At 69.8% G+C, this 56,836-nt stretch carries 55 protein-coding genes, 1 pseudogene and 1 riboswitch (2 of these 57 only partly in view); of the genes and pseudogenes, 31 read left to right on the top strand and 25 right to left on the bottom strand.

Going from position 1 to position 56,836, the window contains the following annotated elements; genetic code table 11:
• Both dnaN and dnaA read right to left on the bottom strand, forming a co-directional pair.
• Positions 1–304, bottom strand: the start of a protein-coding gene (gene dnaN / locus ACIBZJ_RS38105) for a DNA polymerase III subunit beta (RefSeq protein WP_395938496.1). Its footprint begins 836 nt before the window's first position; only the first 304 of its 1,140 coding nucleotides appear in the window; it begins with the start codon at positions 302–304; its stop codon lies beyond the left edge, outside the window.
• 599 nt (positions 305–903) lie between these two features.
• Complete coding sequence (gene dnaA / locus ACIBZJ_RS38110) at positions 904–2,928, bottom strand: chromosomal replication initiator protein DnaA (RefSeq protein ID WP_395938497.1); 2,025 nt, start codon at positions 2,926–2,928, stop codon at positions 904–906.
• Between the two features lie 540 nt (positions 2,929–3,468).
• On the opposite strand from dnaA, the gene rpmH reads away from it, so the two are divergent.
• From rpmH to ACIBZJ_RS38150, 8 genes are all read left to right on the top strand, one after another.
• Positions 3,469–3,606 carry a 50S ribosomal protein L34 gene (rpmH, locus tag ACIBZJ_RS38115; protein ID WP_035859730.1) on the top strand — a complete coding sequence of 46 codons (138 nt, stop codon included), beginning with the start codon at positions 3,469–3,471 and terminating at the stop codon, positions 3,604–3,606.
• A 17-nt stretch (positions 3,607–3,623) separates the two neighbouring features.
• The gene (rnpA, locus tag ACIBZJ_RS38120) at positions 3,624–3,986 is read left to right on the top strand and encodes a ribonuclease P protein component (protein WP_395938498.1); all 363 of its coding nucleotides are present in this window, start codon (positions 3,624–3,626) and stop codon (positions 3,984–3,986) included.
• A gap of 53 nt (positions 3,987–4,039) precedes the next feature.
• Positions 4,040–4,309, top strand: coding sequence for a membrane protein insertion efficiency factor YidD (yidD, locus tag ACIBZJ_RS38125; RefSeq protein WP_395938594.1), 270 nt, complete (start codon positions 4,040–4,042; stop codon positions 4,307–4,309).
• Positions 4,306–5,433, top strand: coding sequence for a membrane protein insertase YidC (yidC, locus tag ACIBZJ_RS38130; protein ID WP_395938499.1), 1,128 nt, complete (start codon positions 4,306–4,308; stop codon positions 5,431–5,433). Before yidD ends, yidC begins: the two co-directional genes overlap by 4 nt.
• Before the next feature lie 70 nt (positions 5,434–5,503).
• Positions 5,504–6,031 carry a protein jag gene (locus tag ACIBZJ_RS38135; RefSeq protein ID WP_395938500.1) on the top strand — a complete coding sequence of 176 codons (528 nt, stop codon included), beginning with the start codon at positions 5,504–5,506 and terminating at the stop codon, positions 6,029–6,031.
• The gene (gene rsmG, locus ACIBZJ_RS38140; protein WP_395938501.1) at positions 6,028–6,828 is read left to right on the top strand and encodes a 16S rRNA (guanine(527)-N(7))-methyltransferase RsmG; all 801 of its coding nucleotides are present in this window, start codon (positions 6,028–6,030) and stop codon (positions 6,826–6,828) included. Before ACIBZJ_RS38135 ends, rsmG begins: the two co-directional genes overlap by 4 nt.
• Before the next feature lie 863 nt (positions 6,829–7,691).
• Positions 7,692–9,059 carry a ParA family protein gene (locus tag ACIBZJ_RS38145; RefSeq protein ID WP_395938502.1) on the top strand — a complete coding sequence of 456 codons (1,368 nt, stop codon included), beginning with the start codon at positions 7,692–7,694 and terminating at the stop codon, positions 9,057–9,059.
• Complete coding sequence (locus ACIBZJ_RS38150; protein WP_395938503.1) at positions 9,056–10,042, top strand: ParB/RepB/Spo0J family partition protein; 987 nt, start codon at positions 9,056–9,058, stop codon at positions 10,040–10,042. Before ACIBZJ_RS38145 ends, ACIBZJ_RS38150 begins: the two co-directional genes overlap by 4 nt.
• Positions 10,043–10,638: 596 nt before the next feature.
• On the opposite strand, the gene ACIBZJ_RS38155 is transcribed toward ACIBZJ_RS38150, so the two are convergent.
• Positions 10,639–10,905, bottom strand: coding sequence for a RidA family protein (locus ACIBZJ_RS38155; protein ID WP_395938504.1), 267 nt, complete (start codon positions 10,903–10,905; stop codon positions 10,639–10,641).
• 2,050 nt (positions 10,906–12,955) lie between these two features.
• On the opposite strand from ACIBZJ_RS38155, the gene ACIBZJ_RS38160 reads away from it, so the two are divergent.
• A complete protein-coding gene (locus ACIBZJ_RS38160) occupies positions 12,956–13,600 on the top strand; it encodes a GNAT family N-acetyltransferase (protein WP_395938505.1) in 645 nt (214 codons plus the stop codon).
• Here ACIBZJ_RS38160 and ACIBZJ_RS38165 read toward each other — a convergent pair.
• Positions 13,597–14,541 carry a D-alanine--D-alanine ligase gene (locus ACIBZJ_RS38165; RefSeq protein WP_395938506.1) on the bottom strand — a complete coding sequence of 315 codons (945 nt, stop codon included), beginning with the start codon at positions 14,539–14,541 and terminating at the stop codon, positions 13,597–13,599. The two genes, ACIBZJ_RS38160 and ACIBZJ_RS38165, sit on opposite strands and share 4 nt — an antisense overlap.
• A complete protein-coding gene (locus ACIBZJ_RS38170; RefSeq protein WP_395938507.1) occupies positions 14,538–15,851 on the bottom strand; it encodes a PLP-dependent aminotransferase family protein in 1,314 nt (437 codons plus the stop codon). Before ACIBZJ_RS38170 ends, ACIBZJ_RS38165 begins: the two co-directional genes overlap by 4 nt.
• Before the next feature lie 208 nt (positions 15,852–16,059).
• Between ACIBZJ_RS38170 and ACIBZJ_RS38175 the strand changes: the two genes are divergently transcribed.
• Entirely contained in the window at positions 16,060–16,689 is a 630-nt protein-coding gene (locus ACIBZJ_RS38175) for a GNAT family N-acetyltransferase (RefSeq protein ID WP_395938595.1), read from the top strand.
• A 12-nt stretch (positions 16,690–16,701) separates the two neighbouring features.
• On the opposite strand, the gene ACIBZJ_RS38180 is transcribed toward ACIBZJ_RS38175, so the two are convergent.
• From ACIBZJ_RS38180 to ACIBZJ_RS38220, 9 genes and pseudogenes are all read right to left on the bottom strand, one after another.
• Complete coding sequence (locus tag ACIBZJ_RS38180; RefSeq protein ID WP_395938508.1) at positions 16,702–17,856, bottom strand: N-acetylmuramoyl-L-alanine amidase; 1,155 nt, start codon at positions 17,854–17,856, stop codon at positions 16,702–16,704.
• Positions 17,857–18,119: 263 nt separating this feature from the next.
• A complete protein-coding gene (gene trxA / locus ACIBZJ_RS38185) occupies positions 18,120–18,443 on the bottom strand; it encodes a thioredoxin (RefSeq protein ID WP_395938509.1) in 324 nt (107 codons plus the stop codon).
• A gap of 53 nt (positions 18,444–18,496) precedes the next feature.
• A complete protein-coding gene (trxB, locus tag ACIBZJ_RS38190; RefSeq protein WP_395938510.1) occupies positions 18,497–19,435 on the bottom strand; it encodes a thioredoxin-disulfide reductase in 939 nt (312 codons plus the stop codon).
• Between the two features lie 86 nt (positions 19,436–19,521).
• Positions 19,522–20,439 carry a hypothetical protein gene (locus ACIBZJ_RS38195; protein ID WP_395938511.1) on the bottom strand — a complete coding sequence of 306 codons (918 nt, stop codon included), beginning with the start codon at positions 20,437–20,439 and terminating at the stop codon, positions 19,522–19,524.
• Positions 20,436–21,047 carry an RNA polymerase sigma factor SigM gene (sigM, locus tag ACIBZJ_RS38200; RefSeq protein WP_395938512.1) on the bottom strand — a complete coding sequence of 204 codons (612 nt, stop codon included), beginning with the start codon at positions 21,045–21,047 and terminating at the stop codon, positions 20,436–20,438. Before sigM ends, ACIBZJ_RS38195 begins: the two co-directional genes overlap by 4 nt.
• Before the next feature lie 44 nt (positions 21,048–21,091).
• Complete coding sequence (locus ACIBZJ_RS38205) at positions 21,092–22,507, bottom strand: protein kinase family protein (RefSeq protein WP_395938513.1); 1,416 nt, start codon at positions 22,505–22,507, stop codon at positions 21,092–21,094.
• A 278-nt stretch (positions 22,508–22,785) separates the two neighbouring features.
• Positions 22,786–23,550, bottom strand: coding sequence for a C40 family peptidase (locus tag ACIBZJ_RS38210; protein WP_395938514.1), 765 nt, complete (start codon positions 23,548–23,550; stop codon positions 22,786–22,788).
• Between the two features lie 122 nt (positions 23,551–23,672).
• Positions 23,673–23,846, bottom strand: a riboswitch (cyclic di-AMP (ydaO/yuaA leader).
• Positions 23,847–24,257: 411 nt separating this feature from the next.
• The gene (gene murJ, locus ACIBZJ_RS38215; protein WP_395938515.1) at positions 24,258–26,099 is read right to left on the bottom strand and encodes a murein biosynthesis integral membrane protein MurJ; all 1,842 of its coding nucleotides are present in this window, start codon (positions 26,097–26,099) and stop codon (positions 24,258–24,260) included.
• Positions 26,100–26,104: 5 nt separating this feature from the next.
• Positions 26,105–26,617, bottom strand: a pseudogene (locus ACIBZJ_RS38220) (NUDIX hydrolase); the annotation flags it as partial.
• A gap of 143 nt (positions 26,618–26,760) precedes the next feature.
• Between ACIBZJ_RS38220 and ACIBZJ_RS38225 the strand changes: the two are divergent.
• Entirely contained in the window at positions 26,761–28,224 is a 1,464-nt protein-coding gene (locus tag ACIBZJ_RS38225) for a CCA tRNA nucleotidyltransferase (protein ID WP_395938516.1), read from the top strand.
• Here the strand turns inward: ACIBZJ_RS38225 and ACIBZJ_RS38230 are convergent.
• Complete coding sequence (locus tag ACIBZJ_RS38230; protein ID WP_395938517.1) at positions 28,196–29,563, bottom strand: MFS transporter; 1,368 nt, start codon at positions 29,561–29,563, stop codon at positions 28,196–28,198. The genes ACIBZJ_RS38225 and ACIBZJ_RS38230 overlap by 29 nt on opposite strands.
• A 70-nt stretch (positions 29,564–29,633) precedes the next feature.
• Here ACIBZJ_RS38230 and ACIBZJ_RS38235 point away from each other — a divergent pair, with 70 nt between their 5' ends.
• Positions 29,634–30,119 carry an NUDIX hydrolase gene (locus ACIBZJ_RS38235; protein WP_395938518.1) on the top strand — a complete coding sequence of 162 codons (486 nt, stop codon included), beginning with the start codon at positions 29,634–29,636 and terminating at the stop codon, positions 30,117–30,119.
• 8 nt (positions 30,120–30,127) lie between these two features.
• Positions 30,128–30,646 carry a GNAT family N-acetyltransferase gene (locus tag ACIBZJ_RS38240; RefSeq protein WP_395938519.1) on the top strand — a complete coding sequence of 173 codons (519 nt, stop codon included), beginning with the start codon at positions 30,128–30,130 and terminating at the stop codon, positions 30,644–30,646.
• A gap of 96 nt (positions 30,647–30,742) precedes the next feature.
• Here ACIBZJ_RS38240 and ACIBZJ_RS38245 read toward each other — a convergent pair whose 3' ends face one another.
• Complete coding sequence (locus ACIBZJ_RS38245) at positions 30,743–31,822, bottom strand: inositol-3-phosphate synthase (RefSeq protein ID WP_395938520.1); 1,080 nt, start codon at positions 31,820–31,822, stop codon at positions 30,743–30,745.
• Between the two features lie 64 nt (positions 31,823–31,886).
• Positions 31,887–32,510: a PadR family transcriptional regulator gene (locus ACIBZJ_RS38250; protein ID WP_395938521.1), complete on the bottom strand. Its 624-nt coding sequence runs from the start codon at positions 32,508–32,510 to the stop codon at positions 31,887–31,889.
• A gap of 168 nt (positions 32,511–32,678) precedes the next feature.
• On the opposite strand from ACIBZJ_RS38250, the gene ACIBZJ_RS38255 reads away from it, so the two are divergent.
• The 3 genes from ACIBZJ_RS38255 (at position 32,679) to ACIBZJ_RS38265 (ending at position 37,712) form a co-directional block, all read left to right on the top strand.
• Positions 32,679–33,086 carry a DUF5318 family protein gene (locus tag ACIBZJ_RS38255; protein WP_395938522.1) on the top strand — a complete coding sequence of 136 codons (408 nt, stop codon included), beginning with the start codon at positions 32,679–32,681 and terminating at the stop codon, positions 33,084–33,086.
• Between the two features lie 332 nt (positions 33,087–33,418).
• Complete coding sequence (locus ACIBZJ_RS38260; protein WP_395938523.1) at positions 33,419–36,121, top strand: transglycosylase domain-containing protein; 2,703 nt, start codon at positions 33,419–33,421, stop codon at positions 36,119–36,121.
• Positions 36,122–36,212: 91 nt separating this feature from the next.
• Positions 36,213–37,712, top strand: a complete 1,500-nt coding sequence (locus ACIBZJ_RS38265) for a glycosyltransferase family 87 protein (RefSeq protein WP_395938524.1) — start codon at positions 36,213–36,215, stop codon at positions 37,710–37,712.
• Here the strand turns inward: ACIBZJ_RS38265 and ACIBZJ_RS38270 are convergent.
• Positions 37,668–39,413, bottom strand: coding sequence for a hypothetical protein (locus ACIBZJ_RS38270; RefSeq protein ID WP_395938525.1), 1,746 nt, complete (start codon positions 39,411–39,413; stop codon positions 37,668–37,670). The two genes, ACIBZJ_RS38265 and ACIBZJ_RS38270, sit on opposite strands and share 45 nt — an antisense overlap.
• Positions 39,410–40,186 carry a deoxyribonuclease IV gene (locus tag ACIBZJ_RS38275; RefSeq protein ID WP_395938526.1) on the bottom strand — a complete coding sequence of 259 codons (777 nt, stop codon included), beginning with the start codon at positions 40,184–40,186 and terminating at the stop codon, positions 39,410–39,412. The genes ACIBZJ_RS38270 and ACIBZJ_RS38275 overlap by 4 nt, the downstream gene beginning before the upstream one ends.
• A 138-nt stretch (positions 40,187–40,324) precedes the next feature.
• Between ACIBZJ_RS38275 and ACIBZJ_RS38280 the strand changes: the two genes are divergently transcribed.
• The 8 genes from ACIBZJ_RS38280 to dnaB all read left to right on the top strand — a co-directional run bounded on the left by ACIBZJ_RS38280 (position 40,325) and on the right by dnaB (position 46,869).
• Positions 40,325–41,320 (top strand): hypothetical protein, encoded by a 996-nt coding sequence (locus ACIBZJ_RS38280; protein ID WP_395938527.1) that lies wholly within the window; start codon positions 40,325–40,327, stop codon positions 41,318–41,320.
• 143 nt (positions 41,321–41,463) lie between these two features.
• Positions 41,464–41,754: a 30S ribosomal protein S6 gene (gene rpsF, locus ACIBZJ_RS38285; RefSeq protein ID WP_395938528.1), complete on the top strand. Its 291-nt coding sequence runs from the start codon at positions 41,464–41,466 to the stop codon at positions 41,752–41,754.
• A gap of 78 nt (positions 41,755–41,832) precedes the next feature.
• A complete protein-coding gene (locus tag ACIBZJ_RS38290; RefSeq protein WP_395938529.1) occupies positions 41,833–42,348 on the top strand; it encodes a single-stranded DNA-binding protein in 516 nt (171 codons plus the stop codon).
• A gap of 49 nt (positions 42,349–42,397) precedes the next feature.
• Positions 42,398–42,634 carry a 30S ribosomal protein S18 gene (gene rpsR / locus ACIBZJ_RS38295; RefSeq protein ID WP_035859653.1) on the top strand — a complete coding sequence of 79 codons (237 nt, stop codon included), beginning with the start codon at positions 42,398–42,400 and terminating at the stop codon, positions 42,632–42,634.
• A 14-nt stretch (positions 42,635–42,648) separates the two neighbouring features.
• Complete coding sequence (gene rplI / locus ACIBZJ_RS38300; RefSeq protein WP_395938530.1) at positions 42,649–43,098, top strand: 50S ribosomal protein L9; 450 nt, start codon at positions 42,649–42,651, stop codon at positions 43,096–43,098.
• Positions 43,099–43,545: 447 nt separating this feature from the next.
• Entirely contained in the window at positions 43,546–44,352 is an 807-nt protein-coding gene (locus tag ACIBZJ_RS38305; RefSeq protein ID WP_395938531.1) for a CPBP family intramembrane glutamic endopeptidase, read from the top strand.
• A gap of 45 nt (positions 44,353–44,397) precedes the next feature.
• The gene (locus tag ACIBZJ_RS38310) at positions 44,398–45,126 is read left to right on the top strand and encodes an AAA family ATPase (RefSeq protein WP_395938532.1); all 729 of its coding nucleotides are present in this window, start codon (positions 44,398–44,400) and stop codon (positions 45,124–45,126) included.
• Positions 45,127–45,453: 327 nt separating this feature from the next.
• Positions 45,454–46,869, top strand: a complete 1,416-nt coding sequence (gene dnaB / locus ACIBZJ_RS38315; RefSeq protein ID WP_395938596.1) for a replicative DNA helicase — start codon at positions 45,454–45,456, stop codon at positions 46,867–46,869.
• On the opposite strand, the gene ACIBZJ_RS38320 is transcribed toward dnaB, so the two are convergent.
• Both ACIBZJ_RS38320 and ACIBZJ_RS38325 read right to left on the bottom strand, forming a co-directional pair.
• A complete protein-coding gene (locus ACIBZJ_RS38320) occupies positions 46,870–47,124 on the bottom strand; it encodes a hypothetical protein (protein ID WP_395938533.1) in 255 nt (84 codons plus the stop codon).
• Between the two features lie 100 nt (positions 47,125–47,224).
• Complete coding sequence (locus tag ACIBZJ_RS38325; RefSeq protein ID WP_395938534.1) at positions 47,225–47,665, bottom strand: VOC family protein; 441 nt, start codon at positions 47,663–47,665, stop codon at positions 47,225–47,227.
• On the opposite strand from ACIBZJ_RS38325, the gene ACIBZJ_RS38330 reads away from it, so the two are divergent.
• Positions 47,573–48,412, top strand: coding sequence for a helix-turn-helix domain-containing protein (locus ACIBZJ_RS38330; protein ID WP_395938535.1), 840 nt, complete (start codon positions 47,573–47,575; stop codon positions 48,410–48,412). The two genes, ACIBZJ_RS38325 and ACIBZJ_RS38330, sit on opposite strands and share 93 nt — an antisense overlap.
• On the opposite strand, the gene ACIBZJ_RS38335 is transcribed toward ACIBZJ_RS38330, so the two are convergent.
• Complete coding sequence (locus ACIBZJ_RS38335) at positions 48,409–49,056, bottom strand: DUF4383 domain-containing protein (RefSeq protein ID WP_395938536.1); 648 nt, start codon at positions 49,054–49,056, stop codon at positions 48,409–48,411. The genes ACIBZJ_RS38330 and ACIBZJ_RS38335 overlap by 4 nt on opposite strands.
• A gap of 511 nt (positions 49,057–49,567) precedes the next feature.
• Between ACIBZJ_RS38335 and ACIBZJ_RS38340 the strand changes: the two genes are divergently transcribed.
• Positions 49,568–51,496 carry a hypothetical protein gene (locus ACIBZJ_RS38340; RefSeq protein WP_395938537.1) on the top strand — a complete coding sequence of 643 codons (1,929 nt, stop codon included), beginning with the start codon at positions 49,568–49,570 and terminating at the stop codon, positions 51,494–51,496.
• Positions 51,497–51,556: 60 nt separating this feature from the next.
• Here the strand turns inward: ACIBZJ_RS38340 and ACIBZJ_RS38345 are convergent, their stop codons facing one another.
• Positions 51,557–52,450, bottom strand: coding sequence for a putative PEP-binding protein (locus ACIBZJ_RS38345; RefSeq protein ID WP_395938538.1), 894 nt, complete (start codon positions 52,448–52,450; stop codon positions 51,557–51,559).
• Between the two features lie 83 nt (positions 52,451–52,533).
• Between ACIBZJ_RS38345 and moaC the strand changes: the two genes are divergently transcribed.
• The 5 genes from moaC to galE all read left to right on the top strand — a co-directional run bounded on the left by moaC (position 52,534) and on the right by galE (position 56,223).
• The gene (gene moaC / locus ACIBZJ_RS38350; RefSeq protein WP_395938539.1) at positions 52,534–53,001 is read left to right on the top strand and encodes a cyclic pyranopterin monophosphate synthase MoaC; all 468 of its coding nucleotides are present in this window, start codon (positions 52,534–52,536) and stop codon (positions 52,999–53,001) included.
• Complete coding sequence (locus ACIBZJ_RS38355) at positions 52,989–53,486, top strand: molybdenum cofactor biosynthesis protein B (RefSeq protein ID WP_395938540.1); 498 nt, start codon at positions 52,989–52,991, stop codon at positions 53,484–53,486. Before moaC ends, ACIBZJ_RS38355 begins: the two co-directional genes overlap by 13 nt.
• A complete protein-coding gene (locus ACIBZJ_RS38360) occupies positions 53,483–54,655 on the top strand; it encodes a molybdopterin molybdotransferase MoeA (protein ID WP_395938541.1) in 1,173 nt (390 codons plus the stop codon). The genes ACIBZJ_RS38355 and ACIBZJ_RS38360 overlap by 4 nt, the downstream gene beginning before the upstream one ends.
• Positions 54,656–54,680: 25 nt before the next feature.
• Positions 54,681–55,133, top strand: a complete 453-nt coding sequence (locus ACIBZJ_RS38365; RefSeq protein ID WP_395938542.1) for a molybdenum cofactor biosynthesis protein MoaE — start codon at positions 54,681–54,683, stop codon at positions 55,131–55,133.
• A 97-nt stretch (positions 55,134–55,230) separates the two neighbouring features.
• Positions 55,231–56,223, top strand: coding sequence for a UDP-glucose 4-epimerase GalE (gene galE, locus ACIBZJ_RS38370; protein WP_395938543.1), 993 nt, complete (start codon positions 55,231–55,233; stop codon positions 56,221–56,223).
• Here galE and ACIBZJ_RS38375 read toward each other — a convergent pair.
• Positions 56,216–56,719 carry an anti-sigma factor gene (locus ACIBZJ_RS38375; RefSeq protein ID WP_395938544.1) on the bottom strand — a complete coding sequence of 168 codons (504 nt, stop codon included), beginning with the start codon at positions 56,717–56,719 and terminating at the stop codon, positions 56,216–56,218. The genes galE and ACIBZJ_RS38375 overlap by 8 nt on opposite strands.
• Positions 56,720–56,789: 70 nt before the next feature.
• Positions 56,790–56,836: the final stretch of an AAA family ATPase gene (locus tag ACIBZJ_RS38380; protein ID WP_395938545.1), read on the bottom strand. Its footprint extends 1,144 nt past the window's final position; 47 of the gene's 1,191 nt are visible here — the last part of the coding sequence; its start codon lies off the right edge, out of view; the stop codon is at positions 56,790–56,792.

The following is a 56,836-nucleotide window of genomic DNA, read 5'->3' on the forward strand; positions in this document are numbered from 1 at the left end:
CGGTGCCGCAGACGATCTCGGCGCGCGCCTCGTCGGCGTCGACCTCGACCGGGTGGTTCGGAAGCGCCCGGGTGATCTCGGCCAGCAGACGGCCGGAGACGAGGACCCGGCCGGGCGTGTCGGTCTGTACGTCGACGCCCATCTGACTGGAGACCTCGTAGTCGAAGCCGGAGACCGTCAGCCGGTCGTTGTCGGTTTCGAGCAGGACCCCGGCCAGAACCGGCACCGGCGGCCGGGCCGGGAGGCTCTTGGCCGTCCACGCGACGGCGTCGGCAAGCGATTCACGCTCGACCCGGAACTTCATTACTTGCCTCCATCACGCCGTTCTGGGGAAGCCGACCGTACCCCGAGGGTGCGACGAAAGTGTGCGCCGGGCGTGCGGTCCTCCTCTTCGTCGAAGAAAAGTCTTCGGACCCGCCTCGGCACGTTTTCCCCACAGTCCCCAGCACCGAAGAGCACTTCAGATCTCTCTAGATAACTGATTCGTAGTCGTCGTAGGTGTTGTGGATTCTGTGGAAATCAGGCGTCTGCGCAGCGTGCGCGTCGAGTCGGGGTGTGGACAGCCGGTGGGGACGCTGGGGATGACGAGACGCTTGTTGTGGAAGCCGTTTGGTTGTCCACTCTTGTCCACACGCAACCCACAGCTGACCACACAGTTTTCACACAAGCAGCGCGCCTTTCCACAGAGTTATCCCCAGCCTGTGCATGAGCGCTGGTGAAACGGTGGACAGTCCTGGGGGCAGTGCGGTGGATGGACGATGTGTTGGGTGCCCTAGCCAGGAACAACACTCATACACACGTGTGGAAGACGGCGTCCACACCGTGTGGATGGAGGGGTGTGGACGGGTCAGATGACGAAGGCCCCTCAGCCATCGGCTGAGGGGCCTCGAACGGGACGAATCCCTACTGCTGCTGAGCCCGTTGCTTGATGCGGTTGGTCAGCTCGGCGATCTGGTTGTAGAGCGATCGGCGCTCGGCCATCATCTGGCGGATCTTGCGGTCGGCGTGCATGACCGTGGTGTGGTCGCGGCCGCCGAAGGCCTGGCCGATGCGGGGCAGCGAGAGGTCGGTCAGCTCCCGGCAGAGGTACATCGCGACCTGGCGGGCGTTGACCAGTACCCGGGACCGGGACGAGCCGCAGAGGTCGTCCATCGAGACGCTGAAGTACTCCGCGGTGGCGGCCATGATCGTCGCCGAGGTGATCTCGGGGCCGCCCCCCTCGGGGATCAGGTCCTTGAGCACGACCTCGGCCAGGCCGAGATCGACCGGCTGCCGGTTCAGGCTCGCGAACGCGGTCACCCGGATCAGCGCGCCCTCGAGCTCGCGGATGTTGGACTGGATCTTGCTGGCGATGAACTCCAGCACCTCCGGCGGCGCGGCCAGCCGCTCCTGCGCGGCCTTCTTCCGGAGGATCGCGATCCGGGTCTCGAGGTCGGGCGGCTGGATGTCGGTGAGCAGGCCCCACTCGAACCGCGTCCGCAGCCGCTCCTCGAGCGTCGAGAGCTGTTTGGGCGAACGGTCGGAGCTGATGACGATCTGCTTGTTCGCGTTGTGCAGCGTGTTGAACGTGTGGAAGAACTCCTCCTGCGTCCGCTCGCGGCTCTCCAAGAACTGGATGTCGTCGACCAGCAGGATGTCGACGTCGCGGTAGCGGCGCTGGAACGCCTGGGTCTTGTCGTCCCGCAGCGAGTTGATGAAGTCGTTCGTGAACTCTTCGGTCGAGACGTAGCGCACGGCCCTGGCGTTGCCGAGCGACTGCGCGTAGTGCCCGATCGCGTGCAGCAGGTGCGTCTTGCCCAACCCGGAGCCGCCGTAGACGAACAGCGGGTTGTAGGCCTTGGCCGGTGCCTCGGCGACCGCGACGGCGGCCGCGTGCGCGAACCGGTTCGACGAGCCGATGACGAACGTGTCGAACGTGTACTTCGGGTTCAGCCGGGCCGGCTCGGTCGGGCGCGGGGTCTCGCCGCGCCGGATGCCGCGGTTGGCCGGCTCGACCGGCGGCTCCTGGCCGAAGGGCGGCGAGTGGTGCCGGCCCCGGTTGTCGTAGGCCGGTGGGTAGGCGGTGCCGTCGTAGGGCTCGAAGCCGCCGGGCCGGGCCGCGCCGTACGGACCGGTTGCGCGGTACGCGGGCTGTTCGGGGTAGGCGGGCGGGGCGAACCCGGACACGCCCGCGCTGCCGCCGATGTTCGCGGCGCCGCCGGGAGCCGGGGAGATCGGCTCGGGCGTCGGGACGGGTGAACCCGGGCCCGGGTTCGCGCCCGGGCCGACCGTCGGCGCGCCGGCGTCGGTCGGCTCCCGGGGGGCGTCCTTGTCGGTCGCGGCGGCGGCGTGGCGGCCCCGGATGCGGTCGGAGGCCGGCGCCTCGAGCGGATTGCTGGTCGGCGCCGCCGCGTCGGCGGTGGCGCCGTACGCGGCGGGCGGTGCGCTGTCGCCGTACGGGCGGTACGGGTAGCCGGCGGGTGGCTGCGCCGGACGCTCGGCCGCAGCGGCGGCGCCACCGCGGTAGTCGCGGTACTCGGGTTCGGGCGGCGTCCGGTCGAAGGGCGCGGCGGCGTCGGCAGCCGCGGTGCCTTCGTCGTAGCGGCCGGGCGCGTAGGCCTCCGGACGCCAGTTGTCGACCGGAGGCAGATCGAGGACGTGGAGCTCCATCGTCTGCTGTTCGACCGGAACCCGTACCGTCACGGCGACGTTCACCGTGCGGCCGAGCTGGCGCGAGATCGCGTCGGTGATTACTCCGCGTAGCCGACTTTCGAAGGCGTCCTTGGCGAACTGGTTGGGCGCGGCGAGAAGCGCCGTGTCTTCCACCAGCGCGAGCGGCCGGGTCAACCGGAGCCACGCGCGCTGCTGGGGACTGAGGTCCTGGTCGGCCAGGCTTTCCGTGGCCGCAGACCAGATGCCTTCGAGATTGACGCTCTCGTCGGTCACCATTCCCCCTGGTAGATAGCGTCTCACTCGGGCAGCCGATGCACTGTCCACACCGGTTTCCACACCCTGTGTATAGTGCGCGGACCCCGATCTGAACCGGACATTTGGTGCCCCGGCGCCGACGGCGTGTCGGGTGGCCGCTCCCTGAAGGGCTCACCAGGCCGAACGCCCCCGACTGCTCTGACGGGGATTTCGACAAGAATCAACCAGGACCGGCAAACGGGCAGGCTAACAGCGTCTCTGAGCACGCAACAAGGCGTTGTCCACAGGCTGCGCCGACCCGTTGTCCCGTCCAGGGCCGTGGCCTGCGGGCATACCTGTTGTGCCAGATTGAGATCGGGACCCGAGAGCGCGCCGAGACCGACGCGAAGGGGTGAGCCACCGTCACGGACTGTGGAGGACGGTGACTGCATTTGCTGGCCCTGTCCTGGCTCACGTACGCTGAAACCATCTATGGCTATGCCGTACCTATCGGTGCGGAGATCACGACGTAGCCGAGCCGCCCGCAGTCCGACCCAGTTAGTACGCATCGGAGACCTCGACGTGAGCAAGCGCACCTACCAGCCGAACAACCGCCGCCGCGCGAAGACCCACGGCTTCCGGCTGCGCATGCGCACGCGCGCGGGGCGGGCCATCATCGCCGCTCGCCGCCTCAAGGGGCGCGCGCGCCTCTCCGCCTGACACGGCAGGAGCGCGGCGTGCTGCCTGCGCACGCGCGGCTGCGGCGGCGCGAAGACTTCACCCGGGTGCTGCGCTCGGGCAACCGCGCGGGACGAAGCACGCTGGTCGTGCACGCAGCTCTCGGCCCGACGATCGATGCCGGCCCGGCGGAGAACTCCGTCCGGGCCGGTTTCGTTGTCTCCAAGGCAGTCGGCAACGCCGTCGTACGGCACCGGGTCGCGAGGCAGCTCCGCCACCTCGTCCGGGACCGGCTGCCACTGCTGCCACCCGGCAGCACGGTGGTCGTCCGGGCACTGCCCGCCGCCGCCGACCAAACCTCGGAGACACTGGGCCGTGATCTGGACGGCGCCCTCCGACGCATTCTGAAGGCCCGACGATGAGCACTGCTTCTCCTCCGCCCCCGGCCGGCCGCGTATCGCGGCTGCTGCTGGCCGTGCTGATCGCTCCGATCGAGGCGTATCGCCGGTTCATCAGCCCGGTCCTTCCCCCTCGCTGCCGCTTCCATCCCAGCTGCAGTGCCTATGCGCTGGAGGCACTGCGCACCCACGGCCCGGTGGCGGGAATCCTGCTGGCAGGCTGGCGTGTGATGCGCTGCCACCCGTTCCACCCCGGCGGGTACGACCCGGTTCCGTCGGAGAGGCCCCGGTGGGCCTTCCGCTTCCGTCGTGCCCGTAACCGCCGTCTGTCTGGAGCTACTCGGTGAACCTGAACTGGATCTACACGGGAATCTCGTGGATCCTGCTGCGCTGGCACGACCTCTGGGGCGGGCTGCTCCACATGCCGTCCGGCCCCGCCTGGGTGCTCTCGATCGTCTTCCTGGTGCTGACGGTCCGGGTCGTGCTCTTCCCCGTCTTCGTCCGGCAGATCAAGTCGCAGCGGGCGATGCAGGCGATCCAGCCGCAGATGAAGGAACTGCGCGAGAAGCACAAGAACGATCAGCAGAAGCTTCAGGCCGAGATGATGGACCTGTACAAGCGGGAGAAGGCCAACCCGCTGATGGGTTGCCTGCCGATCTTCCTGCAGATCCCGGTCTTCATCGGCCTGTTCCACGTCCTGCGGCTGATCAACCCCAACTCGGACACGGCCTTCAAGGCGATGACCACCGAGTACGGCTGGACCGCCGATCAGTTCAACAGCGCGTCGGAGGCCCGGATCTTCGGTGCGCCGATCGCCGCGGCGTTCCGGTCCACGACCGAACAGCTCACCCAGTTGGACGCCAGCCGCGTCGCGGTGACGCTGGTCGCCGGCATCCTGATCATCACGATGGTCGCGACGACCTACATCACCCAGCGCCAGATGATCTCGCGCAACGGTGTGGCCGCCGACCCGACGCAGGCGATGGTCCAGAAGCTGATGCTCTACGGCATCCCGGCCTCGCTCCTGGTCTCCGGTGCGATCTTCCCGATCGGTGTCGTCGTCTACTGGGTGACGCAGAACTTCTTCTCGATGGGCCAGCAGTTCTGGGTGCTCAGCAAGATGCCGATCCCGAAGCCCGGTGACCCGAAGGTCGACCCGGAGAAGGCCGCCGCGATGGCGCCGAAGCCGGGCGTCAAGCCGGTGAACCCCAAGAAGGGCGGGCGGACCACGGCGACGCGTCAGCAGTCGTCCGGAAGTTCGGTCAAGTTCGACACCGCTCAGGCGCGGGCGGAGCGCGCGTCCGCAGCAGAGAAGGCGGCCAAGGCCGCCGAGGGGTCCACGTCCGACGGCGGCGATTCCGATACGCCCGCACCGGCGCGCAAGCCGACTCCGGCGCGCGGCAGCGGCAGCGGCGGAGCGCGCCGACCACAGGACAACCGGAACCGGAAACGGAAGGGCGGCCGGCGCTGAGCTCGCGCGGTCCCGACAGACTCATTTTTCAGCGCCCCATCGCGGCGGCGCGGCAGGCCAGGGAGTAACGATGACGGAGACGCAGCCCACCACCGCGCCGGCGGCCGGAGGCGCCGCAGAGGGGTCGAGCAATACCGATCTCCTCGTTCAAGAGGGTGACATCGCCGGTGACTACATCGAGCGGCTGCTGGACATCCTCGACTTCGACGGGGACATCGACATGGACGTCGAGGGCGACCGGGCGATCGTCGCGGTGATCGGTGACGAGCTCGACGCGCTGATCGGTCCGCGAGGCACCACGCTCGACGCCTTGCAGGAGCTGACCCGCCTGGCGGTCGTGCAGCAGACCGGCGTCCGCAGCCGGCTGATGCTCGACGTCGGCGGGTACCGGGCCAAGCGGCGGCAAGAGCTGGTGGCGATCGCGAAGAACGCGGTCGAGCAGGCGCGTTCGCTGGGTGAGCCGGTGAAGCTCAGTCCGATGAACCCGTTCGAGCGCAAGGTCGTGCACGACGCGATCAGCGCGATCGACGACGTGCGCAGCGAGTCCGAGGGCGAAGAGCCGGAGCGCCGCGTGGTCGTTCATCTGCAGAGCGCATGAGCACGTCAGTTCCTGCGAGCCCCGCCGGTCCGCCGGCGGGGCTCGCTGCTGTTGCGGCCTCGGTTTTCGGTGCCCGTCTGCCGCTCGCCGTCGAGTACGCCTCCCTGCTGTCGACGGCTGGGGTCGAGCGAGGGCTGATCGGCCCGCGGGAGGCCCCGCGTCTGTGGGAGCGGCACCTGCTGAACTGCGCGGTGGTTGCTGACCTTTTTCCGGCGGACGCCACGGTGGTGGACGTGGGGAGCGGCGCCGGATTGCCGGGAATCGTGTTGGGGATCGTGCGGCCGGATCTGCGGGTGACGTTGCTGGAGCCGCTCGCCCGGCGGGCGACGTTCCTGTCGGAGGCCGTCGCCTCACTGGGTCTCGGCTCGGTGACCGTGCGACGCGGGCGGGCGGAAGAGGTCGTCGGCGAGGTGGCGGCGTCGATCGTCACCGCGCGGGCGGTGGCGCCGCTGGACCGGCTCGCGGGATGGTGTCTGCCACTGTGCGTGCCCGGTGGGCGGATGCTGGCGCTCAAAGGATCGTCCGCGGCGGAGGAGATCACCGAACACGCCGCAGCAGTAGCGCGGGTCGGGGGCGTCTCCCCTCGTATCGTCGAATGCGGAAGCGGCATCGTCGACCCCCCGACGACCGTGGTCGAGATTCTCCGTGGTGACTCGGTGGTCAGTGGTGGCTCCGGGGCCAGCGGCCCCCGGCGTTCTGGCGTTCGAGATGCCAGGACCGGCGGTGATCCGTCCCGTCGGCGGCGGTCGGGTTCGGCTGCTGCGAGCCGTCGACGGAGAGGACCGCACGGACCATGACCGACAACGCGTCTCGGAAGCCCACCGCAGTGGGGTGGCCGGAGTCGAAGCCCGCTGGGGTTCAGCGTCCGGGGCGCGGGGCGTCGGATCTGGGATGGCCGGAGCTCGAGCTTCTGGACGAGGTGCTCGCGGCGGAGTCGGAGTGGCCCGGTGGGCGGCTGAGACGGTCGTCCGGAGTGGGTGGGACAGCCGGAGCCGGCGGGACGGCCGGAGGGGGTGGGGCGGGGGCGCTTCGGGTGGTGCCTGACGGTCCTTTCTCTACAGAGGGGGCGTTGGGGGTTGGTGGGGTTTCTTCGGGCTCTGGGGGTTCCGGGGGCTCTGGGGGTTCCGGGGATTCTGGGCGGTTCGGCATTGGGGTTGGGTCCGGGGATCGATCGGGTGGCGCGGCTCGGTCGCGGGTGGACGGTGAGCGGGGGGTTGTAGTACGCGGGCTTGGGGACGTGAGGTCCGGGGACGTGGGGTCTGGGGACGCGGGGTCTGGAGGCGTGGCGTCTGGGGACGCGGCGTCTGGAGGCGTGGCGTCTGGGGACGCGGGGTCTGGAGGCGTGGCGTCTGGGGACGCGGGGTCTGGAGGCGTGGGGTCTGGAGGCGTGGGGTCCGGAGGCGTGGGGTCCGGGGACGTGGGGTCCGGAGACGCGGGCTCTGGAGATCGCGGGTCCGAGGGCGATGGGTCTGAGGGCCATGGGTTCGGCGGCAAGGGGTTTGGGAGCTATGGGTCCGGGGGCCGTGGGTCTGGGAGTCGTAGCTCCGGGAGTCGTAGCTCCGGGAGCCGTGGGTCTGGGGGCTATGGGTCTGGGATTCGCGGGGCTGCGGGGCGGGGGGTCGCGGGGCCGGACGAGGGGCTTCGGGTTGAGGGCGGGCGTTTGGAGATGGTCTTTCCGCCGTCGATCGACGAGCTTCTCGGCGGGTCCGAGGCCGCCGGGGGCGCCGCTGCGGAGAAAGACGACGGAATCAACCATTCGTTGCGCGATCTCATCCACAGAGTTGTCGGTCGGGCAGAGGATCCGCGCGCCGGGACGGTACCGTCGGTGACAGCCGGTGCGACCCTCGCCGATGCCTCTCCCCATGAGCAAGGCGCAGCGACTGCAGCGTCGGCGGACACCGCTGAGCCCCTCGGGCCAGCTTCCCCCGAGTCCGGTAATGAACAGGTCCAGGAGATCGACGTGAGCGACCCCGCTCAGTCTGCCCCCCATTCTCTTACCAGCGGGGCGGGCGAGAGTCAGCGACGAATCCGCGCCGTGCTGGATGACGCCACCGCCGTTCCACGTGAAACGGTGCCTGACCCGTACGACGTTTCACGTGAAACAGACCCGCTCTCCATGGACGCTCGTGTGCTTCCGGGCGACGTTTCACGTGAAACAGAGGACGACGATCTGCCGATCGCCATCGAGGCGCGGCGGGCAGTGCAAGTCCTCAACCCGGCCGGCGACGCACTCCCCCGACCTCCGGCGCGGCGCGTGATGTGCGTGGCCAATCAGAAGGGTGGCGTCGGTAAGACCACGACGACGGTCAACCTGGCGGTCGCCCTCGCTCTCCACGGCAGCCGGGTGATGGTCATCGACCTCGACCCGCAGGGCAACGCGTCCACCGGACTGAACGTCGACCACCGGGCCGGCGTCCCCAGTACCTACGACGTCCTCGTCGACGGCATTCCGCTCGCCGAGGCGACGGTCGCGGTCGAAGGCGTCCCGAACCTCTACTGCGTTCCGGCGACGATCGACCTCGCCGGTGCGGAGATCGAACTGGTCTCGGTGGTGGCCCGGGAGAACCGGCTGCGACGGGCGATCGACGCGTTCCCGGCCGACATCGACTACATCTTCATCGACTGCCCGCCGTCGCTCGGCCTGCTGACCGTCAACGCGTTGGTGGCGGCTCGCGAGGTGCTGATCCCGATCCAGTGCGAGTACTACGCGTTGGAGGGGCTCGGGCAGCTGCTCCGCAACGTCGAACTCGTCAAGGCGCACCTCAACAACGACGTCCAGATCACCACGATCCTGCTGACGATGTACGACGGGCGCACCAAGCTCGCCGACCAGGTCGCCGCGGAGGTGCGGGGGCACTTCGGTGAGGTGGTCCTCGGTGCCGTCATTCCGCGGAGCGTGCGTGTGTCGGAGGCGCCCGGATTTGGGCAATCGGTGATCACCTACGATCCTGGTTCTCGCGGTTCGACCAGCTATCTTCAGGCTGCTCGGGAGATCGCGGAGCGCGGCGCTAGGGGAGGACACCTGTGAAGAACCGACGCGGACTGGGGCGCGGCCTCGGTGCGCTGATTCCGGCCGCGCCGTTGTCGGGCGAGGAGGAGGACGGCGGCCCGGTCGTCGTCCAGCGGACGCCGTTCGCGACCGGAGCGACGGGCTACTCGGTGGGCGGGCCCGATCTCGCGCCGGTGCCCGGGGCGCAGTTCCGTGAGGTGCCGGTCGACGCGATCACGCCGAACCCGAAGCAGCCCCGCAAGGGCGAGTTCGACGAAGAGGCGATGGAGGAGCTGAAGACCTCGATAGAGGAGGTCGGAATTCTCCAGCCGGTCATCGTCCGGGAGAAGACGCCCGGCGCGTACGAGCTGATCATGGGCGAGCGTCGCTGGAGGGCGTCCAAGGCGATCGGGCGGGAGACGATCCCGGCGATCATCCGGGACACGAGCGACGACCACCTGCTTCGGGACGCGCTCCTGGAGAACATCCACCGGTCGGACCTGAACCCGCTCGAGGAGGCCGCTGCGTACCAGCAGCTGCTCGCCGAGTTCGGCGTGACGCAGGAGGAGCTGAGCAAGCGGATCGGCCGCAGCCGGCCGCAGATCTCCAACACGATACGGCTGCTGAACCTGCCGTCGGCCGTTCAGCGGCGGGTGGCGGCGGGGGTTCTCAGTGCGGGCCATGCCCGGGCCCTGCTGTCGCTGGACGACAACGACGCGCAGGAGCGGCTGGCGACCAGGATCGTGGCCGAGGGTCTGTCGGTGAGGGCGACCGAGGAGATCGTCGCGCTCGGCGGCGACCCGGAGCCGGCCCCGGCGCGAGACGCTCCGGCCCGGCGGGCGCGGATGCGGGCGCCCGGTCTGGAGGATCTGGCTGGCCGGATGTCGGATCGGTTCGACACCCGGGTGAAGGTGGATCTGGGTAAGCGGAAGGGTCGCATCACTATCGAGTTCGCCACGATCGACGACCTGGAGCGAATCGCGGACGCGATGGGAGTGGCCGCTCCGGCGGAGGAGAAGTAGCGCGCTGGCGGTTCGGAGGGCGGCCCACCGGGGTGGTGGAGCCGCCCTTTTGTTTGCGCCGGGTGGGGCGGGCCCGCGGGTTGGCGGGCTGCCCAGTGGGGTGTCGCGTCCTGCGCGGAGGATCGCGCGGGGGCGGTGGGGGGTGGCTACTTCAAGGAAATGGCGGACGGCGCGTTGCGCGCGAGGCGTGCGTGCCGTTCGGCTGCCCGGCGGTCGTGGGGCGGGCCGGCGGTGGTCCGGCCGTAGTCGGGTGGGCCGGGCGGTAGGCCGGCGGCAGCCGGGTGGGCCGGGCGGTAGTCCGGGTGGGCCGGGCGGTGTCCCCGAATGTCACCGGTTCGCGCGAGGCCGGTGCACGGCGAGACCGCGGGTCCGGCGCTTGGACGACAGGTTCGAGGCAGACGCAGACTGATGAGAAATCGTCGGCGTCCGGCTGGCCGAGCGACGATCCTCTGTCAATTCGCGGGCCTGCCACCGACCGGTGAACGTAGGTGGACACCGCACTTGCGGTGGTCTGACGGCCCGGCAGTGGTTGGACGGGCCCAGTGGTAGTCCGCGGGCCCGCGGTGGTCGGGCGGGGCTAGCGCTAGTCGGCGGGCTCAGCGGTGGTTGGGATCTTCTCGCCGAGCACACGCGACATAGATGGTGGTTTTGACGACGTCGGAGAGGTCGGCGCCGGCCGCCCGCAGAGCGATCGTCAGGTTGGTGATCGCCTGATGGCATTGACCGTCCAGGTCGCCGATGGGGGTGGTGCGACCAATCGGGTCGAGGGGGCAGGCTCCGGCGGTGAACACCATCTGCCCCGCACCGGCGAGAGCGGCGTAGGCGTAGGGCGCGGTGGTGGGGAGGCCAGGTGGGTTGAGCATCTGGTGAGCATGCGACCACGGTCGCGCTTCAGCGGGTGGGGAGTCATCCGGATTTCGCTAGCGGTCTCCGGCCCGGTTGTCGTTGGCGGAGGAGTCCGCGGCGCTGCCGGGCGCGGTGGGAGTCGTCGGTCGGAGTGAGGACCTCGACGTGGTGGACGAGGCGGTCGGGTCATTGCGGCGACCCCGACGTCGCCGGGGAAGGTCTCTCCTGCGATGGCCGACGGGGCAGGTTCGAGTGACGACAATCGAGCCCTGCTCGTGGCGGGAGCCCACGCGCTGGAACAGGTTGGAGAGCCGGAACAGGTTGGCCGCGTCCGATCGGCCGGTGGTAAAGCCGACCTCGTCGACGATGATCGGCGGGTAGCGGCGGAGCCTTTCGGCTCGGCCTCGAGCTGGCAGGCGTGGTGGGCGTCGACCACGCAGGTGATCCGGTTCCTGGCGGTGTCGAGCAGAACCGCGCCGGAGTTCGCGGCTGATTCCAGTCCGATCGCGAGGTCTGTGTGTCGATCCGGGGCAGGATCACGTTCTCAGTGCCTCGGGGTGTGAGCCGAACGACGACCCCTGGGTTCGGGCTCCCCCGGACTAGTCGTTGTAGCGGTTGAGATGGTGGACGTCGCTCCTGAGGCCCACCGAGTGGACGCTGTCGCAGACATGCGCGGTCGGGCGCAGGGGACGCCGCTCTCGCTGGGGTGCCCCCAAGGTATTCGCGTCGGAAGGCGAGTGGGTGTGGCCCTGAGCGCGTAGGCGGATCCGCGGGGACGGGGACGACCGTCCGTGCCTTCACGGCGCCGCTCGATCCGGTACGGCGCGGGTCCGCAGGACGATGGGTGCGCCGGGGCGCGGTCGGGGTGCTCGGGCAGCGTGCAGGTGGAGGACAGACCCAGAGAAGCGGGCCGCGGTCTGAGTGCGTTGCTCCGGCTCGGATGCGGGCGTTGGGAGACTCGGTCTTCCACGGTGGCGATACAGCGACTCGCCCGGGTGCCGGGTTCTTGCTCGCCGGGGCTCGGGTTGGGGCGGCGGTTCGAGTTGGCTATGGCGCGGGTCGGCGGCGTCCTTCGTCCGGCTGCGGCGGCTTGATTGAGCGGGTCCACGACGACTGGCGGCGTTGAGACCGGAGCGTTGCGCGAGGTGGTCGACCGGATGCCGAGGCTCGCAGGGTTATTGGGTGGGCGGCTCGGGGTCGGGCAAGAGAGGATGGGGGCATGTCCGAGCTTCTTCGCGGTGTCCGACGGTCTCCTTCGCGTGTGGTGCGCGGGGAGCGACGTCGACGAATCGAGCGCTCGGTTCGCCGATAGCCACCGCGATCGATCGCCCGCGGGTCCGCTGGGCCTGCTCGGTCGGTAATCCGCCGAGAACTGCGCGGTGCTCGGGCCACCTGCGCCTGCTGGCTCGTGCTCGCCTCGCGGCTGGCGCAGGCCGAGGCCGCAGGTTCACCTCGCCTCGTGGCCAGGCGCACGCCGCAGCCGAAGCGGGCGGGCGGTCCGGGGGTCGGCACGCTCCGAGGCAGCGCGGTTCGCCGCTCGCAGACGGCGCAGGCTCGAGTCCGGTTCGCCTCGCGGTCAGCTCGCGGTCGGCTGGCGGTGGGCTCGCGGTCGGCACGCGCCGAGTCCGGCCCGGCCTCGGGTCGGCCGGCGCCGGTCCGGCTCCCGGTCGGCCGGCGCCAGTCCGCCTCGCGGTCGGCCAGCGCCGAGCCTGTCGTCCCGCCTCCCGGTCGGCCAGCGCCGAGCCTGTCCCGCCTCGCGGTCAGCCAGCACCGACCTCGGCTCGGCTCGGCTCGGGTCGCACCGGCCGAGACGCGGCCAGGCACGTGCCACCTCGGACCCACCACACCGACGCCAGAACGCGTGCCTGTGATCTTGGACCCCGGGGACGTCACGACTCGGCAGTAGCTTGTTATCTGGCTGAGCGGAACGCTCGCTCCAGCCTGCTCCCCCACCGGGCCGCAACGCGCCTGCCGCAATGCCGCGGCCGGCGCCAGCCCCCGAAAACCACTCCATCCCCGAAGCCTGGAGAGATCGTGCAACACGAAGTTGGCCCACCGACCGTCGTCGTGAATCCGCCACTGACCGACGACCTCCGTGACCACCTCATCGACATGTGGGCGCGCGTCACGAACGACGGCGGGTCGGTGGGTTTCGTTCCGCCGGTGACGGCGGCGGACATTCGTCCTACGGCGGCTCGGTCGTTCGAAAAGGTGCGGCAGGGTACCGACGCGCTCGTCTGCCTCACCATGCCGACCGAAACCGAAAAAACGTGTAAATCACTCCGAAACGGAGCACCTCTAGAAACCCGCCAGAACGCCCAGAACGACCTCGTCCATATCCCTGGGACCGATCCCGACAATAGGCCCGCTACGAGCCCCTCAGTGCCCCTAACGGGCGAGCGCGTCGTGGCGTGGCTTCTGCTCGCCGAGAGCGAGAGCCTTCTTCGCCGGCATTGGCGAACGGTCTACCGGGTGCAGGTCGATCCGGACTTCCAGGGCGCCGGACTGGGGACGGCTCTGATGGCGGCGGCCGCCTCCTACGCCAAGGAAACGCTCGGGCTGGAAGCGCTGACGTTGATGACGCGCAGCGGCACGGGTGCGGAGCGTTTCTACAAGCGGTGCGGCTATCGCGAGGTCGGCCGGATCCCCGGCGCGATCCGGGTCGCACCCCACGACAGCCGCGACGAGGTCCATTTCTGGCTGGACCTCTAGACCCGCTTGATCGCCTGCTCCACCAACTCCGCCAGCACGGTCCCGAAATCGAGACCAGCCGCCTGCACCGCGATCGGCAGAAGACTCGTCTCGGTGAGGCCCGGCGAGACGTTGACCTCCAGGACCTGGATGCCACCGGATTCGTCGACGAGCAGGTCCACACGCGACAGATCGCGGAGCTCGAGGGCATCGTGTGCCGCGACCGCGGTCTCGGCGACCCGCTCGGCCGTCTCCGGGTCGAGCCGGGCGGGCGCGTGCCACGTAGTGGTGCCGGCGGTGTACCGGGCGGTGTAGTCGTAGATCCCGTCCGCGGGGACGATCTCGACGGCGGGCAGCGGCTGCGGCCCCATCGCCGACTCGATGATGCTCACCGCGATGTCGGCGCCGCTGGCGAACCGCTCGATCAGCGCGGTGTCGCAGTAGCCGAAGCAGGCGACCATCGCGCTCGGCAGTTCCTCGACCGTCCGGACGGCCTGGGCACCCAGGCCCGACCCACCCGACGCCGGCTTCACCATCAGCGGCATGCCGAGCCGCTCGACGATCCGGTCGAGCAGCGTCTGGGCGCCGAGCTCGCGGAACGTCTCGTGCGGCAGCGCGATCCAGTCCGGCGTCGGGAGCCCGACGGCGCGCAGCTGCGCCTTCGCGGCGGCTTTGTCCCAGGCGACGCGGGACGCGTCCGAGCCCGCGCCCACGTACGGGATGCCGAGCAGGTCGAGCACTCCCCGCAGCGCCCCGTCCTCGCCGCTGGCGCCGTGCAGCGCGATGAACACAGCGTCGGGCCGCTCGGTCTCCAGCGCGGTCAGCAGGCCGGCGTCGACGTCACGGATCGTGGCGTCGACGCCACTGCGCCGCAGGGCGTCCGCGACCCGGCGGCCGGAGCGAAGCGACACCTCCCGCTCGTACGAGAGGCCACCGGCCAGGACGAGGACGTTCCTGCTCATGCCAGCTCCGGTCCGGGTGCGAACGAGGTACGGGACACCGGGCCACCGTGCGGACCGCGGCGGACTGCTGCCGGCGTGTTGAAGACCTGACGCAACTCGGTCTCTTCCTCGACGACCGAGGCCAGCCGGTGGATCCCTTCCCGGATCCGGTCGGGCGAGGCGGACGAGAAACACAACCGCATGTTCTGCCGCCCGGTGCCGTCGGCGTAGAAGCCGATGCCGGGCACGTAGGCGACCTTGTGAGCCAGCGCGCGGGGCTGCATGGCCTTGGTGTCGAGCCCGTCGCCCACCGTGGCCCAGACGAAGAAGCCACCGCGCGGGTGCGTCCACGACACTCCGGCCGGCATGTGCGTCGACAACGCGTCGAGCATCACGTCACGGCGCTCGCGGTAGATCTCCCGGAACACCTTCAGCTGCTCGCGCCACGGGTACTTGCCCAGGTACTCCGACGCGATCATCTGCGTCAGCATGGCCGGGCTCAGGATCTGCGACTCGTTCACCAGCACGAGCTTCTCGCGGACGGCCGGGGGCGCCAGCACCCAGCCGGTGCGCAGGCCGGCGCCGAACATCTTCGAGCACGACCCGAGGTAGATCACCCGGTCGGACGAGCGGGCCCGCAGCGCCTGGCCCGGCCCGTCTTCGAAGCCCAGCAGCCCGTACGGGTTGTCCTCGATGATCAGCAGGTCGTACTTCTCGGCCAGCTCGACGATCGCGTCCCGGCGGTCCTCGGTCAGCGTCACCCCGGTCGGGTTCTGGAAGTTCGGCACCGTGTACAGGAACTTCACCCGCCGGCCTTCAGCCGCGAGACGGCGAAGCGTCTCGTCCAGCAAAGAAGGTATGAGACCGGAAGAGTCCATCGGGACGTGCACCACCTCGGCCTCGGCCGCGGCGAACGTGCCGAGCGCCCCGACGTAGGAGGGGCCTTCGGCGAGCACGACGTCGCCCGGGTCGAGGAACAGGTGGGAGACCAGGTCGAGGCCCTGCTGGGAGCCGACCGTGATGACGACGTCCTCGGCCGAGCCGAGTACCCCTTCGACGGCCATGACCTCGCACACGAGCTCACGCAGCCGCAGATCACCCTGGCCGGTGCCGTACTGCAGCGCCTCGGCGCCGCGGTCGCGGATCAGTGCGGCGGTCAGGTCGGCGATCTCGTCGAGCGGAAGTGCGGACACGAACGGCGACCCACCTGCCAGCGACACGATCTCCGGCCGGCTCGCCATGGCGAACAGTGCGCGAACCTCGGAGACGGTCATGCCGCGCATCCGCCCGGCGTAGCGATCGGTGTAGTCGTCCAGTGTCGTGCCGCTCATGCGCTCGCCTTCCGCATCGACAGTGCCGTCGAGCATTCTGCGGCTCGATCACCCACTCCGACCAAGCCAATTAGCCGGTCCAGCCGGGATCGAGCCCCTCAGCCAGACTACCGACCAGCGCGTCGGACCCTTCCGCACCACCGGGTACGCCTTTACCATGATCAATCGGGCGGACCCCGAGCTGATCTCGAAGGAGGTCGATCCGCTGATGTCACGTCGGCTGGTCAGCCTCACGCTCGACACGCTGGAAGATCTTCCGACCCGGTGCCGGTCGTGCGTGTTCTGGGAACTCGACCCGGTCAGTCAGGACCGGGCGATCGAGTGCGGCGATCCGGGGCTGGAAAAGGAAGCCTGGATCTCGAGCACGCTGCTCGAATGGGGCTCCTGCGGCAAGCTCGCGTACGTCGACGGCGTCCCGGCCGGTTACGTGCTGTTCGCCCCGCCGGCGTACGTACCGCGGTCGGTGGCGTTCCCGACCAGCCCGGTCAGCGGTGACGCCGCCCTGCTGATGACGGCCTACATCGTGCCTCAGTTCGTCGGAGGCGGCCTGGGACGCATGCTGGTACAGGGAGTGGCCAAGGACCTCACCAAGCGCGGTGTGAAGGCGATCGAGGCGTTCGCGGACGCCCGGTGGGACCAGCCCGAGTGCCTGGTCCCCGCCGACTACCTGCTCGCGGTGGGCTTCAAGACCGTCCGGCCGCACCCGCGCTGGCCGAGGCTGCGCCTCGACCTGCGCACGGCGCTCTCCTGGAAGTCCGACGTCGAGTATGCGCTGGAGAAGCTGCTGGGCTCGATGAGCCCCTCGCTGGCGCTCGGCCCCGCCCACCGCTCCAGCTGACGCGGACCCGTATCAGCTGAACTGCATGGCCTTGAGGGCCGACAGGTCGAGGGATCCGGTCTTCACGTCGGCCTCGACCGGCAGGAACACCCGCTGCACGGCGATCAGGATCGCCTCCGCGACCGTGTCGCGGAACGCGGGGTCGATCAGCCGCTGACGGTCGATCGGCGAGCTCAAGTAGCCGAGCTCGATCTGGACGGCGGGCATCCGGGTCAGCCGCAGGATCTCCCAGGTCTTCGCGTGCGTGTGGCAGTCCAGCAACCCGGTGCGGGCGGCGATCTCCCGCTGCACCAGGCCGGCCAGCCGCTCCCCCACCGTCGAGCTGACGCCGGACCCGGTACCGAAGTGGTACGTCGCGACGCCGTTCGCGGCCGGGTTCGGGTTGCTGTCGATGTGCAGGCTGATCAGCAGGTCGGCACCGAGCGTGTTCGCGAGTGCCGCGCGCTCGGCGCCGGTGCGCTCGTGGTCGCGGCCCCGGGTGAGGTCGGCGCGGACGCCGATCGCGGAGAACCGGCCCTCGAGCCGGTTGGCCAGGTCGTAGACGAGGTGCGCCTCGGTCCACGTCATCGGACCGTCTTGAGCCATCATGCCGGGGTCGTTGCCGCCGTGGCCCGGGTCGATGACCACGCGCTTGCCCGAGAGCGCCGGCCCGGCGTGGTAGAGCATCGCGGACTCGCGGAGCAGTTGCGGACGCCCACCGACGACCTTCCGGCCCAGCTGGCGCAGTGCACGCATCGTGAGCGTGCCCATCGTGCCGTCGGCCGCCAGGCCGACCTCACGCTGGAACGCCCGGAGTGCGGTCTCGGTGCGCTGGCCGAAGATGCCGTCCGCGCGCCCGACGTCGTAGCCCATCTCGAGCAGACGCTCTTGCAACGTGCGGACGTCGTCGCCGAGCAGGGGCTCGCTGACCGAGCGGTGCAGGACGCGATCGCCGAGCCGCCAGCGGGCCGCGACCAGCGAACGCCAGGTCTCCGGCCCGACGACGCCGTCGACGCTCAGCCCGCGGGCCTGCTGGAACTCCCGCAGCGCGAGCTCGCAGACCGCGTCGAAGAGGACGTCTTCCGGCGCTTCGGTGGTGTCAGCATCGGCGATCAACCCCAACGTCACCAGCGTCGACTTGACCTCGGCGGCCGCCGGACCCGTGGTGCCACGCTTGATGAACTGCATGGGGTCAGTCGCTCCTTCCATCCACGACCCTTCGGTCGGGGGAACCGAATAGGGGAACCGGCCGGAAGACCTCCGGACCGGCTTGGGGCCGCGACCAACGACCGTAACGCGTCGCGGCTACGACAGCGCACCGTAGCGTGCCACGGCGAGTCGCGTGTCGGGTATGTGCCCCTTGATCGGTGCCTCGTACCCGCTTGTCCGAACAACGAAAAGCTCCGGCCGCGTGGTGCGGCCGGAGCTACGTGCTCTACCAGCGCAAACGCTTACAGAGCGCTCTCGATCATCTTGACGATCTGGCCCTTCGGCTGCGCGCCGATGATCGTGTTGACCTGCTCGCCGCCCTTGAACACGGTGATCGTCGGGATCGACATCACTCCGTAGTCGCGGGCGGTGTTCGGGTTCTCGTCGATGTTGAGCTTGACCAGCTGGATCTTCTCGCCCAGCTCCGCGGCGATCTCGTCGAGCACGGGCGAGACCTTGCGGCACGGGCCGCACCACTCGGCCCAGAAGTCGACGACGACCGGCGTGTCGCTCTGCAGAACGTCGGCGGTCCAGCTGGCGTCCGTGACGGCCTTGGCGTTGGCCATGGCTTTCTCCTTCTTCGGGGTGGTACGACCCGGCAAACGGGATGGTAGGGGATTTATTCGGTCAGAGCGGCGACGTACTTCTCGGCGTCGAGCGCCGCGACACAACCCGTTCCGGCAGCGGTGATCGCCTGCCGGTAGGTGTGGTCGACCAGGTCGCCACACGCGAACACGCCGGGCACGTTGGTGCGGGTGCTCGGAGCGTCGACCTTCACGTAGCCCTCGGGGTCGATCTCGACCTTGCCCTGGAAGAGGGCACTGCGCGGGTCGTGACCGATCGCGATGAACACGCCCTCGGCGTCGATCACCGACTCGTCACCGGTGACCGTGTCCTTCAGCCGGACGCCGACCACCTTGCCGCCCTCACCGAGGATCTCGGTCGGGATGCTGTTGACCCGGAAGTCGATCTTGTCGTTCGCCTTCGCGCGGTCGACCATGATCTGCGAGGCGCGGAACTCGTCGCGCCGGTGGACGATCGTCACCGTGTCGCCGAAGCGGGTGAGGAACGTCGCCTCCTCCATCGCCGAGTCGCCGCCGCCGATGACCGCGATCTTCTTGTTCTTGAAGAAGAACCCGTCACAGGTCGCACAGGCCGACACGCCGTGGCCGAGCAACTCCTGCTCGCCGGGGATGTTGAGCGGGCGCCAGGCCGAACCGGTCGCGAGGATCACCGCGCGGGCCTTGTACTCGCGCTGGCCCACCTTCACGACCTTGATCGGGCCGGACAGGTCGACCTCGGTGACGTCGTCGGTCAGCAGCTCGGCGCCGAACGCCTCGGCCTGCTTACGCATGTTGTCCATCAGGTCGGGACCGTCGATCCCGCCCGGGAAACCGGGGAAGTTCTCCACCTCGGTAGTCGTCATCAGCGCGCCACCGGACTGCACGCCCTCGAACACCAGCGGCTTCAGGGACGCCCGGGCGGTGTAGACGGCTGCGGTGTAACCAGCCGGACCGGACCCGATGATGATCACGTTCCGGATCTCTTCGCTGCCCACGTCTTCCTCCTGATTGCCGTGACAGTCACGCAAACGCCATGGTAGGTGCCCGCATTCCCGGGCCCGGGCCGAGCCGCGGGTCACATTCAGCGCGCGACGGTGGTGCGCGCCCGTTCGTCGCCGGCTCCGCCGATCCCGCAGTTCGCTCCAGCGGCGACCACCACGAGCCGGCCGGGGTCGGTGTCCTCGGTCACGATGACGACCGCAGGCGTTCCCTCCAGGGTCGCGTAGTCGACCGCCAGGGGCTGCCCGAGACCGAGCGCGCCCAGACAGGCGGCGAGCTCCGTCGGCCTCGTCAGCCGCTGCAGTGCGCCCAGGGTGTCCGCTGCGGGCACCGGCGGCGACCCCACCTTCGTCGGCGGCGCCGCCTCCGGCAGCTGCTTCGTGTCCTGGGTCGGACCGGAGAGCATGGCGCGGGCCTGCTGCCCGAGTTCCGCGGTCGAGTACGAGGTACCGGAGACGTGGACGCCACCCGGCGCGGCCGGTGCGGCCAGCGCGCTCGGCGCGGAGTCACCGGCGGACGACGTGCTCGCGGAGTCGTCGCTCGCCGGCTCGACCGACCTGAATACCCCGACGCCGCAGAGGGCGATCAGCGCGACCGCGGCCACCGCCGCGACCCACTGGCCGACCTTGGCGCGGCTCCGGCGCGAACGAGCCGCTCGCTGAGCGCTGAGCCGATCGTCCGGTTCCGGAGACACCCACGGGCCTGCCGGGCCGTCCTCGTCGCTCTCCGAGGGCCGCGGACGCCCCTCGGGACGACGCCGGAGCGGCGGTTCGGCGGCCAGCGCGGCCTCGAGGCGTGCGGCCACGTCGTCGGGCATGGGGGCCTCGTCGAGGTCGCCGAGCGCGGTCGTGATGCCGGGCAGCGAGGCGGTCAGCTGCCGGTAGGCGTCGGCCCATTCCTGGTCGGTCGCGATCCGCCCGGCGACCGCGTCGCCGTCCGGGGTGCCGTCGAGGAGGCCTTCGGCGAAGTCCGCCAGTTGATCGAGTTCGGACGGTGTCACCGAGCACCTCCTTCCGTGGGCTCTTCCGTGGGTTCGACGCGTCGCCCGCCGTCCGGGTTCCGGAGATGGCCCAGACGCAGAGCCAGACGCGCCCGGCCGCGGGCGCAGCGGCTCTTCACAGTGCCGACCGCTATCCCCAGCATCTCCGCGACGTCCGCCACCGGATGGCCCTGCACGTCGACCAGCACCAGCGCGATGCGTTGGTCGTCCGGGAGCTCGAACAGCGCGGCCCGGACGTCGATCGCCGTTTCACGTGAAGCGATCGGATCGTTCGGGGCGGCGGGAGCCCGGCCGTCGTCCTCCGGGAGGGGGACCGTGGGGCGCGCCTGCCTCCTGCGCACCCGGTCGAGGCAGGCGTTGACCACGATCCGGTGCATCCAGGTGGTGACGGCCGCTTCTCCGCGGTAGCTGCCGGCCGACCGGTACGCGGAGAGAAGCGCGTCCTGGAGTGCGTCCGCGGCGTCCTCGGTGTTGCCGAGCGTCCGCAGCGCGACGGCCCACAACCGGTCCCGGTGCCGCCGGACGAGTTCGGCGAAGGCCTCGGAGTCCCCGTCCACGTGGGCGTGCAGCAGGCTCCGGTCGTCGAGCCCGCTGTGCGGCGGTCGCATGGACGCAGAGACTAGAGCCTGACCGCCACCGGCAGGTGGACGGCTCAGCCCTTGACCGTGATCTCGGAGATCGCGACCTGGTACTTGCCGCGGTCGTTGGTGCCGGTGTCGGTGAGCCAGACGACGAGGAACGGCGTGCTGACCGGCTTGTCGAGCTTCACCGTGGTGCTGCCGGCCGACGACGACTGGGACGGCGAGATCACGCGGTAGGGGCCGATGTCCTTCGGCTGTGAACTGGGCTGCGTCGTGCCGGCCCGGAGCTCGAACGTCGCGCCGGCGTGATCGAACCCGATCGTGACGCTGGAGACGTTCTTGTTGCCGCCCAGGTCGAGGACGAGGCCCATCCCCGGTTTGAAGTTGCCGAGCTTCGCGCTCTTGTACTGGTCGGTCTCCCAGGACGTGCTCGCGCTGCCGTCGATCGCCTTGTCGATGTCTTTCGCCTCGGCGAAGTCTCCGTCGGGCGGGTCGAGCAGTGTGGCGCGGACGATCTTCACCGGACCGCCGGTCGCCTGGGCCGGCGCGGACACGCTGGGTTTCGACGACGGACCTGCGCCGTCGGTACCGCCGCCGAACTTCGGCAGGCCGAACGCCGCGACCGCGACGACGACGCCGATCACGACCAGCACGCCGACGACGAGCACGCCGACGCGCGTCCACTGCGGGCCGCCGGTGGCCGGCTCGGGAGCCAGCACCGCCAGCGCGCTCAGCGCGGGATCGGCGACGTCGTACCGGCGCAACTCGCTGGCCAGGTCGGCGGCGGTGGGCGGCGGGACCGCCGGATCGAGCAGGTCCATCGTCAGCGCGTCGAGGTAACCGGGGATACCGGCCCGGATCTGGCGCGGAGAGCACATCCGGCCGTCGACGCGCGTCGCGTCGGGCAGGCCGGTGCGGTGCGGCGGGAGGACGTCTGGCCACTGACCGGTCAGGCCCGCGTAGAGCAGGCCGCCGAGGGCACGGATGTCGGACGGCTGCTGCCCGGGCCCGCCGAGGTGCAGATCGACGAGCGTCACCTCGTCGTCGTTACCGATGAGGACGGTCGACGGGGTGAGGTTGCCGTGGGCGTGGCCGGTGGCGTGGATGCCGGCGAGCGCGTCGGCCGTGTTGCGGACGAGCGCGGCCGCGCGGGCCGGATGCAACGGGCCGGACCCCAGCGTGTCGAAGAGCGTCTGGCCGTTGACCCACTCGCGGACGACGTAGGCACGCGGGCCTTCGTCGACGGCGTCGTAGACCCCGATGACCGACGGGTGGACGATGCGCCCGGCGGCGACCGCCTCGGCGATCATCTGTTCGGCTGCTTCTCCGCCCGGCACCCGCAGTTCAATGGAGACTGTGCGGTTGAGCAGATTGTCGGTACCCCGCCAGAGTGCGTGCCCGGAGGCCGCATCGGCGTACAGGGCCTCTTCAAGCCGGTACCGACCCGCCAGCACCTCGCCCTGAGAGGGCGCGCCGACCTGTGTCACAACCCGCCCTCCCGCAGTAACGACCGCTCCGCCCCTCAGGGTAGGCCGTGGGGCGGCTACTGGGGACAGGTCCATCCTGCCTGTTCCGGCGCGTCGGACGCCACTGGATGAACAGCCTTCATAGGTAGGTAGTGGTCTCGGCGTTCACGGTAGCGCTGCGGCGCACGCCCGCTCGCTGTTCCACAACCGTGTGTCGCAGCAGTTCACGCCGGTTGGGACCGGCGGGGGCGGCCCGGTGCTCGCGCACCGGACCGCCCCGCGGTTGTCCGATAGATCTCTTAGACGAGACGACGGACGACGTACGTGTTGCTCCAGATCTTGCGCTTCGCCACCGGCTGTCCGGTGGTCGACGCGTCCCACATGTAGTTGCCGCCGGCGTAGATGGCGGCGTGGGAGTAGTAGCTACCGCTACCGAACAGCATCAGGTCGCCGGGCTTCTTCGCCGACTTGCTGACCGCGGTGCCGTACTTCGTCTGCTGGGTCGCGCTGTGCGGCAGGCTCTTGCCGAACTGCTTGTAGACGTACTGGGTCAGACCCGAGCAGTCGAAGTTGTTCGGGCCGGCCGCGCCGAACGCGTACATCTTGCCGGCCTGGCGCGCCGCGGCCTTGACCACGGCGTTGCCGTTGGACACGCCCTTGATGTAGTGGTTCGGCGAGAGCGTCTTGTGCGCGCTGGTCACGGCCAGCACCACACGCCAGTTCGAGCTTCCGCCAACGGTGACGGACCACTCGATCTGACCGGACTTGCGCGCCGTCTTGGTGCTGACGGTCTTCCAGCCGGAGCTGGACTGGTACTGCAGAGAGAACTTCTTGAACGACGCGGGATTGCCGCTCACCGTGCCGATCGCGTGCAGCGTCGTACGCGATCCGGTGGAGACCGAGGTGGCGCCGGAGAGCCGCGCGCTGGCCGAGTCCGCCGCCGCTGCCGGTGAGGCAGCGACGCCGATCAGGCCAACACCGAGTGATCCTGCGAGGACGCCGGCCAGAGCGGTGGTGCGAATGCTCGCGCGCCGGGAGAGGGCGCGGTGCTTCGGGCCGGACATTGCGCGGTGTCGAGCACCGCCGGTGGTTTTGTCCGCGTACGACACAGACTGGCCTATTTCACCAGAACGCTCGTACCGTTTCGCGGGCAGGGCACACCGAGGGGAATGCACCGTATGCAAGGAGATTCCTTCCTGCACGCCTGCGAGGTGAGCTGTCGGGTTCGGGCGGGAAGGTTGATTGCCCGGCCGCGCACTGCGCGGCTTCACCCCAAGGGATCGCGCCAGGGATTTGGTTCCCGGCGACCCCAACTACGTGGGTCCCCCGTCCCTGTCCATTTGGTTGGCTACTCGAAGGGACACCGCGGACGTCGTGGACAGGGCTCGGCGTGCGAATCCTGCGGTGTGCGCGGCGTGGCTGCCGCGACAAGTTGCCGCGAAGAACTGAACCTGCGCCTTGTGGGAGTTGCCAGTCCTTTGCGACGTGCATCACAGTCGATCTGAGAAGTTAGTACGACTTCACGGCGATTTCACGCACCACCAATGTGGTTCTCGGCGCGTCGCGCGCCGGTGACACAGCGCTGTGCAACCCGATGCGGGTTGGAAAACTGAACCGGACGAACGACCGGGAACCTCACGCGGCGTAGTGGTCGTCGGTAACCGGAGCCGACGGTACGCCCAGCGTGGCGTTCCTCACGGTCATACCGCGACGGTTGTGGATAACCCTGTGTGTTTTGGCCGACGCCGTGTCGACGGTTACGTTCCGGTCGTCAGCGGCCGGGTAGGCGTCGTTTCACGGTGTCGGCGAGCTCGACGACTTCGGCGACCCGGAGTCGGAGCGCCACCACCGCGTAGACGCCTACCAGGACAACTCCGGCGACGACCAGCGAGACGAACGAGCCGGTCTTGCCGATCCCCAGCCCGGCCTGGATGCCGTACGCGACGCCCCAGCTGATCAGTCCGGCAATCGCGGCGGCGACCCCGAGGCGGGTCAGCGTCCGGGTCACGGCCATCGTTTCCAGGCCGCCGATGCGGCGCTTGAGGTAGCGTCCGGAGACGAACACGGCGACCAGGTACGACACCGTATTGCCACACTGCAGCCCGACGACGATGTACTCGGGCGGCAGCAGGAACAGCACGCCCACGTCGAACGCGAGCTTCGCGACGACCACCGGGATGTTCAGGAGGGCCGGGGTCTTCGTGTCGCGCAGCGCGTAGAACGCGAAGATCTGCATCTGGCTGATCGCGAACGGCACCAGCCCGATCGCGGCCGCCATCGTCGCGTAGCCGGTCGAGATGGCCTGGTCCTGGCTGAAGTTGCCCCAGCGGAACGCGGTCACCGCCAGCGGGATACCCAGGACGATGTACGCCGCGGTGGCCGGCATCAGAACGACCGACGGGAGCCGCGCACCGAGTGAGAGGTTTCGCCTCAGCTCGGGGAAGTCGCGATCGGCCGCGGCCGCGCTCATCCGGGGCAACAGGGCAGTGAGGATGCTCACCGCGACGATCCCGTGAACCATCATGAACAACAGGAACGCGTTGTTGTGGATGAGTGGCCCGGGACCGCCGTTGGTGCCGGCGTAGTTCGCGATCTTGATCACCGGCAGGACGCCGATCTGGCTGACGCCCACGTAGACGAACATCCAGACGCCGAGCCGACCGGCCTCGCCGAGCCCGGAGCCGCGCAGATCGAAGCGCCATTTCCAGCGGAAGCCCACCTTGCGCAGGGCGGGCCAGAGCGCGAACGACTGCAGCACGATGCCGAGCGTGGTGCCGATCCCCAGCACCGCGACCTGGGCGCCGCTGATCGTCTGCGGGCTGAGCGACGCCGGGCCGGGCAGCAGGAGGAACACGACCGCGGTGACGATCACCGTGACGTTGTTCAGGATCGGCGCCCAGGCCGGTGCGGCGAACTGGTTCCGGGTGTTCAGGACGGCGCCCAGCAGAGCGGACAGGCCGTAGAAGAAGATCTCCGGGAGAAGAAGGTAGGTCAGCGTCGTCGTGAGGCGGCGACTGGCGTCCGTCGACTCGGAACTCGCGAAGAACGCGGCGAGCAGCGGGGCCCCGACGAGCGCGAGCAGCGTGGCCGCGCCGAGCAGGACGGTGGCCGCGGTGAGCAGCTTGTGGGTGAACGCCTCGCCGCCGTCGGCGTCGCGCTTCTTGGCCGCGACCAGCAGCGGCACGACGACGCTGGTGAGGATGCCGCCGAGCAGGAACTCGTACAGCATGTTCGGGATCGTGTTCGAGACCTGGTACGCGTCACCGACCAGGCCGCCGCCGATGGCCGCGCCGATCGCCGCGGTGCGGAGGAAGCCGGTCGCACGCGAGATCAGGCTGAACATCGCCATGACGCCGCTGGAGCGGGCCACGCTGCGGGCAGCCGTCTCCTCGGGCGGGGTCTCCCCGGTGTCGGTCGGCGTCGGGCCGCCGGGCACGGCCACCGAGGGATCGGCCACCGAGAGGTCAGGGATCGTCGGGTCCCCGATCCTCGGCAGGACCACGGTGGGCTCGTCCAACGGCGAGTTCGCCGGCAGGACGACCGTGGAGTCCGGGTCGTACGGGTTCGAGCGCGGCCGACGCAGATCGAAGTCGCGCGGCTCTGGACCCGTCACGCCGGGCGCTCGAGCAGGTCGGGCACCCGGGCGATGAGCTTGCGCTCGTCCGGGTAAGCCAGCCTGCCAGGGATCTCGCTGAGCGGGACCCACGCCACCTCGGTCACCTCCACGTCGGCGTCGGAGAGAACTCCGGCCACCGCATCCAGGAGGAAATGATGCACGGTCTTGTGGATGCGGCGACCCTCGAACACGAACCAGTAGTCGACCGTACCGAGCGTCGCCAGCACGTCTCCGATGATGCCGGTCTCTTCCGCGACCTCGCGGGCGGCGGTCTGCTCCAGCGTCTCGCCGGCTTCCACGTGACCCTTCGGCAGGGACCACAGCAAACGGCCCCGGCGGTCGAGTTTCCCGATCAGAGCACCCTCGAGGTGGTCGGCGTCACCCTGGACGACGAGACCGCCTGCGGAGACCTCCTCGACCCGTCGCAGCCGCCCGGTACCCCCGGGCCGACGCGGGGAGCTTCGGCGGGCCATGAATCTGACGATAGCGCCCGGGTGCGGTAAACGCTGTGAGGCCATCCAGGGGCGGTCGGTAGCGCCCTGTGTGATATGCGTGCGCCAGCTTCGGCCACCACTCGATAGGGTTCACGTCCGTGGCCGATGCGCGGAACCCCGAGCAGCCGGCCACTCAACCCGTCGCCTCCGATACTGGTCTTACTGTGTCACCTACTGCATCTCCCGCACTGACCACCGCGCAGCGCAGCGCCGTCGCCGAACTACTGCGGGTCTCCCCCGTCGCCGACGACCTCGGTCGTCGGTTCCAGGCCGCCGGGCACGAGCTCTACCTCGTCGGGGGGTCGGTCCGCGACGCCCTGCTCGGGCGCCTGGGCGACGACCTCGACTTCTGCACCGACGCCCGGCCGGACGCCGTGCTCGACCTGCTGAAAGGCTGGGCGGAATCGACCTGGACGACCGGGATCGAGTTCGGCACGGTAGGCGCCTCGCGGCGCGGCCTGCGTCTCGAGATCACCACCTACCGCGCCGAGGCGTACGACCGGCAGAGCCGTAACCCGGTCGTCCGGTACGGCGAATCGCTCGCCGAAGACCTCGTGCGCCGTGACTTCACGGTCAACGCGATGGCGGTCGGGCTGCCCGGCCACCGATTCGTCGACCTGCACGGCGGCCTGGACGATCTGGCCTCGAAGGCGCTCCGCACGCCGGGAGCGCCGGAGGACTCGTTCGCCGACGATCCGCTCCGGATGTTGCGGGCCGCGCGGTTCGCGTCGCAGCTGCGGTTCGAGGTGGCGCCCGAGGTGATCGCGGCGATGACCGCGATGGCCGACCAGATCACCCGGATCACCGCCGAGCGGATCCGCGACGAGCTCACGAAGCTCATCACCGGTGCCGACCCGGTCGCCGGGCTCCGGCTGCTCGTCGACACCGGGCTCGCCGCCCACGTGCTGCCCGAGCTGCCGAACATGCGGATGGAGATCGACGAGCACGCCCAGCACAAGGACGTCTACGAGCACACGCTGACGGTCCTCGAGCAGGCGATCGACCTCGAGCCGGCCGGGCCGGATTTCGTGCTGCGGATGGCCGCGCTCCTGCACGACATCGGCAAACCCGCGACCCGGGAGATCCAGGACGGCGGCGGGGTCAGCTTCCACCACCACGAGGTGGTCGGGGCGAAGATGACCCGGCGCCGGATGAAGGCGCTGCGCTACCCCAAGGACGTCACCGAGCAGGTCGCCACACTGGTCTTCCTGCACCTGCGGTTCCACGGCTACGGCCGGGGGGAGTGGACCGATTCGGCCGTGCGCCGGTACGTCACCGACGCCGGCGACCTGCTCCCCCGGCTGCACCGGCTGGTGCGCTCGGACTGCACCACCAGGAACAAGCGCCGGGCGGCCGCACTGGCTCGCTCCTACGACACGCTCGAGGAGCGGATCACCCGCCTGCAGGCCGAGGAAGACCTGGCGCGGATCCGGCCCGACCTCGACGGCAACGCGATCATGGAGCTGCTCGGCGTCCCGCCCGGCCCGATCGTCGGCCGGGCGTGGAAGCACCTCAAGGAGGTCCGCCTCGACCGCGGGGTGCTCCCGCGCGACGAGGCCGAGGCCGAGCTCTTCCGCTGGGCCGCGGAGAACGGCGTCCCTAGGTCGGGGGAGCCGGGAGCGGAGTAGCCGTCCGGGTGCTCGGGGCGGTCGGGCGGGGCGTCATCGCACTCACGCTCGACCACCCCAGCCGGCTGGTCCACCAGGCCACCCAGGCCGCCAGCACCAGGTGACCGGCGCCCAGCCCGAGGAACACCGGCCACGAGCGGCCCGAGTCCGGTAGCCCGAACGCGGCGATCAGCAGCCCGCTGACCACACACACGTTGAACAACATGTCGTAGAGCGCGAACACCCGCCCGCGGAAGACGTCGTCGACCTCCGACTGCACCGCCGCGTCGACGATGATCTTGATGCCCTGGCTCGCCCACCCGGCGGCGAGCGCCACGGCGACGACGACCGCCGTCCGCGGCGCGGCCACGATCACCGGCCAGGCGCCCGCGAGAACGACCAGCAGCGCGGTCATCCACGTCCGTCGCGAAATCCGGCGGACGACGCCCGGCGTGACGAGTGCGGCCAGGAACGCACCGAGCCCGGTCGCGAGCACCACCTGGCCGAGTCCGGTGTCACCGCCCGGAAACAGCCGGCTCCCTTCCAGCGTGTTCCGGTAGAGCAGCAGCAGGGCCATCGTCGTGATGCCGAACCCGACCCGGCCCAGGCCGACCGTCAGCAACGCGAACGCGGCCGCCCGCCGGTCGGACAGGTGCCGGACGCCGGCGATCATGCCGCGTACCACCGATCCGACGGTCTCCAGCCGGGCGGTCGGGTCGTCGCGATCGGGACCCAGCGCGGCGACCGGGAAGCGGACCGCGAACCCGGCCGAGGCGAGGTAGGCCCCGACCGCGCAGAGCAGGATCACGCCGTACCCGAAGTCACCGGCGTCCAGCAGACTGCGCAGCCCGACCGCCACGCCGACGCCGATCGTCAGCACGACCGTGCCCGCGGTAGGCGAGAGCGCGTTCGCCGTCACGAGTTCGCGATCGCCGGCGACGTGCGGCAGACCGGCCGAGAGGCCGCCCAGGATGAACCGGTTGACCGCGACCGCGATCAGAGCGAGCAGCAGGAACGGCCAGGTGCGCCCGCCGGTGGCGAGCACGACGGCGACACCGACGAGCACGACGGCCCGGGTGACGTTGGCCCAGAGCAGGACGTTCCGGCGCGGATAGCGGTCGAGCAGGATGCCGGTGAACGGGCCGAGCAGAGAGTAAGGAAGCAGCAGGATCGCGAAGCCCAGCGCCACGGCGACCGGTTCGGTCTGCCGATCGGGGTTGAACAGCACCGACCCGGCGAGCGCGGCCTGGAAGACGCCGTCGCCGAACTGCCCGGTGAGCCGGACGCCGAACAGGCGGCGGAAATCCGGCCGGCGTAGCAATCCGCCCAACTCGCGCCACGCGCCAGGTGGTGCATTCACGCGCCAAGGGTACGGGCGAGTGAGTGGCCGTAAAGTAAGAGCACTGCATCAGGGAGGCTTAGTGGCCGGTGTGTCACCCATCGCCCCGACCCGCACCACTGCCGGTGCCGCGGTCCTCGTCACCCACTCCGATCGATTGCTGATGATTCGCCAGGAGCGCCGGAACGGCGTCCGCTGGGAAGTACCCGGCGGCGGCCAGGAGGCCGGGGAAACGCTCGAAGCGGCGGCGATCCGCGAGGCTCGTGAAGAGGCCGGTCTCGACGTCACGGTCGATCGGCTGGTCTGTACCTATGCGTCCTACCGGCTCGACACCGGGACCGTGGTGCTGGGGGCCTTTTATCTAGGGATCGCGGCGGACCCGGGCTTCGAGCCGGTGCCACAGCTCGACGAAGGCATCGTGGAGGTGCGCTGGCTCGACCCGACGTCGCTGGACGAGGGCGAGCTCGGCCCGCTCACGCAGCGGGTGCTGGACCGGTGGTGGCCGGCCCGGGACGAGCCGGCGGCGCCGTTCCACGTGGAACTATGGCGGAACCGCACCGGCTATCTCCCGCTCTGAGGGCGGCGATGGCCACTTTCGTCCGGGTTCGTGGTCCGCTCGACGAACGCACGGCCGCCAATCTGTACAGCGTCGTCGTCGGCGTCGTTCTCGGTGGGGGTGCGATCGGCTGGGTGAAGCCGCCGTCGCGCGCGGAGTTCGACGAGTGGCTGAGCGACGTCGTCGGCGCGGTGCGGGCCGGCGAGGCGGACGCGGTGCTGGTCGGTGAGGCCGGCGGGGCGGTAGCGGCCTTCGGGTACTGGCGCCGGTACGCGCGCCCGACGCTGCGGGTGAACGCCGACCTGGAGAAGGTGTTCGTCGCGCCCGGCGATCAGGGCCGGGGGCTCGGCGGGCAGGTGGTGAGCCTGCTGATCGAGTCGGCGCACCAGGCCGGGATCGAGACGCTCACGCTCGACGCCCGCGGCGACAACCTGCCCGCGATCCGGCTCTACGAGCGCCTCGGCTTCACCCGCTACGGCCACCTACCGGCCTTCATAGCCTTCGGCCCCTACCGCTACGACCAGTTGTTGTTCCTGAAACGGCTGTAGCCGCGCTCTATTGAGCGCGGCTACAGCCGTTTCCGTACTGACGTGGAGCGCGCTGAGGACGAGGCTGGTAGCCGCGCGGCTACCAGCCTCGCCCCGTCAGCGCGCCGTTTCCCCCCGGATGAAGGCTTCTACGGCGGCGTGGGCCTCGTCGTCGCTGTACTGCTCGGGCGGGGACTTCATCAGGTAGGACGACACCGAGTTGATCGGGCCGCCGATTCCCCGGTCCTTGGCGATCTTCGCCGCACGGACCGCGTCGATGATGACGCCGGCCGAGTTCGGGGAGTCCCAGACCTCGAGCTTGTACTCCAGGTTCAGCGGCACGTCGCCGAACGCCTTGCCCTCGAGGCGGACGTAGGCCCACTTGCGGTCGTCGAGCCACGGCACGTAGTCGGACGGGCCGATGTGAACGTCGGCCTTCTCCATCTCGTGCGGGATCTGCGAGGTGACCGACTGCGTCTTCGAGATCTTCTTCGACTGGAGACGCTTGCGCTCCAGCATGTTCATGAAGTCCATGTTGCCGCCGAAGTTGAGCTGGTACGTGCGCAGCAGCTCGACACCGCGGTCCTCGAAGAGCTTGGCCATCACGCGGTGGGTGATGGTGGCGCCGACCTGCGACTTGATGTCGTCGCCGACGATCGGCACACCGGCGTCGGTGAACTTCTGCGCCCACTCGGGGTCGGACGCGATGAACACCGGCAGCGCGTTGACGAACGCGACCTTCGCGTCGATCGCGGCCTGCGCGTAGAAGCGGTCCGCGTCCTCGGAGCCGACCGGCAGGTACGAGACCAGCACGTCGACCTTCGCGTCCTTCAGGACCTGGACCACGTCGACCGGCTCGTCGTCGGACTCGGTGACCATTTCCTGGTAGTACTCGCCCAGACCGTCGAAGGTGTGGCCACGCTGCACGGTGATGCCGGTGGGCGGCACCTCGGTGATCGTGATCGTGTTGTTCTCGCTGGCGACGATCGCCTCCGAGAGGTCACGCCCGACCTTCTTGGCGTCTACGTCGAACGCGGCGACGAACTCGACGTCACGCACGTGGTAGTCGCCGAACTGGACGTGCATGAGCCCGGGCACCCGCGTCGTGGGGTCAGCGTCACGGTAGTAGTGCACGCCCTGCACGAGCGACGCGGCGCAGTTGCCGACGCCGACGATGGCGACACGTACGGAGCCCATAGGGGCCTCCCTCTCTGTGTTTCTACTCACTGCTGAGTTCAATCTCTGAACGATGGGTTCGATGTCAGCCCGGCGGATCCCCGTCCCCGGAGGGAGAGGGGTCGACGGTCGGCTGTTCCGGAGCGGATCGCCGGAGCGGGTCGTTGCCCGCCTGCTCTTTGGCGATCAGCTCGTTGATCCAGCGGACCTCCCGGTCGGCCGATTCCAAACCGTGGCGTTGTAGTTCGAGCGTGTAGGCGTCCAAACGCTCGCCCGCTCTGGCGAGCATCTGCGACAACCCGTCCCGGCGTTCTTCCACCCGCCGGCGGCGCCCCTCGAGGATCCGGAGCCGGGTGGCCGCGTCAGTGCGGCTGAAGAACGCGAAGTGGACGCCGAAACCCTCGTCGTCGTAGGTCTCGGGCCCGGAACCCGCCAGTAGAGCGGCGAACCGTTCCTTGCCCTCGGCGGTCAGCTTGTAGACCACTCGCCCCCGCCGACCGGTCAACGGCGGCGGTACGACCACGTCGTCGGGGTCAGGCTCGAACTCGGTGATCCAGTTCCCCGCTTGGAGCCTGCGGAGAGTCGGATAGAGCGACCCGTAGGAGATGGCCGCACGGAACGCGCCGAGCAGGGTCGTCAGCCGCTTGCGCAGCTCGTACCCGTGCATCGGGGCTTCGTGCAGAAGGCCCAGGATCGCAAACTCGAGCACCGCCGGGCCTCCTCTCGTCCACCTGGCATTGGCTCGCACCGATGTATCGAGACGATACATCGGTTCGACGCCTCGGACGAGAGGGACACGACGTAATCCCCGTCATGCGTTCACTTTCCGGTCACTTCAACCAGGGCTGGGGCCCGGGCCGCGGCGTACTCTTCGCCTGTGCGGACCCAGAGACAGGTGGTGGACTACACGCTTCGGCGCCGGGCGCTCCTGCGTGAGGTCCAGGCCGGCCGGGTCGGCACGCTGGAGGTCTGCGACGCCTCCCCGTATCTCGTCCGCGCCTCGAAGTTCTTCGGAGAGGTGACGACGTCGCCGTGCCCGATGTGCCGGCGGGAGCCCCTCTGGCACGTGCACTACATCTACGGCGACGAGCTGCGCACGTCGGCCGGCCAGGCGCGGCCGAAGGCCGAGCTCGCGGTCCTGGCCATGGACTACCGGGCGTTCGACGTCTACGTGGTCGAGGTCTGTCGCGGGTGCCGGTGGAACCATCTGGTGGAGAAGTTCACGCTGGGGCGCGACGGCCTCACCGGTGACGACGCCGGGGATCAGCAGCGGACGGCCGACTGATCCACCTAACGGTTCGACTTGGATCGCTGACCGAGCGTCAGTTGCCACGACGCGATGTACTGGCGGTCGGCAACGCAACCACGGGCGTTTAGGTGTGATTGCGGGTAGATTTTCCGCATACTCCAGCGCCGTGACTGACGTTTGGCTTAAGCCTGGATAAGTATGTGCACGGGTTGCCCCCTGTTGCGCATGCAATGGGAGAGGATCGCGGACGGTGAACTGCTGGCCCGATCAACGCAAGGCGTGGGAAATGGTGATTGCTCTGTGAGCGGCATTTCACAGGAGCGTGCGGCTGTTTTGATCGCTTGGTGCTTCCGGGGCATGGTGGGCGCATGACTTACGGCCACACTCCCGACGACGGTGACGGTGTTCCCGACGTCGGAGGGCGCTCGTCAGGCGGTGGAACGGTGTACGGCGGCGGCCCCGCGTCACGCGGCGGCGGCACGGTCTACGGCGGCTCACCAGCCGGTTCGTCCGGCACGACCTACGGTTCGGCGTCCCCCGGTCCGGCGTCCCCCGGGCGCGGCACCACGTACGGCTCCTCGGGCGGCACCACGTACGGCTCCTCGGCGGCCGGTCCGTCCGGTGCGCAGGGCGGAGCCACCTACGGTTCGGCGTCCGCCGGGCGCGGCACTACCTACGGCGCGTCCGGTGGGGGAACCACCTACGGTTCGGCGACACCGGGCGGCACCACCTACGGCGCGTCCAGTGGCACCACCTACGGGGCGTCCAGTGGCACCACCTACGGGGCGTCCAGCGGCCCCGCCTACGGCAGCACCGCCGTCGGCGAGCGCCCCGCCGGTCTCGGGCCCCGCAGCCGCGCCGCGGCCCTCGAGGACGACCGGCTCCTTCCGGAGCTCGGCGGCACTCCGCCCGGCGGTCCCCGGGTCAAGAAGCCGGGACGCCGCAAGAAGATCCTGATCGGCCTCGGCATCGCGACCGCGGTCTCGCTCCTGCTCGGGCTCACCGGTGGCGGCGTGGCATACGCCAGCGTCGACCTGCCTCAGTTCCCGGAGTCCAGCAAGACCACCCAGATCCAGTACTCGGACGGCAAGACGACGTTCGCGACGTTCGCCACCGAGAACCGGGTCGAGGTGCCGCTGGCCAAGGTCCCGAAGTTCGTGCAGGACGCGGTCATCGCGACCGAAGACCCGGACTTCCGGGAGAACAGCGGTGTGTCGTTCCGCGGCACGGCCCGTGCGGTCTGGGGTCTGGTCAGCGGTAACGAGGGCGCCGGTGGTGGTTCGACGATCACCCAGCAGTACATCCGCAACGCGCTGAACCTCACCCGGGAGAAGAGTTACTCCCGCAAGGTGAAGGAAATCATCCTCGCCCGGAAGCTCTCCAGCAGCTGGACGAAGGATCAGATCCTCAAGGGCTACCTGAACACGATCTACTTCGGACGTGGAGCCTGGGGTATCCAGTCGGCGTCGCAGGCGTATTTCCACAAGGACGTCGAAAAACTGACCGTGGCCGAGGGTGCCGTGCTCGCCGCGGTCATCAAGGACCCGACGAACTTCGACCCCAAGAACAACGTGGCCAGCGCCAAGGGCCGCTGGACCTACGTCGTCGACCAGATGGCCCAGAAGCAGTTCATCACCGCGGCCGACCGGCAGGCGCTGACCTATCCGAAGGTCGAAGACAAGCCGGCTGCGACGCACGACTGGCAGAGCGGCTCGACCGGCATCCTCGGGCAGAAGATCGAGTCCGAGCTGAAGAAGACCGTCGGTCTGACCGAGCAGGACATCAACACCGGTGGGTACCGGGTCGTCACGACGATCAACCCGAACTACCAGGCGGCGGCCAAGAAGGCGTCGATGCAGTACCTCGTCGGCCAGGACAAGGCCATGGCGACCGCGATGGTCTCCATCGATCCGGCCACCGGCATGGTCCGGGCCTACTACGGCGGTGAACGCGGTTACGGAAACCTCGACCTGGCCTCCGCCGCCGCCGCGCACCCCGCGGGTTCGTCGATGAAGCCGTACGTGCTCGCGAAGGGCGTCGAAGACGGCTACAGCATCGATTCGCTCTGGGACGGAACCTCCGGCCAGACGTTCCCGGACCGCTCGACGCCGCTGAAGAACTCCGACGGCGACAACTCCTGCGGCAAACAGTGCTCGCTGACCAGCGCCACCGTGAAGTCGCTCAACACCGTCTACTGGGCGCTGACCTACAAGGTCCACGCATCCGAGGTCGCGAAGCTGGCCGAGAAGGCCGGCATCAAGATGATCGACGGCATGCCGACCGCCCAGTTCATCAAGAGCGACAAGCTGAACTCCGGTCTCGGCATCGGCCAGGACTCGATCTCGGTGCTCGACCAGGCCGCCGGCTATGCGACGTTCGCCAACTACGGCATCTACCGCCAGCCGTACTTCATCGACAAGGTGTACGGCTCGGACGGCAACGTCGTGTGGGACCACGCCACGCACGTCGCCCCGGAGGTGCAGGCGTTCACCAAGGACGTCGGCCGGGACGTGTCCTACGTCCTGCAGCAGGTCTACGGCGCGACCAACAAGAAGATCACCGACGGCCGCGAGGCCGCGATCAAGACCGGTACCCAGCAGTTCGGGAACACGGACGAGAACGCCCACGCCTGGATGTGCGGGTTCACACCGCAGCTGGCGACCGCGGTGTGGGTCGGTAGCGGCACCGACAAGGACATCAAGCTCCGAGATCGGGTCAACAACAACATCCACGTCTACGGCTCGGGTATCCCGGGCAAGATCTGGCGCGACTTCATGAGCGCCGCGCTGAAGGGTCAGGACAAGGAAGACTTCGAGTCCCCCCTGCACGCCGGTGACGAACCCGGTAACGCGCCGAGCGAGGAGCCCTCGCCGACGCCGTCGGACACGCCCGACGAAGACAATCCGGATGGTCAGAACGGTGACGGCCAAAACGGCAACGGTGACGGCCAGAACGGGAACGGCGACGGTCAGAACGGTGACGGCCAGAACGGAAACGGTGACGGCCAGAACGGTGGAGACGTCCAGAATCCTGGAGACAACGGTCAAAATCCGTTTCTGAACAACAACTAGCTCGATCACGACGAGAGCCGGTCCCGGTCGGGGCCGGCTCTCCTCGTGTGCCGGGGCGAGGGGGGATGCGCGGGTGCGGCAGGATCGGGGCGTGACCGAGCGAACGACCGAGCGACCCGACGTCGAGATCGTGATCCCGAGCCACTCCGATCGCGTGGTGGCCGGCCTCTCCGAGGCCGCGGGCGGCCCTCTCGGCCGGCACGCGACGCTGCGACGGAGGTTCTGGACGCCGCTGCAGGTCATCCTGCTGCTGACGACTCTGGTCTTCGCGTTCAACTGGGTGCAGAAGTCACCGTGCCGGGACGGCGCGTGGGACAACTACGACCAGTACCGGAACGCCTGTTACACCGATGTGCTGGCGCTGTACTACGCGGAGAAGCTCAACGAGGGCTACCTCCCGTACCTCGACCACGAGGTCGAGTACCCGGTGCTGACCGGCCTGATGATGGGCGCGATCGGCCTGCCGGTGCACGCGCTGATCTCCAGCGGAGCGGTGGACTTCCTGACGCCGGGCCACCCGAACGAGGGCACGGTCTTCTACGACCTCACCGCGCTGGCGCTGGCCGGCTTCGGGCTGGTGACCGCGTGGGCGGTGGTCCGTTCGCGAGAACGCAGGCCGTGGGACGGCGCGCTGGTCGCGCTGGCGCCGGCCGTGTTCGTCACCGCGACCGTCAACTGGGACTATCTCGCGATCGGCCTGACCGCGCTGGCGATCCTCGCCTGGTCGCGCGAGCGCCCCGGTCTGTCCGGTGTGTTGTTCGGTCTCGCGACCGCGGCGAAGTTCTATCCCCTGCTGATCCTCGGCCCACTGGTGCTGCTCTGTTTCCGGCGGCGGACGCCGGAGGCGCGCACGTCCGCACTGATCACCGTCAGCAGCGGGGTCTTCACCTGGCTCGTGGTCAACGTGCCGTTCGCGATCATGGCGCCGGACGGCTGGTCGCGGTTCTTCCGGCTCTCGTCGGAGCGGCCGATCGACTGGGGCACGTTCTGGTACATCGGCACGCACATCCCGGTCGGCCGTACCGCCGACAACAAACCCGACCTCGGGTTGCCGCCGTTCGTCTGGCTCGGCGACCACATCCCGGCGCTCAACGCCGCCGCCTGGCTGCTGTACGCCCTGTGCTGCATCGGGATCGCGGCGCTGATCCTGTTCGCGCCCCGGCGTCCGCGGTTGGGGGCGATGGCGTTCCTGGTCGTCGCCACATTCCTGCTGACGAACAAGGTGTGGTCGCAGCAGTTCGTGCTCTGGCTGATCCCGCTGGCGGTGCTGGCGCGGCCGCGCTGGCGGGCTTTTCTGATCTGGCAGGCGTGCGAACTGTTCTACTTCTTCAGCTTCTACCAGATCCTGATCCGGGTGTCGGGTGGCAAGAACGCCGTGCTACCCGAGGCGGTGTTCACTCTGGCCAGTCTTGCCCGCTGGCTTTCGGTGGCGGTGATGTGCGGGCTCGTCGTCCGGGAGACGCTCAAGCCCGAACTCGACGTCGTCCGGCGGGACGGTGTGGACGATCCCGAGGGCGGAGTGCTCGACGAGACGCCCGGCCGGCGATCACCGCAGCTCGAACAAGATCCCGTCGCCGCGGTCGCTCCGTAGGATCCCCAGCCCGGTCACGTCGGCGGTGAGCGCGTTTTCGTAGGGCGTCCCGCGGGCGCTGAGCGGGCCGTCGCGCACGACGAGCACCGACTTGATGCCCAGGTCGCGGAAGTACTGGACGCTCTGCGCCGACGGGAAGCCGGTGGCCGCCTGCCGGATCTCGTCCTGGGAGTGCGGGGTGAACCCGGAGCCGCCGTTGACGATCTTCGGGAACCCGTCGGTCGACCAGAGCATCACCCACTGGTCGCGGGCATCGCTGGGCAGCACGAGCGCCGGGCCGTCGATGCCTTTGAACGACTGTGGTTCTCGGGGTACGTCTGGATGCGGTGTGGTGTTGAGCCCTTCGACGCCGACGAAGAACGCCGGGACGAGCGCTGCCGCGACGACGAATCGCTCCCAGCGGCGGGCGCTGCGGGCGGTTTCGCGGCTGCCTCGCGTCCGCAGGGACAACCGATCGCCGAACGCGGTGATGGCCCCCGCGGCGAGCAGAGCGAGCAGCAGTGAGGTCCAGACGACCAGCCGGCCGGGGGTGCGGATCGCGTCCCAGCCCGGCAGGTGCCGGTAGATGAGCAGGTAGCCGAGTTCGCCGCCGAAGAACCGGGTGCCCATCGCGAGGATGATGCTGACGACGGTGGCCAGGGCCAGCACGAGCCGCTGACGCACCGACCAGGCGCTGTAGAAGACGCCGACCAGCGCCAGTGCCATCACGAAAAGGCCGGGGAGCATCGTCATCTCCGGCGCGAACGGCAGCGTCTCGCGGGAGTGCGCGGACGCGTCGCCCCAGAGCCAGGACGTCTCGGGCGCGGTGAAGAAGCCGCGCAACGGCGGGGAGAACAGCTCGAGGTCGGCCTCGGACCGGCGGGCGTACGGGTGCGCGTCGACCACCCGCAGGTACGGCCGGGCCATCAGCGCGGTGACGACCAGGAACGCGAGCGCGCCGAGGCCGTCGGCGATCAGCAGTTTCCGGCTCAGCTCCGGCCGGCCGGTCACCAGCCAGCCGATCGCCGCCGCGACGCAGACCCCTCCCAGCACGTAGCCGAACGGCAGGCCGACGCCGAAGCCGATCGTGATCTGCCAGCAGGCGAGCGCCCAGCCGGCCGCGGCCCAGCCGGGACGTACCTCGTCGGGCCGGTAGCCCCGGGAGAGCGACCAGCCGTGGCCCTTGGCCAGCGCGGCCAGCGCGAGCGCTATGCCGCCGGTGGACAACACGTGCAGGTGACCGGCCTGGCCGAGCCGCCAGGGGGCGTAGCCGACCGCCAGCCCGGCCAGCACCGCCGCCGGCCAGGCCGCGCCGAGACGCCGGACCAGCGCGTAGCCGCCGATCGAGGCCAGGTAGAACGCCAGCACGTAGGCGATGTTGTAGTGGACGACCGCCGCGGCGGGACCGTGGCCGAAGAACCCCAGCGGCGAGTAGCCGAGCAGGCTGTCGGTGAACGCGAACGAGTCGTGCTCGGGGAACAGCGTGTTGGACTGCCAGAGCGCGCCGGGCTGGGTGAGCAGCGCGTGGCCGCCCCACGCGATCTCCCAGGTGATCAGCAGCGGGTCGAACACGTCCTGGGGGATCGTGCTCGCCGGGTGCAGCAGAGTCGGCCAGGTGAAGACGACCGCGACCAGCGCGAACCCGAGGCCGACGAGCGTGTACTCGTTGGTGAGGTAGTTCTGTCGACGCTGCTTCGTGGCTTCGGGCGCTGCCACGCTCACTTGGCCAGCCGCTCCTTCAGGAACTGGATGTCGGCGGACTGACCGTCGTCGCCACCGGGCGTCTCGCAGATCGCCGGCGCCTGGGCGGCCTTGACCGTCGCGACGATCAGATCGGGATCGATCTGGCCGTTGCCGAGGTTCTCGTGCCGGTCGCGCCCGGAGTCGAACGGGTCTTTCGAATCGTTGACGTGCACCAGATCGATGCGGCCGGTGATCGCCTTCACCCGCTCGACGATGTCGAGCAGGTCTTCGCCGCCGGCGTGGGCGTGACAGGTGTCGAGGCAGAAGCCGGGCTCGTACTCGCCGATCGCATCCCACAGCATCGCGAGCCGATCGAACCGGCGGGCCATCGCGTTGTCTCCCCCCGCGGTGTTCTCGACCAGGATCGGCAGCGGGAACCCGCCGGACTCGGCAGCCTGCGCGAACGCCTTGCGCCAGTTCTCGAACCCGACCGCGGCGTCGTCACCGTTGCCAACGTGACCACCGTGGACGATCAGGCCCTTCGCACCGACCTGTGCGGCGGCCTCGGCGTGCTGGCTGAGTATCTTCCGCGACGGGATGCGGACGCGATTGTTCGTGCTGGCCAGATTGATGACGTACGGCGAGTGGATGTAGATCTCCACCTCGCTGGCGCGGAGTGCCTCGGTGTCTTCGCGAGGCACCGGCTTCTTCCAGCCCTGCGGGTCACCGAGGAAGAACTGGACCACGTCGGCACCGCGAACGGACGCGGCGGCCAGCGGGTCGGCTGGGTCGACATGGGCACCGATAAGCATGGCCGCGAGCCTAGTGCTCCCCGGCGACAAGTTCGGCGCCCCGGCCGGGACCGTGAGGTGCCCCCGAAGAGCAGCCGTTACCCGATGCCCGAGGGTCTCGTTGGTCCCGTACAGAGCAGTTACTGAGTGGGAGGACGGGTGTCGAGACGTCGGCTGGCCGTGGCGGCTCTGGTTCTGACCAGCCTCATCGGCCTCGTTCCGATGGCTGCTCCGGCGCGGGCGCGCCCGCCGGAGGCGACGATGACGTTCACCGGTGCGCTGGACGTCGCCGGGCTGCTCGGTTCGCTCACCGTCCGCCCCCGGGCCGTGACGATCCCGGCCGGTGGCGAAGTGGCGTTCGTCAACGGGACGACGGTCGCGCTGCGGGTGACGGTGGGTCTCGAGACCGCGACGCTGGAGCCGGGCGGATCCCGGACCATGCTGTTCACCGGTGCCGATCGGCCGGAGACGTTCACTGCCGCGGCGACCGGTCTGGGCCTGCCGTCGGTCGGTTCGCTGACGTCGTCGTCGGGGCAGGTCAGTGTGCTGGCGATCCCGGCCGCGCCGATGATGTCGGCCGCGGCGGCTCCGACGAAGACACCCGGCCCGGCCTCGGCCGGAGCTCGGCCGGAGGGGGCGGGCTCGGACGACGGGAGTGCTGACGACGGGGGAGCCGCCGGTCCGCGGCTCGATCCGAGCGGGGCGGTGATTCCGCTGGGGCCGGGTGATTCGGGGCCGGACGGTTCGGGGCCGGACGGTTCGGGGCCGGGCGGACCGGGGTGGGACGGGGCGGGGTCAGGGCCGGGGTCGCCCGGGCCGGGCGGCTCTTCGCCGTGGCCGGGGGGAACTCCGAGGTCGTCGTCCTCCGGGGGCTCCGACGAGCACGGGAGCGGGCCGGGGTCGGACGGCTCGCGGCCGGACCCGCCGGTCGGAGCCGGCCGTCCCTCCGTGGCGCCACCGGTCCTCCCGCCGTTCCCGGGGTTCCGTAGCGCACACGACCAGCTCGGGCTGATCGCCCTGCTCGGACTGATCGTGCTGGCCGGGCTGGGCACGATGGCGTTCCGGGCGGTGCTCGCGTTCCGGCCGCCGGTCGAGGTGGGGGCGCACTCGCAGGCCGCCCGGAAGGCCCGGGTGCTCCGGCGTCAGCGGGGCTGAATCCCCGGTTGTCCCCAGGCCGGTCTCGGCGGTCGGTAGCACTCCGTGTGCGCTGGTAAGGTGGTCGGGATTGCATGACGCAATCGACCCTCCTGTCACGGACCGACCGTGACCGCCTGAGTCCAGAGGAGGTGGGTTCCACCTTGCGTCATTACGAAGTCATGGTGATTCTCGACCCCGAGCTCGAGGAACGCACTGTCCAGCCGTCGCTCGACACGTTCCTCAACGTGATCCGCACGGCCGGTGGCAGCGTCGAGAAGGTCGACGTCTGGGGCCGGCGTCGGCTCTCGTACGAGATCAACAAGAAGGTCGAAGGCATCTACGCCATCGTCGACCTGAACTCGGAGCCCCCGGCCGTCGCCGAGCTCGACCGTCAGCTGAACCTCAACGAGTCCGTTCTGCGGACCAAGGTCATCCGACCCGACCAGCGCTGAGCGCGCTACCGACCGTTTCGTCGTACCCCTCCGGCAAGGTGGGTTACCTGAACGGTCGGTGGAGGAGGATCGCACCCCATGGCAGGCGAAACCGTCATCACCCTGGTCGGCAACCTGGTTGACGACCCCGAGTTGCGCTTCACCCCTAGTGGCGCAGCTGTGGCGAAATTCCGGATCGCGTCGACTCCGCGTACCTACGACCGGACGAGCGGGGAGTGGAAGGACGGCGAAAGCCTCTTCCTCACCTGCAACGTCTGGCGTCAGGCGGCGGAGAACGTGGCCGAATCGCTGCAGCGCGGCATGCGCGTCATCATCCAGGGCCGCTTGAAGCAGCGGTCCTACGAGACGCGCGAGGGCGAGAAGCGCACCGTATTCGAGGTCGAGGTCGACGAGGTCGGCCCGTCGCTCCGCAGCGCTACCGCGCGGGTCAACAAGACGACCCGCGGCAGCGGTGGCAACGGCGGCAGCAGCGGCGGCTACGGCTCGTCCGGTGGTGGCGGCGGCAACTCCGGTGGTGGGGCGCCTGCTGACGACCCCTGGGCCGTCGCGACTCCGGCCGGCGGTGGCTCGTTCAGCGACGAGCCGCCGTTCTAGCCGATTACGGCTGACGAGTTCCCGAACTTTGCTTGAGAGAAGGAAGACCATGGCCAAGCCGCCCGTGCGGAAGCCCAAGAAGAAGATCAACCCGCTCGACAAAGACAAGATCACCTACATCGACTACAAAGACACGGCGCTGCTGCGGAAGTTCATTTCCGACCGCGGCAAGATCCGTGCCCGTCGGGTGACCGGTGTGTCGAGCCAGCAGCAGCGGCAGATCGCTCGTGCGATCAAGAACGCCCGCGAGATGGCGCTGCTGCCCTACACCAGCACCGCGCGCTGAGAGGGGCGAGGCAGATGAAGATCATCCTCACCTCTGAGGTCAGTGGCCTCGGTTCACCCGGCGACATGGTCGAGGTGAAGGACGGCTATGGCCGTAACTACCTGCTGCCGCAGGGCAAGGCGATCCTGGCCACCCGTGGCCAGGAGAAGCAGGTGGCGCAGATCCGTCGGGCGCGTGACGCCCGCCAGGTCCGTGACCTCGGGCACGCGCAGGAGATCAAGAGCGCGGTCGAGAAGCTGAACGTCCGGCTCTCGACCCGCGCCGGCGAGGGCGGCCGGCTGTTCGGCTCGGTCACCGCCGCCGACGTCGTCGCGGCTGTCGTCCGGGCCGGTGGGCCCGAGCTCGACAAGCGTCGGCTCGAGCTGCCCGGTCACATCAAGACGACCGGTGCGCACAAGGTCGCGGTGCGGCTGCACCCCGACGTGTCGGCGAACATCTCGCTGGACGTCGTCGCCGAGAAGTAAGCGTTCCGTCCGACGGCCGGCCCGGGTGCACCCGGGCCGGCCGTCGCCGTTCCCGGCCTTCCCGCCTGGCCGCCGGTGGTGGTGGCCAGGCGGGGCGGTGACCGGTGCGCCCGCCGGGGGTCGCAAGCCGCTGGGACGGTGGCCCCGCTGGGTCCGCCGGGGCGGGTGGCCCGCTGCGCTCGCCGGTGGCCCGGTGTGCCGCCTGGGGTGGCAAGCCGCTCGGGGGCAGTGGCCCGCCGGGCCCGCCAGGGGCGGTGATGGCGCGCTGGGTCCGTCAGGGCAGTGGGGCCCGCCGGGGCGCGTGGCCCATTAGGGCGCTGGGTCCCGCTGCGCGCTGGTCCGCGGTGGCGCGGCGGCCCGCTGGCCCGTGGGCGGTGGCCCGGTGGGGCGGTGGGCTGGCTGGGCGGGCGGGGTGGGGTGCACAGGGTGGGTGGTTAGGCTGCGGCGGTGAGCGTGCGCACTCTCCTGGCACCGGCTCGGCCGGCGGAGCCGACCGTGGTCACCGACCCCGCCGAGCGGCGCGCCCTGGCCACCGAGGTCTTCCTCGTCTTCGCGCTGACGCTGGGCCTCTCCGGCGTCCGGAGCCTGCTCTCGCTGCTGGACTCGCTGCTCCGGCCCGAGCCGCTCGCCGACCAGACCGTCGCGATCAACGTCCCGCGCGCCGCGGCGAACCTGATCGACCTCGCGTACCAGCTGGTCTCGGCCGCGCAGCTCGGCGTCTGGGGCGGTCTCGGGCTCTACCTGCTGTGGCGGTCGGGCATCGGGCCCCGGATGATCGGGCTGGCCCGTGGCCGGGTCGGCAGCGACCTCGCCGGCGGTGCCGGGCTGGCCGCCCTGATCGGCCTGCCGGGCCTGGCGTTCTACCTGGCGACGCGCGCGATCGGCCTCAACCTCACCGTCGTACCGGCGGCGCTGAACGACGTCTGGTGGCGCGCTCCGGTGCTGATCCTGCTCGCGTTCGGCAACGCCTGGGCCGAAGAGGTGCTGGTCGTCGGGTACTTCATCACTCGGCTGCGCCAGCTCGGATGGGGCGAGAACACGTCGCTGGTCAGCGCAGCCGTGCTTCGCGGCTCCTACCACCTCTACCAGGGCTTCGGCGGCTTCGTCGGCAACCTGTTGATGGGCCTGGTCTACGGACGCTTCTGGCAGCGCACGAACCGCCTCTGGCCGCTCGTGATCGGCCACGCGCTGATCGACGTGACCGCGTTCGTCGGCTACACGCTCCTCAAACCCCACCTTTCCTGGCTGCCCTAGCCGGGACACAGGCTGCTCTTGGCCTGCGTGTGCACACTGGATGACATGAGAGTCGGGACCGCCGTTCTTTCATCCGCCCTGTTCCTCTCCCCTCCGACCCCCATCCCGGACCTCCAGATCACGCCTGACCCGGTTCCCGCGGCTGCCGGTGCCCAGCGTCGCGGCGCTGCGACGCGTCGCGATCCGGCCCGTCTGGGTGCGCCCGAGCCGGACCCGGCGAAGGCCCCGCGTCTGGAGCTGCCGTACCGCGGGTTCGTCGTCGTGGGTGGCGTACCGGGCGCGGGGAAGAGCACGCTGCTGCACCGCCTCCGGGTGACCTCACCGCGGGGCATCTTCAGCGTGCGCGATCCCGAGGACATCCGGACGCGCTGGGAGCGGTTGCTCGGCGGACGGCGCGCGTACCGGGTCTGGCGGCCGCTGGTCTACCTGGAGCACTACGTCCGCCTGCTGCTCGCGTTACCGGGCCGGAAGACGATCGTGCTGCACGACACCGCCACCCGGGGCTGGGCCAGGAGGCTGCTAGGGCTCGTGGCCCGGTTGTCGCGGCGTCCGGCGCTCCTGCTGTGGATCAACGTGACGCTGGAGGAGTCGCTCGACGGGCAGCGGGTGCGCGGCCGGAAGGTGACCGCCCGCTCGGCGCAGAAGCACTGGCGGCGCTGGGCCCGGTTACGCCCGATCACCGACGAGGGCGAGCCCGGCTTCGCCGAGGTTCACACGATTTCCCGGGACACCGCCCGCCGCATCATCCTCGACCCCGGAGCGCGGCAGACGTAAACAGGGCTTGTGGACAGAACATGTACGCAGAGATGTGAAGCCCTACTGTGTGTGACCGGCGGTGGCGGTTTTCTGGCAACTATTTCGTGTGCACAGCCGGTGGACTCTGTTTGTGCAGGTAGGAGCACTCGTAGCGAACACGGATCCGCGCGAGTTCACACCGTCCTGCACAGGTAGCACACAGAGTTACCCCCACTCTTCCACAGGGTTGTCCACAGGCCTGTGCACAGGCCAGTTTGTCCGCTAGGCCCGCGGTTTTCTATCGTCGTCTCACGCGGCTCACCGGGAACTGTCAGACCCATCCGGTACGACGTGAGCACTGAGTTGATGGCGCGGGACATCGGATGGGCCGGGGGAAGGACGCGAGTGGCGGTCAGCGACGAGGTCCAGGCCTACGCGCCATCGGGCGACTTCGATCGCACGCCGCCGCAAGATCTCGCCGCGGAGCAGAGCGTCCTCGGCGGCATGCTGCTCTCGAAAGACGCGATCGCCGACGTCGTCGAGATCCTGCGGTCGAACGACTTCTACAAGCCGGCGCACGCGCTGGTCTTCGACACGATCATCGATCTGTACGGTCGCGGCGAGCCGGCCGACCCGGTCACGGTCGTCGCCGCGCTGGCCGATCGGGCCGAGCTCGCCCGCGTCGGCGGTGCCCCCTACGTCCACACGCTGATCCAACAGGTGCCCACGGCGGCCAACGCCGCGTACTACGCCCGCATCGTCGCCGAGCGCGCGATCCTGCGCCGCCTGGTCGAGGCGGGCACCCGCATCGTCCAGCTCGGCTACGGCTCGGCGGCCGGCGCCGGGCGCGAGGTGGACGACGTCGTCGACATGGCGCAGCAGGCCGTCTACGAGATCACCGAGAAGCGCACCAGCGACGACTACACGGTGCTCGAAGAGCTCCTCCAGCCGACGATGGACGAGATCGAGGCGATCGGCGCCACCGGCGGCATCATGAGCGGTGTCCCGACCGGGTTCGTCGACCTCGACCGGCTCACCAACGGGCTGCACCCGGGCCAGCTGGTCATCGTCGCCGCGCGGCCCGGTCTCGGTAAGAGCACCTTCGGTCTCGACGTCGCTCGCTCGGCGTCGATCCGGCACGGCCTGACCTCGTGCGTCTTCAGTCTGGAGATGTCGAAGATCGAGATCACGATGCGTCTGCTCTCGGCCGAGGCGCGGGTGCCACTGCACAACTTGCGGTCCGGTCAGCTCTCCGAAGACGACTGGACGAAGCTCGCCCGCCGCATCGGCGAGGTCAGCGAGGCCCCGCTGTTCATCGACGACTCGCCGAACATGACGATGATGGAGATCCGGGCCAAGGCTCGGCGCCTCAAGCAACGCAACGACCTGCGGCTCGTCGTCATCGACTACCTGCAGCTGATGACCGGCAACAAGCGCGTCGAGTCCCGCCAGCAGGAGGTCGCCGAGCTCTCCCGGGGTCTGAAGCTGCTGGCCAAGGAGCTCGAGGTGCCGGTGATCGCGGCCTCGCAGCTCAACCGTGGCCCCGAGCAGCGCACCGACAAGCGTCCGCAGCTCTCTGACCTGCGTGAATCGGGCTCGATCGAGCAGGACGCCGACATGGTGCTCCTGCTGCACCGCGAGGACTACTACGAGAAGGAGTCCCCGCGGGCAGGCGAAGCCGACTTCATCCTGGCAAAGCACCGTAACGGCCCGACGGACACGGTGACGGTTGCCTTCCAGGGTCACTTCAGTCGATTTGTCGATATGAGTACCGGGATGTAGCTACACGTTGCAGCCGTGCGTCTTGGCCTCGGCACGGTCGGCAGCGGCCACTTGAAGCCAGTAGATGTACTCGGTGAACCGGTAGTTGAGGTTCGCCACCTGAGCCAGATACAGGTCGGTGTTGACGTATGTCCGCCATTCCCCGCATACGGCGCCCTCCCTTGGCAGCGCCTGTGCGGGAGCGGTCAGTCCTAGGGTGGCGGCGCCGGCTACCAGCAGGACTGCTCCGGCCTGAACAAAACGACGAATCTTCATGGTGCCTCCCGTGGTGGCGTAACGGTCCTATTTGGAACGGCCACGAGGAGATTAGATTGAGCGCACAACTACTTCTGTCGGCGTCGCAACACTGAGAGTGTCACGCGGGCGGCGGAGCGAACGTGATCGTGCCGTCCGGGCCGAAGGCCAGGTCCGGGTTGTAAACCACCTCCCAGCGGAACCCGTCGGGGTCGGCGAAATACCCAGAAACGCCACCCCAGTCCCGACTCTGGGCCGCACCGATGATCGACCCGCCCGCAGCGGTGGCACGATCGAGGACGGCGGTCACCTCGTCTTCGGAGTCGACGTTGTGCGCCAGGGTGATCGGCATCGCGTCACTACCCCGGTAGAACTCGCCGGCCTCGGCCGCCATCGCCTCGCGATCCCAGAGCGAGAGGAGAAGGGCGTGGCCGACCTGGAGGAAGATGACTTCACCGGGCACGTCCAGGTGCGGCTTCCAGCCCAACCCGTCGACGAAGAACCGCCGGCTGGCGTCCAGATCGCGGACGCCGAGCGTGAGGACGTTCAGCTTTTGTTCCATGGCGACCACTCTTCCGCCGCGGCCCGCGTCGGTCTTGAACAAAACGGCCGCCACTACCGCGAGCAGCCACCGCCCGGCTCCGAGCGGCACCTCGTGCGGTGCCGGTGGGAGCAGCGCGTCGGCACCACCCCGCACGTCCAGCGGGTGATCCCCGACAACTGCGCCGACATCCTGGTCACCGCGGACGGGCGAGCGGTGCTCGTCGGTCCGTCCACGCACGTCGAACTGCCCCGCCTGCCGGCCGGAACCCTGATCCGCGGCCTGCGCTTCCACCCGTACGCGGTCGGTACCGCTTTCCGTCTGGACGCCACGGAGCTCACCGATCGTGCGATCGACCTGGACACGGTCCTGGGTGTCGCCGAGGCACGGGCCGTCGCCGAACGGATCTGGACCGGCGACCTCGCGAACACCTGGCAGCGCACGGAGCCCGACCGGGCCACGGCCGGCATCGTGCGCGCGCTGACGTCACCGGGTGCGCCATCGGTGGACGCGGTCGCCGACCGGGCCGGCTACTCGCCCCGGCACCTCCGCCGGGTGGTCCGGGCCGAGACCGGCCTGAGCCCGAAAACGCTGTCCCGGGTGGCCCGGCTGCACGACTTCCTGCGTGCGGCCGAGGGCGGTGTCACGTCGCTGGGCCGGGCGGCGGCCACGGCCGGGTACGCCGATCAGGCCCACGCGTCCCGCGAGATCCGCGCTCTGGCCGGGTTGACCCCACGGGACTTGCTGGCCGAGCGAAGCCTCGGTTAGTGCTGTTCGTGGCCGGGCTGTGGCGGGGCACCGGCCAGGATCGGACCGCCGGAGAGCACCGGCATCGGCGTGCCGGACGCGGAGTGCCGCCCGAGGCCCGCCATGTTGTGCGGATCGACGCCGCGGTCGCCGTCGGTGGCGGCGCCGAGCCGCGCCTCCAACTCGAGGTCCTCACCCTCCTGGACCTCCGGCGGCAGCCCGTGCCGGGACCGCCAGTACGGGTTGTCCGGCGGCAACGTTCCGCTCACCCGCCCGTACATGCCGAACGTCATCAGCGCGGTGCCGACCACGAACGAGAAGATCACGTTGCTCATCCGGAACGCGAGGAAGTTCAGATCGGTCCGCATGACGGTGAGGTTGACCAGGCCGCTGAGCATGAAGGCCCCGCCGAAGAACATGTTCGCCCAGGACGCGGTGTTGCCGCCGATCAGCGAGCAGGCGAGCAGGCACACGCCGACGACCACCGAGACCAGCGAGAGCGCGCCGTTCGACGAGAGTCCGGCGATCTGCTGCCCGTCGGTGGTGAAGAAGTCGAGCTTGTTGACGAAGCCGAGCCCCCCGAAGCCGAGCAGCGCGAGCCCGGTGATCAGACCGCCGTACCGGTAGACCTTGCCCAGCTTGTGATTCTTCGGCAGACCGGACATTTTCGCCCCCTTTAGACCCGTTCAGGCTAGATCTGCCACCAGAGAAAAGGGCCAAACCCGGGAACGAAACTCGGGAGCAATCCGAGTGGGGTGACACAACCGTGTCACAGTCTGATGCAGGGGATGGTGCCTACGGAGGCGAACGGTGAGCGGAACGCCGACGGTGTGGGTCGATAGAACCTTAATAACGCCTAAAGCTAAGAAACCCACAAATCGGTATTTACTACTGCATCATACCGACGGTTGCCAAACGTACGGCAATGTTTAACAGTTTCCCCTCCCGCAACGCCGGTTCGGACGCTACGGTGAAGCGCTCGTTCAATACGCTCTGTCTACTGCCGGTAGAGAGTGCGAAGCGGACGTGAACGTAGTCAGGGTCGAGGCAACCCGAAGAGGTTCCATGGCAGACACCGCTCCGGTCGAGCCCGCGCTAATCGCCTGTCCGGCGTGCGACGGCCTCGGCTTCAGGATCGCTCCGTGCGCCTGTCGGCACAACGGCACCGAGTTCCTGGTGAGTGGCCGCCTCCTGCTTTCCGACTCCGACCCGTACCCGGATTGTGAGATCTGCCAGGGCACCGGCGAGACCACGGTGATGTGCTTCCCGTGCCGCCAGGGCGGTTCGCTGCTCGCGCAGGGCGTCGTCACGGTCGTGAACGCGGTGACCGGCCAGACCGGTTCGGTGCAGGTGGTCCCGGGCGCGTTCGAGCCGGTGCCGTGGGAGGCCCGGCCGGGGCGCTGGATGATCGACCTCTCGGCGATCGTCCACGACCTGGCCATCCGGGTCGGCGTCGACACGCTCTACGACATGCTCGACCGGCCGCTGTCCACGGACGACCTCGCGACCCCGATCTACCTGCCCGACACCTGGACGTTCTCGGCGTCCGAAGTCGAGAAGGCCGCCGCCGAGCAGGCCGCGATCGCCGAATGGGCCGGACGCCGCCGCTGGCACCTCTACGTCGGCTACCCGGCCGGCGTCCGGGCCGAGACCGATCCCGAGCAGCGCCTCACCGAGCTCCGGCGCGCCGCCGACGCGGGCCGGCTCGACCTGGTCGTGCGCTATCTGGACGGGTTCTGGTCGGTGGCCTACGAGGTGCCGGGCGCGCAACCGCGGCCGGGCCAGGCCTGGTACCCGGGAACCTCGACGCTCGCCGAGTCCTTACTCGCGCACACCCCGTCCGACCTGGTCGAGCAGGCGAAGAGCACGACGACGGCGTCCGGGCACTGGGCGGTGACGCCGCCGCCGCCGGCCGGTGACGGCACGTCCGCCTGGAACGTCGAGGGACTCGTCGCCGCCGTCGAGATCACCGCGAGCGGTGCGGCCGGTGGCAGCGCCACCTGGCGCGACGGGCGCTGGCAGCTCTCCGCGCTCACCGTCGTCGAAGAGCGCGAACTGCTCGCCGCGCAGCAGACCGGTCAGGTCCGCTCCACCGTCGAGCGTGTGGTCGGCCGGGTCGACGAGCTGAAGACCCCGCCGTGGCTCGGTCCGCCGATTCCGACGCAGCGCTGCGCGCGATGCGTGTCCGGGGTGGCCTGGCGCGAGTGCTCGTGCACCTACCTCGACGACGTGGCGACGCCGGACTGCCCGCGGTGCGCGGGCGTCGGGCGGGCTCCCGACCCGTACTGCTCCGGCTGTGACGACACCCGGCTGGTGCACCTCGGCGCGGTCGTGACGCTGATCGGCACGGAGGGCCGCGGCCAGACCACGAACCTGCGGATCGGGAAGTCGCCGGACGTCGAGTTCTTCGTCAACGACCAGGGTGTGCGCTGTGCCCGGGTGCCGCGGGAGCTGACCGCGGTGGCGTGGGCCGAGGCGTTCGGCACCGATGTGGACTGGCTGTGCAGCCACGGGATCAGGTCGATCGGCGCGCTGGCGCGAGACGGTGTCCTCGCGACCGACCTGACCGATCCGCGCGAGGTCGTGGCCGAGTACCTGGCCCGGCTGACCGCGGGCCGCCCGGGTGGGCGGCTGGTCTACTTCGTCCGGCCGCCGGGCGACGTGCCGGTGGAGGCGTTGTTACGCCCGGTTCTCGGGGTGGACGCGCGGGCGGAGATCTCGATCGCCGCCGATTCGCGCGGTCGGCTGCGGTGGGGCCTCGCGGTGACCCACCGGGGGGCTCAGAGCCGGTACGCGCCGCCGGAGATCGACCTGACGCTCGGCGACGCCGTCGGACGCGTGCTCGCGGCGCTGCCGCAGCGTCTGGGTGGCATCGAGCACGACGTGGCGCGGACCGAGCCGCTCAGCCCGGCGCAGCACGGCCGGGCGGTCGACGTGGAGACCGGGATCCCGACGCTGCTGCGGGAAGTCGCCCAGCGCTACGGCCGGGTCCTCGCCGCGGTCACTCGCGAAGGCTGGACGCTGCACGCCTGGACCCAACGCCGCTGGCAACGAATCGGGACCGGCTCCTCACTCCGCGAACTGGTAATCAGCGCGGCCCGCTGAGTGCGATGCCGTGCGCGGCCCTCAGCGGGCTCCAGGTCAGTACCGAAGGCAAAGCGTCAGTTAGTGGTCTACGGCGGAGCGGACTCGGCGCCTTGCGTCGTCCGCGGACGCGGCTCGGGTGGCTAGTTCCGCGTAGCGGAGGCAGTCGGCGAACGAGTGGCGGGCCAGTTCGGTGCGGACGGCGGCCAGGCGGTCGACCGGCAGGACGAGCGCGGTGACACCGAGACCGATCAAGACACAGGCCAGCAGTGGATCGACCGCACCCGCACCGCGGGCGCTGATCTCCTTGCCCGCCAACGATCCGGACGCCCCGACCAGCTCGGCCAGCCGCAGCGACGAGGGCTGCCACGGGTCGGCCCAGCGCCCGGTGCCGGCCGCACCGTCGGCGCCGACCGCGTACCGCGTCAGCCCGTCGGTGTCGATGGTGGCGAACGACGCCGCGCGCAGGATCGGCCCGGCCAGCACGGCCGCCGCGGGCAGGTCGACGAGCACACCGGCGGTGGCGACCCCGGTGTACCGCGCCTCGTCCAGGAACCAGGTCGCTTCGTCGGCCTCGGTGACCGTCGCGACGACGATGCCGACGTCTACCGGGCTCGCGCCGGCCTCGCGCGAGGCGCTCGCCAGAGCGTCCAGCTGAGCAGACAGGACATCGGGACGGGCCTGCAGGGCCCGCACGCCCCGCACCCCGAACGGACCTTGGCGGTCACCCGGGTCGAGTGCCTCGACCGTCACCCGCGCGCCCGGGAACGCGTCGAGCACCCGGCGGTAGCCGGTCTGCTGGTCGGCCACCGAGCGCGGCGCGCCGTCGGGCTGCACGGCGAACCAACTGCGCAGCAGGCCGACGCCTTCCGCGCCGGCCGCGACGGCGGACTCGGTCTCGGCGGGATCGACCAGCTCGGCGAGCAACGAGACCGGCTGCCCGTCTGCGAGCCGACCACGAAGCGGGGAATTCACGACCCGGACACTATCGAACTCGACGAGCCTCGAGCACTACCGCTGCCCGACGGGTCCCGGGACTGACAGTAAGCTCTGGTGCCATGCCCGAGCTCAGTCACGTCGACTCGGCCGGGGCAGCGCGGATGGTCGACGTCTCCGCCAAGGAAGCGTCGGTCCGGAGCGCTGTCGCGACCGGCCTGTTGCGGACAACTGCCGAGGTCATCGGCCTATTGCGCCAGGATGGGCTACCCAAGGGCGACGCGCTCGCGGTCGCCCGGGTGGCTGGCATCATGGGCGCCAAACGGACCCCGGACCTGATTCCGCTGTGTCACCCGATCGCGTTGCACGGTGTGACCGTCGCGTTCGACATCCGCGACACGGAGGTCGCGATCACGGTGACCGCACGCACCGCCGACCGGACCGGCGTCGAAATGGAAGCCCTGACCGCGGTGGCCGCCGCCGGGCTGACGTTGATCGACATGGTGAAGGCCGTCGATCCGGCCGCGTCGCTGGACGCGGTGCGCTGCGAGTCCAAAGAAGGCGGCAAGACCGGGTCATGGCACCGGTGAGCCGGACCGCGCGGGTCGTCGTGGCGTCGAATCGCGCCGCCGCGGGCGTGTACGCCGACGAGAGCGGGCCGCTGCTGGCCGACGGGCTGCGCGGGCTGGGCTTCGAGGTCGGCGACCCGGTCGTGGTCCCGGACGGAGATCCGGTGGGCGAGGCGCTGCGCGCCGCGGTGGCCGACGGTGTCGACGTGGTGCTGACGAGCGGCGGCACCGGCATCAACCCCACCGATCGGACGCCGGACGTCACCGTCGAGATACTCGACTACCAGGTGCCCGGTATCGCCGAGGCGCTGCGCGCGTACGCGGCCCCGCGAATACCGACGGCCATGCTCTCCCGCGGCCTGGCGGGCGTCGCCGGTCGCACGTTGATCGTCAATCTGCCGGGATCCCGCGGCGGCGCGAAGGACGGGCTGGCCGTGCTCGGCCCGGTCCTCGCGCACGCCGTCGATCAGATCCGTGGCGGAGACCACCCCGGAGGGCACGCGTGACCCACCCCATCAGCTGGGACGACGCTCGAGCGGCCGTACACGGCGCGGCCCGGCCGCTGCTCAGCCGGCCGGTACCGCTGGCCGAGGCGGACGGCGCCGTCCTGGCGACCCCGCTGGTGACGCTCACCGCGCTGCCGGCGTTCGACACGTCCAGCGTGGACGGTTACGCGATCGCGGGTCCGGCGCCCTGGCGTCTGGTCGGTCAGGTGCTGGCCGGTGACGCCAGCGAGATCACGGTGACGTCGGGCACCGCGGTCGAGATCGCGACCGGCGCGATGGTGCCGGTGGGCACCGAGCACGTGATCCGTAGCGAGAACGCCGAGGTCGAGAACGGGTCCTGGGTCACCGCGGCGCTGCCGACCAAGCAGGAGTGGCGGGCGACCGGTGAGGAGGCCGCCGCCGGCGAGGTGCTGCTGCCGCCGGGCGTCCGGGTCACGCCGGGCGTGCTGGCGCTGGCGGCGGCGTGCGGGCACGACGTGCTGTCGGTGCGGCGGCGCCCGCGGGTCGCGGTGGTGGTGTTCGGCGACGAATTGCTCGACAGCGGCCCGCCCGGAGCCGGCCGGGTCCGGGACGCGCTGGGTCCGTCGTTGCCGGGCTGGATCCGCCGCCTCGGTGCGGACGTGCTCGGGGTGACCCGGGCGGCCGACACGCTCGAGGCGCACGAGACCGCGGTGCGCGACGCCGCCCAGAAGGCGGACGTCGTCGTGACGACCGGCGGCACCATGCACGGGCCGGTCGACCACCTGCACCCGACGCTGACCACGCTCGGTGGCAGCTACGTCGTCGACACGGTGGCCGTGCGCCCAGGGTTCCCGATGCTCACCGCGACGCTGCCCGGCCCAGGTGCGGGCTGGCTGGTCGGGCTGCCGGGCAACCCGCAGTCGGCGGTGATCGGCGTCGTGACGCTGGCCGCGCCGCTGCTGGCCGGGCTGGCCGGAGCCCCGTTGCCGCCGTTGTCGTCGGTGGTGCTGGCCAACGACGTGCCCGGACGCGGGGAAGACACCCACCTCGCGCTCGCGCGCCTGACGCCGGACGGCGCGGTGACGTTGCGGCACGCCGGTTCCGCGATGTTGCGGGGGGTGGCCGGTGCCGACGGATTCGTCATCGTTCGTCCGGGCACCACCGCTCTGGCCGGTACCAAAGCAGACTTCGTCCCGATGCCGACCTGACCTATCCGGTGATAGGAAGGTCTTCATGACTCTGCCGGATCTCGCGCGTACCGTCGGCCACCGCGTCGTCGTGGCTCAGGTCACGGAATCGCCGATCTCGACCACCGAGCACGAGAACCTGGTGAGTGACCTGGCTGCCGGCGCCGTGGTCGGCTTCGCCGGTGTGGTCCGCGATCACGACCACGGGCGCTCCGTGACCGAACTGGAGTACACCGGTCACCCGTCGGCCGGTGAGGTACTCGCGGAGATCGCGGCGGAGTTCGCCGCACGAGACGGCGTCGAGGCGATCGCGGTGAGTCACCGCATCGGTCCCCTGAAGCTCGGCGACACCGCGCTGGCCTGCGCGGTCAGCACCGCCCACCGCAGCGAGGCGTTCGCGCTGTGCGCGGAACTCGTCGACACGGTGAAGGCCCGGCTGCCGATCTGGAAGCGCCAGGTCTTCGTCGACGGCTCCGACGAATGGGTCGCTTGCCCCTGAGCGGGGCACCTTCTGGGCCGCTCCGCCCGAGGCCGTAACGAACGGCCGTTACGATTGAGGTTTAGTCAGGAATGTTCCGCCGAAAAGGAACTCGAGTGTGAAGGTTTTGATCACCGGCGGCGCCGGCTTCATCGGGAGCACGATCGGCTCCGCCTGCCTGGACGGCGGGATCCAGCCGGTCATCCTCGACAGCCTGGTCACCGGACGGCGGGAATTCGCCGAGGGGCGCCCGTTCTACGAGGGTGACATCGCCGACGGCGCGCTGATCGACCAGATCTTCACCGATCACCCCGACATCGACGCGGTCGTCCACTGTGCCGCGCTGATCGTCGTCCCGGACTCGATGGCCGACCCGCTGCGGTACTACCGGGAGAACGTCGCCAAGTCGATCCAGCTCGTCGAGCATCTGGCGCGCAACGGGTGCGAGCGGCTGATCTTCAGCTCATCGGCGTCGATGTACGGCACCGAGGACGACTTCTCGGTCGACGAGAACTCGGTGATCGACCCGCAGAGCCCGTACGCCACGACCAAGGTCATGGTGGAGAACGTGTTGCGTGACGTCGCCGCCGCGACGTCGCTGCAGACGCTCTCGCTGCGGTACTTCAACCCGATCGGCGCCGACCCGCAGCTGCGCACCGGTCTGCAGGTGGCCCGTCCGTCGCACGCGCTGGGCAAGCTGGTGCAGGCCTACGAAGACCGGGTGACGTTCTCCATCACCGGTACCGACTGGGACACCCGCGACGGCACCGGCATCCGCGACTACGTCCACGTCTGGGACCTGGCCCGCGCGCACGTCGAAGGACTCCGCCGGTTCGATCGGATCGTGTCCGGATACCGGGTCATCTGCCTGGGCAGCGGTACCGGGACGACCGTGCGGGAGCTGGTGAACGCGTTCGAGGCGGTCATCGGCGAGCCGCTGCCGCACGAAGACGCTCCGGCGCGGCCCGGCGACGTCGTGGGCGCCTTCGCCCGCAACGGCCTGGCCCGTGAACTGCTCGGCTGGGAGCCGAAGTACGCCGTGGAAGACGGCATCCGCCACTCACTCGAGTGGGCCGAGATCCGTCCGCAACGCCTGCACGAAGTCAGCTGATGGGCAGGCCCACCACGATGTCGCCGGTGGGCTGGCCCGAACCACCCTCCGGCTCGACCGTGAACGCCACCGCGTCACCCTTGTCGAGGTTGAGCACCAGGGCGGTGCCGTCCCGCCCCTCGGTCGACAGGATCTTCACCGACTTCATCTGGTCGTTCCGGATGCGCCACAGCTCGTAGGCCTGCTTCGGCTCGATCTCCGGCAGGTCGGTGAACGTCACGACCGCGGCCTTGTTCTCCTCGGAAAACACCGACGAGAGCCGAATGCCGGTCTTGGTCGTCGTGCGCTTGGTGGTCGCGTCCGGCGCGGTGAGCACGGTCTCGATCCGTTCCAGGCGATCCTGCTCCGAGGCGATCAGACTGCGCTGGTCGCGGGCTCGCTGCTCTTCGACCTCGAGCGTCAGCGTGACCGCGCAGATGACGAGTGCACAGGCGAGAACGAGCATCGTCAGCAACCGGCGCCTGCGGGTGGGGGCGTCCTTCGCTACGTCGGTCATCGGAAGCTACTCCCAGCCGGGGCCTGTGTTCACCGCTCACTCTGCCCGGTCGGCGCCACTTTTCGGAATTTCAAGCGGGCTGGGTGCGGAGGTAGCGAGCGAAGTGTGGCACGGTGA

This window comes from Cryptosporangium sp. NPDC051539, assembly GCF_044454545.1.
In the GTDB taxonomy this organism is placed as follows: domain Bacteria; phylum Actinomycetota; class Actinomycetes; order Mycobacteriales; family Cryptosporangiaceae; genus Cryptosporangium.

Coding starts and splice junctions, on each gene's coding strand:
- dnaA (WP_395938497.1), bottom strand. CDS start 2,928: ATGGTGACCGACGAGAGCGTCAATCTCGAAGGCATCTGGTCTGCGGCC.
- ACIBZJ_RS38135 (WP_395938500.1), top strand. CDS start 5,504: ATGACGGAGACGCAGCCCACCACCGCGCCGGCGGCCGGAGGCGCCGCA.
- rsmG (WP_395938501.1), top strand. CDS start 6,028: ATGAGCACGTCAGTTCCTGCGAGCCCCGCCGGTCCGCCGGCGGGGCTC.
- ACIBZJ_RS38155 (WP_395938504.1), bottom strand. CDS start 10,905: ATGCTCAACCCACCTGGCCTCCCCACCACCGCGCCCTACGCCTACGCC.
- ACIBZJ_RS38165 (WP_395938506.1), bottom strand. CDS start 14,541: ATGAGCAGGAACGTCCTCGTCCTGGCCGGTGGCCTCTCGTACGAGCGG.
- ACIBZJ_RS38170 (WP_395938507.1), bottom strand. CDS start 15,851: ATGAGCGGCACGACACTGGACGACTACACCGATCGCTACGCCGGGCGG.
- ACIBZJ_RS38175 (WP_395938595.1), top strand. CDS start 16,060: ATGTCACGTCGGCTGGTCAGCCTCACGCTCGACACGCTGGAAGATCTT.
- ACIBZJ_RS38180 (WP_395938508.1), bottom strand. CDS start 17,856: ATGCAGTTCATCAAGCGTGGCACCACGGGTCCGGCGGCCGCCGAGGTC.
- trxA (WP_395938509.1), bottom strand. CDS start 18,443: ATGGCCAACGCCAAGGCCGTCACGGACGCCAGCTGGACCGCCGACGTT.
- sigM (WP_395938512.1), bottom strand. CDS start 21,047: ATGCGACCGCCGCACAGCGGGCTCGACGACCGGAGCCTGCTGCACGCC.
- ACIBZJ_RS38210 (WP_395938514.1), bottom strand. CDS start 23,550: ATGTCCGGCCCGAAGCACCGCGCCCTCTCCCGGCGCGCGAGCATTCGC.
- ACIBZJ_RS38240 (WP_395938519.1), top strand. CDS start 30,128: ATGGCCACTTTCGTCCGGGTTCGTGGTCCGCTCGACGAACGCACGGCC.
- ACIBZJ_RS38245 (WP_395938520.1), bottom strand. CDS start 31,822: ATGGGCTCCGTACGTGTCGCCATCGTCGGCGTCGGCAACTGCGCCGCG.
- ACIBZJ_RS38260 (WP_395938523.1), top strand. CDS start 33,419: ATGACTTACGGCCACACTCCCGACGACGGTGACGGTGTTCCCGACGTC.
- ACIBZJ_RS38275 (WP_395938526.1), bottom strand. CDS start 40,186: ATGCTTATCGGTGCCCATGTCGACCCAGCCGACCCGCTGGCCGCCGCG.
- ACIBZJ_RS38290 (WP_395938529.1), top strand. CDS start 41,833: ATGGCAGGCGAAACCGTCATCACCCTGGTCGGCAACCTGGTTGACGAC.
- rpsR (WP_035859653.1), top strand. CDS start 42,398: ATGGCCAAGCCGCCCGTGCGGAAGCCCAAGAAGAAGATCAACCCGCTC.
- rplI (WP_395938530.1), top strand. CDS start 42,649: ATGAAGATCATCCTCACCTCTGAGGTCAGTGGCCTCGGTTCACCCGGC.
- ACIBZJ_RS38310 (WP_395938532.1), top strand. CDS start 44,398: ATGAGAGTCGGGACCGCCGTTCTTTCATCCGCCCTGTTCCTCTCCCCT.
- dnaB (WP_395938596.1), top strand. CDS start 45,454: ATGGCGCGGGACATCGGATGGGCCGGGGGAAGGACGCGAGTGGCGGTC.
- ACIBZJ_RS38320 (WP_395938533.1), bottom strand. CDS start 47,124: ATGAAGATTCGTCGTTTTGTTCAGGCCGGAGCAGTCCTGCTGGTAGCC.
- ACIBZJ_RS38325 (WP_395938534.1), bottom strand. CDS start 47,665: ATGGAACAAAAGCTGAACGTCCTCACGCTCGGCGTCCGCGATCTGGAC.
- ACIBZJ_RS38335 (WP_395938536.1), bottom strand. CDS start 49,056: ATGTCCGGTCTGCCGAAGAATCACAAGCTGGGCAAGGTCTACCGGTAC.
- moaC (WP_395938539.1), top strand. CDS start 52,534: ATGCCCGAGCTCAGTCACGTCGACTCGGCCGGGGCAGCGCGGATGGTC.
- ACIBZJ_RS38355 (WP_395938540.1), top strand. CDS start 52,989: ATGGCACCGGTGAGCCGGACCGCGCGGGTCGTCGTGGCGTCGAATCGC.
- ACIBZJ_RS38365 (WP_395938542.1), top strand. CDS start 54,681: ATGACTCTGCCGGATCTCGCGCGTACCGTCGGCCACCGCGTCGTCGTG.
- ACIBZJ_RS38375 (WP_395938544.1), bottom strand. CDS start 56,719: ATGACCGACGTAGCGAAGGACGCCCCCACCCGCAGGCGCCGGTTGCTG.